The sequence below is a fragment of the Segeticoccus rhizosphaerae genome (assembly GCF_005222685.1).
Classification (GTDB): domain Bacteria; phylum Actinomycetota; class Actinomycetes; order Actinomycetales; family Dermatophilaceae; genus Segeticoccus; species Segeticoccus rhizosphaerae.
Map to the genome: position 1 here is coordinate 1 of NZ_SWMA01000018.1, position 57,671 is coordinate 57,671.

The 57,671-nt window shown below is 70.8% G+C and carries 54 protein-coding genes and 1 pseudogene (1 of these 55 running past the window's edge); 51 read left to right on the forward strand and 4 right to left on the reverse strand.

The window, feature by feature from the left end; all coding sequences use genetic code 11:
- The 6 genes and pseudogenes from FCN22_RS22825 to aspS form a co-directional block, all read left to right on the forward strand.
- Positions 1–71, forward strand: a pseudogene (locus FCN22_RS22825) (hypothetical protein); the annotation flags it as partial.
- 122 nt (positions 72–193) lie between these two features.
- The gene (locus FCN22_RS12825) at positions 194–694 is read left to right on the forward strand and encodes a glycosyltransferase family 4 protein (protein WP_238384724.1); all 501 of its coding nucleotides are present in this window, start codon (positions 194–196) and stop codon (positions 692–694) included.
- Between the two features lie 11 nt (positions 695–705).
- Positions 706–2,427 (forward strand): CTP synthase, encoded by a 1,722-nt coding sequence (gene pyrG, locus FCN22_RS12830; protein WP_137121955.1) that lies wholly within the window; start codon positions 706–708, stop codon positions 2,425–2,427.
- Complete coding sequence (locus FCN22_RS12835; RefSeq protein ID WP_238384717.1) at positions 2,424–3,062, forward strand: NUDIX domain-containing protein; 639 nt, start codon at positions 2,424–2,426, stop codon at positions 3,060–3,062. The genes pyrG and FCN22_RS12835 overlap by 4 nt, the downstream gene beginning before the upstream one ends.
- Positions 3,059–4,228 (forward strand): pyridoxal phosphate-dependent aminotransferase, encoded by a 1,170-nt coding sequence (locus FCN22_RS12840; protein ID WP_137121956.1) that lies wholly within the window; start codon positions 3,059–3,061, stop codon positions 4,226–4,228. The genes FCN22_RS12835 and FCN22_RS12840 overlap by 4 nt, the downstream gene beginning before the upstream one ends.
- Positions 4,229–4,434: 206 nt before the next feature.
- Complete coding sequence (aspS, locus tag FCN22_RS12845) at positions 4,435–6,210, forward strand: aspartate--tRNA ligase (RefSeq protein WP_137121957.1); 1,776 nt, start codon at positions 4,435–4,437, stop codon at positions 6,208–6,210.
- A gap of 55 nt (positions 6,211–6,265) precedes the next feature.
- On the opposite strand, the gene FCN22_RS12850 is transcribed toward aspS, so the two are convergent.
- Positions 6,266–7,015, reverse strand: a complete 750-nt coding sequence (locus tag FCN22_RS12850; RefSeq protein ID WP_137121958.1) for a GNAT family N-acetyltransferase — start codon at positions 7,013–7,015, stop codon at positions 6,266–6,268.
- Between the two features lie 18 nt (positions 7,016–7,033).
- Between FCN22_RS12850 and FCN22_RS12855 the strand changes: the two genes are divergently transcribed.
- From FCN22_RS12855 to aroB, 16 genes are all read left to right on the forward strand, one after another.
- On the forward strand, positions 7,034–8,449 hold the full coding sequence (locus FCN22_RS12855) for a replication-associated recombination protein A (protein ID WP_373681309.1): 1,416 nt from the start codon (positions 7,034–7,036) through the stop codon (positions 8,447–8,449).
- A gap of 180 nt (positions 8,450–8,629) precedes the next feature.
- The gene (locus FCN22_RS12860) at positions 8,630–9,655 is read left to right on the forward strand and encodes an ABC transporter permease (protein WP_137121959.1); all 1,026 of its coding nucleotides are present in this window, start codon (positions 8,630–8,632) and stop codon (positions 9,653–9,655) included.
- Positions 9,656–9,728: 73 nt separating this feature from the next.
- Positions 9,729–11,543 carry an ABC transporter substrate-binding protein gene (locus tag FCN22_RS12865; RefSeq protein ID WP_137121960.1) on the forward strand — a complete coding sequence of 605 codons (1,815 nt, stop codon included), beginning with the start codon at positions 9,729–9,731 and terminating at the stop codon, positions 11,541–11,543.
- A 136-nt stretch (positions 11,544–11,679) separates the two neighbouring features.
- Positions 11,680–12,678, forward strand: coding sequence for an ABC transporter permease (locus FCN22_RS12870; protein WP_137121961.1), 999 nt, complete (start codon positions 11,680–11,682; stop codon positions 12,676–12,678).
- 52 nt (positions 12,679–12,730) lie between these two features.
- The gene (locus FCN22_RS12875) at positions 12,731–13,870 is read left to right on the forward strand and encodes an ABC transporter ATP-binding protein (RefSeq protein ID WP_137121962.1); all 1,140 of its coding nucleotides are present in this window, start codon (positions 12,731–12,733) and stop codon (positions 13,868–13,870) included.
- Positions 13,863–14,972 (forward strand): ABC transporter ATP-binding protein, encoded by a 1,110-nt coding sequence (locus FCN22_RS12880; RefSeq protein ID WP_137121963.1) that lies wholly within the window; start codon positions 13,863–13,865, stop codon positions 14,970–14,972. Before FCN22_RS12875 ends, FCN22_RS12880 begins: the two co-directional genes overlap by 8 nt.
- A gap of 82 nt (positions 14,973–15,054) precedes the next feature.
- Entirely contained in the window at positions 15,055–15,429 is a 375-nt protein-coding gene (locus tag FCN22_RS12885; protein ID WP_137122023.1) for a DUF948 domain-containing protein, read from the forward strand.
- Position 15,430: 1 nt separating this feature from the next.
- On the forward strand, positions 15,431–15,700 hold the full coding sequence (locus tag FCN22_RS12890; protein ID WP_202911562.1) for a hypothetical protein: 270 nt from the start codon (positions 15,431–15,433) through the stop codon (positions 15,698–15,700).
- Between the two features lie 112 nt (positions 15,701–15,812).
- On the forward strand, positions 15,813–18,515 hold the full coding sequence (gene alaS / locus FCN22_RS12895) for an alanine--tRNA ligase (RefSeq protein ID WP_137121964.1): 2,703 nt from the start codon (positions 15,813–15,815) through the stop codon (positions 18,513–18,515).
- A 77-nt stretch (positions 18,516–18,592) separates the two neighbouring features.
- Entirely contained in the window at positions 18,593–19,027 is a 435-nt protein-coding gene (gene ruvX / locus FCN22_RS12900) for a Holliday junction resolvase RuvX (RefSeq protein ID WP_238384718.1), read from the forward strand.
- Complete coding sequence (gene mltG, locus FCN22_RS12905; RefSeq protein ID WP_137121966.1) at positions 19,027–20,253, forward strand: endolytic transglycosylase MltG; 1,227 nt, start codon at positions 19,027–19,029, stop codon at positions 20,251–20,253. The genes ruvX and mltG overlap by 1 nt, the downstream gene beginning before the upstream one ends.
- Positions 20,247–21,167: a shikimate dehydrogenase gene (locus tag FCN22_RS12910; RefSeq protein ID WP_238384719.1), complete on the forward strand. Its 921-nt coding sequence runs from the start codon at positions 20,247–20,249 to the stop codon at positions 21,165–21,167. Before mltG ends, FCN22_RS12910 begins: the two co-directional genes overlap by 7 nt.
- A 2-nt stretch (positions 21,168–21,169) precedes the next feature.
- Positions 21,170–21,901 (forward strand): prepilin peptidase, encoded by a 732-nt coding sequence (locus tag FCN22_RS12915; RefSeq protein ID WP_137121967.1) that lies wholly within the window; start codon positions 21,170–21,172, stop codon positions 21,899–21,901.
- A 23-nt stretch (positions 21,902–21,924) separates the two neighbouring features.
- Positions 21,925–23,148: a chorismate synthase gene (gene aroC, locus FCN22_RS12920; protein ID WP_137121968.1), complete on the forward strand. Its 1,224-nt coding sequence runs from the start codon at positions 21,925–21,927 to the stop codon at positions 23,146–23,148.
- Positions 23,145–23,672: a shikimate kinase gene (locus tag FCN22_RS12925; RefSeq protein ID WP_137122025.1), complete on the forward strand. Its 528-nt coding sequence runs from the start codon at positions 23,145–23,147 to the stop codon at positions 23,670–23,672. The genes aroC and FCN22_RS12925 overlap by 4 nt, the downstream gene beginning before the upstream one ends.
- Positions 23,669–24,772, forward strand: a complete 1,104-nt coding sequence (gene aroB / locus FCN22_RS12930) for a 3-dehydroquinate synthase (RefSeq protein ID WP_137121969.1) — start codon at positions 23,669–23,671, stop codon at positions 24,770–24,772. Before FCN22_RS12925 ends, aroB begins: the two co-directional genes overlap by 4 nt.
- 318 nt (positions 24,773–25,090) lie before the next feature.
- On the opposite strand, the gene FCN22_RS12935 is transcribed toward aroB, so the two are convergent.
- A complete protein-coding gene (locus tag FCN22_RS12935) occupies positions 25,091–26,668 on the reverse strand; it encodes an FMN-binding glutamate synthase family protein (RefSeq protein ID WP_137121970.1) in 1,578 nt (525 codons plus the stop codon).
- Positions 26,669–26,746: 78 nt separating this feature from the next.
- Between FCN22_RS12935 and aroQ the strand changes: the two genes are divergently transcribed.
- The 4 genes from aroQ (at position 26,747) to nusB (ending at position 29,602) form a co-directional block, all read left to right on the forward strand.
- Positions 26,747–27,208: a type II 3-dehydroquinate dehydratase gene (gene aroQ / locus FCN22_RS12940; RefSeq protein WP_137121971.1), complete on the forward strand. Its 462-nt coding sequence runs from the start codon at positions 26,747–26,749 to the stop codon at positions 27,206–27,208.
- A gap of 50 nt (positions 27,209–27,258) precedes the next feature.
- On the forward strand, positions 27,259–28,539 hold the full coding sequence (locus FCN22_RS12945; RefSeq protein ID WP_137121972.1) for a CoA transferase: 1,281 nt from the start codon (positions 27,259–27,261) through the stop codon (positions 28,537–28,539).
- Positions 28,540–28,628: 89 nt separating this feature from the next.
- Positions 28,629–29,192, forward strand: a complete 564-nt coding sequence (gene efp / locus FCN22_RS12950; RefSeq protein WP_137121973.1) for an elongation factor P — start codon at positions 28,629–28,631, stop codon at positions 29,190–29,192.
- Positions 29,189–29,602, forward strand: coding sequence for a transcription antitermination factor NusB (gene nusB / locus FCN22_RS12955; RefSeq protein ID WP_137121974.1), 414 nt, complete (start codon positions 29,189–29,191; stop codon positions 29,600–29,602). Before efp ends, nusB begins: the two co-directional genes overlap by 4 nt.
- Before the next feature lie 13 nt (positions 29,603–29,615).
- On the opposite strand, the gene FCN22_RS12960 is transcribed toward nusB, so the two are convergent.
- The gene (locus FCN22_RS12960; RefSeq protein WP_137121975.1) at positions 29,616–30,536 is read right to left on the reverse strand and encodes an NAD-dependent epimerase/dehydratase family protein; all 921 of its coding nucleotides are present in this window, start codon (positions 30,534–30,536) and stop codon (positions 29,616–29,618) included.
- A gap of 129 nt (positions 30,537–30,665) precedes the next feature.
- On the opposite strand from FCN22_RS12960, the gene FCN22_RS12965 reads away from it, so the two are divergent.
- The 17 genes from FCN22_RS12965 (at position 30,666) to FCN22_RS13045 (ending at position 49,668) form a co-directional block, all read left to right on the forward strand.
- Positions 30,666–31,364, forward strand: coding sequence for a TetR/AcrR family transcriptional regulator (locus tag FCN22_RS12965; RefSeq protein WP_137121976.1), 699 nt, complete (start codon positions 30,666–30,668; stop codon positions 31,362–31,364).
- Between the two features lie 181 nt (positions 31,365–31,545).
- Positions 31,546–32,133 (forward strand): bifunctional pyr operon transcriptional regulator/uracil phosphoribosyltransferase PyrR, encoded by a 588-nt coding sequence (pyrR, locus tag FCN22_RS12970; protein ID WP_274381589.1) that lies wholly within the window; start codon positions 31,546–31,548, stop codon positions 32,131–32,133.
- Positions 32,133–33,095, forward strand: a complete 963-nt coding sequence (locus FCN22_RS12975; RefSeq protein ID WP_137121977.1) for an aspartate carbamoyltransferase catalytic subunit — start codon at positions 32,133–32,135, stop codon at positions 33,093–33,095. Before pyrR ends, FCN22_RS12975 begins: the two co-directional genes overlap by 1 nt.
- Positions 33,092–34,378: a dihydroorotase gene (locus FCN22_RS12980; protein WP_137121978.1), complete on the forward strand. Its 1,287-nt coding sequence runs from the start codon at positions 33,092–33,094 to the stop codon at positions 34,376–34,378. Before FCN22_RS12975 ends, FCN22_RS12980 begins: the two co-directional genes overlap by 4 nt.
- A gap of 52 nt (positions 34,379–34,430) precedes the next feature.
- Positions 34,431–34,991: a PH-like domain-containing protein gene (locus FCN22_RS12985; protein WP_137121979.1), complete on the forward strand. Its 561-nt coding sequence runs from the start codon at positions 34,431–34,433 to the stop codon at positions 34,989–34,991.
- Positions 34,988–36,166 (forward strand): glutamine-hydrolyzing carbamoyl-phosphate synthase small subunit, encoded by a 1,179-nt coding sequence (gene carA, locus FCN22_RS12990; protein ID WP_137121980.1) that lies wholly within the window; start codon positions 34,988–34,990, stop codon positions 36,164–36,166. The genes FCN22_RS12985 and carA overlap by 4 nt, the downstream gene beginning before the upstream one ends.
- Positions 36,166–39,522: a carbamoyl-phosphate synthase large subunit gene (carB, locus tag FCN22_RS12995; RefSeq protein ID WP_137121981.1), complete on the forward strand. Its 3,357-nt coding sequence runs from the start codon at positions 36,166–36,168 to the stop codon at positions 39,520–39,522. Before carA ends, carB begins: the two co-directional genes overlap by 1 nt.
- Before the next feature lie 77 nt (positions 39,523–39,599).
- Positions 39,600–40,406, forward strand: a complete 807-nt coding sequence (locus FCN22_RS13000) for a dihydroorotate dehydrogenase electron transfer subunit (RefSeq protein WP_137122027.1) — start codon at positions 39,600–39,602, stop codon at positions 40,404–40,406.
- Positions 40,406–41,437, forward strand: a complete 1,032-nt coding sequence (locus FCN22_RS13005) for a dihydroorotate dehydrogenase (protein ID WP_137121982.1) — start codon at positions 40,406–40,408, stop codon at positions 41,435–41,437. The genes FCN22_RS13000 and FCN22_RS13005 overlap by 1 nt, the downstream gene beginning before the upstream one ends.
- Entirely contained in the window at positions 41,434–42,411 is a 978-nt protein-coding gene (pyrF, locus tag FCN22_RS13010) for an orotidine-5'-phosphate decarboxylase (protein WP_137121983.1), read from the forward strand. The genes FCN22_RS13005 and pyrF overlap by 4 nt, the downstream gene beginning before the upstream one ends.
- 160 nt (positions 42,412–42,571) lie before the next feature.
- Positions 42,572–43,357, forward strand: a complete 786-nt coding sequence (locus FCN22_RS13015; protein ID WP_137121984.1) for an inositol monophosphatase family protein — start codon at positions 42,572–42,574, stop codon at positions 43,355–43,357.
- A gap of 164 nt (positions 43,358–43,521) precedes the next feature.
- Positions 43,522–43,839: an integration host factor, actinobacterial type gene (mihF, locus tag FCN22_RS13020; protein ID WP_137121985.1), complete on the forward strand. Its 318-nt coding sequence runs from the start codon at positions 43,522–43,524 to the stop codon at positions 43,837–43,839.
- Positions 43,840–43,846: 7 nt separating this feature from the next.
- Positions 43,847–44,473 (forward strand): guanylate kinase, encoded by a 627-nt coding sequence (gmk, locus tag FCN22_RS13025; RefSeq protein ID WP_137121986.1) that lies wholly within the window; start codon positions 43,847–43,849, stop codon positions 44,471–44,473.
- 57 nt (positions 44,474–44,530) lie between these two features.
- Positions 44,531–44,794, forward strand: coding sequence for a DNA-directed RNA polymerase subunit omega (gene rpoZ / locus FCN22_RS13030; protein ID WP_137121987.1), 264 nt, complete (start codon positions 44,531–44,533; stop codon positions 44,792–44,794).
- A 10-nt stretch (positions 44,795–44,804) separates the two neighbouring features.
- A complete protein-coding gene (gene coaBC / locus FCN22_RS13035) occupies positions 44,805–46,091 on the forward strand; it encodes a bifunctional phosphopantothenoylcysteine decarboxylase/phosphopantothenate--cysteine ligase CoaBC (RefSeq protein WP_137121988.1) in 1,287 nt (428 codons plus the stop codon).
- Between the two features lie 50 nt (positions 46,092–46,141).
- A complete protein-coding gene (gene metK, locus FCN22_RS13040; protein ID WP_137121989.1) occupies positions 46,142–47,362 on the forward strand; it encodes a methionine adenosyltransferase in 1,221 nt (406 codons plus the stop codon).
- A 113-nt stretch (positions 47,363–47,475) separates the two neighbouring features.
- Entirely contained in the window at positions 47,476–49,668 is a 2,193-nt protein-coding gene (locus FCN22_RS13045; RefSeq protein WP_162308200.1) for a primosomal protein N', read from the forward strand.
- 88 nt (positions 49,669–49,756) lie between these two features.
- On the opposite strand, the gene FCN22_RS13050 is transcribed toward FCN22_RS13045, so the two are convergent.
- Positions 49,757–50,233, reverse strand: coding sequence for an Lrp/AsnC family transcriptional regulator (locus tag FCN22_RS13050; protein WP_238384720.1), 477 nt, complete (start codon positions 50,231–50,233; stop codon positions 49,757–49,759).
- 159 nt (positions 50,234–50,392) lie between these two features.
- Between FCN22_RS13050 and ddaH the strand changes: the two genes are divergently transcribed.
- The 8 genes from ddaH to rpe form a co-directional block, all read left to right on the forward strand.
- Positions 50,393–51,316, forward strand: a complete 924-nt coding sequence (gene ddaH, locus FCN22_RS13055) for a dimethylargininase (RefSeq protein ID WP_238384721.1) — start codon at positions 50,393–50,395, stop codon at positions 51,314–51,316.
- Between the two features lie 151 nt (positions 51,317–51,467).
- Positions 51,468–52,670 (forward strand): ornithine--oxo-acid transaminase, encoded by a 1,203-nt coding sequence (rocD, locus tag FCN22_RS13060; RefSeq protein WP_274381592.1) that lies wholly within the window; start codon positions 51,468–51,470, stop codon positions 52,668–52,670.
- 67 nt (positions 52,671–52,737) lie between these two features.
- Complete coding sequence (locus FCN22_RS13065) at positions 52,738–53,100, forward strand: ArsC/Spx/MgsR family protein (protein WP_137121990.1); 363 nt, start codon at positions 52,738–52,740, stop codon at positions 53,098–53,100.
- A 14-nt stretch (positions 53,101–53,114) separates the two neighbouring features.
- Positions 53,115–53,810, forward strand: a complete 696-nt coding sequence (locus tag FCN22_RS13070; RefSeq protein ID WP_137121991.1) for an HAD family hydrolase — start codon at positions 53,115–53,117, stop codon at positions 53,808–53,810.
- Positions 53,811–53,849: 39 nt separating this feature from the next.
- Positions 53,850–54,395, forward strand: coding sequence for a peptide deformylase (gene def, locus FCN22_RS13075; RefSeq protein WP_137121992.1), 546 nt, complete (start codon positions 53,850–53,852; stop codon positions 54,393–54,395).
- 3 nt (positions 54,396–54,398) lie between these two features.
- Complete coding sequence (gene fmt / locus FCN22_RS13080; protein WP_137121993.1) at positions 54,399–55,331, forward strand: methionyl-tRNA formyltransferase; 933 nt, start codon at positions 54,399–54,401, stop codon at positions 55,329–55,331.
- Complete coding sequence (locus FCN22_RS13085; protein ID WP_137121994.1) at positions 55,324–56,889, forward strand: RsmB/NOP family class I SAM-dependent RNA methyltransferase; 1,566 nt, start codon at positions 55,324–55,326, stop codon at positions 56,887–56,889. The genes fmt and FCN22_RS13085 overlap by 8 nt, the downstream gene beginning before the upstream one ends.
- A 133-nt stretch (positions 56,890–57,022) precedes the next feature.
- Positions 57,023–57,671: the 5' portion of a ribulose-phosphate 3-epimerase gene (gene rpe / locus FCN22_RS13090; protein ID WP_137121995.1), read on the forward strand. Its footprint extends 11 nt past the window's final position; 649 of the gene's 660 nt are visible here — the first part of the coding sequence; it begins with the start codon at positions 57,023–57,025; its stop codon lies beyond the right edge, outside the window.

Genomic DNA, 57,671 nt, shown 5'->3' on the forward strand with positions numbered 1-57,671 from the left:
ACATCCGGCGCGAGAAGGCGACCTCCAACATCTGCACCGCACAGGTGCTGCTCGCGGTGATGGCGTCGATGTAGGCCTGCTGGCCCGGGCCCCGGCCGACGCGGCCGAGCGGCGGGTCGAGCGCGTGAGGCTGCTGCGTGCCGCGGGCGTGGTGGCAGACGCCGATCTGCCCTTGGTGCTGACCGTCTCGCGGGTGGCTCCGCAGAAGGACCTGCCCGTCCTGGTGGACGCCGCGGCCCGGCTGTCCGGCAGGTGCAGCTGGGTCGTGGTCGGCTCCGGGGACACGTCGCTGACGGTGCAGCTGCGCGACCGGGCTGCCGCGGCCGGCGCGCCGGTGCACCTGGTGGGACGCAGCGACGTCGTCGAGCAGTGGCTCCGGGCCGCCGAGGTCTTCGTGCTCCCCAGCCGCTGGGAGGCCCGGGCTCTTGTCGTGCAGGAGGCGATGGCGGCGGGCACTCCCGTCGTGACCACCGATGTGGGCGGCCTGCGGGACCTGGTGGCCGGGGTGGGCACGACGGTGCCGCCGGGGGATGTGGCGGCCCTCGCCGAGGCGACGCGCGAGCTGTTGGCCGATCCCGGGCTGCGGACCGCGGGGTCCCGAAGGGCTCGCGAGGCTGCAGCCCACCTGCCCGATGTCGAGGACATGACGCGCGAGTGGCGGGGTTGGTACGCCGAGCTGGTCTCGATGACGTAGAGTCAAAGCCCGTGGTGAAGCAGACGAAACACATCTTCGTGACCGGAGGCGTCGCCTCTTCGCTCGGCAAGGGCCTCACGGCCTCCAGCCTCGGTCACCTGCTCCGCGCTCGCGGTCTCCAGGTGACGATGCAGAAGCTGGACCCCTACCTCAACGTCGACCCCGGGACGATGAACCCGTTCCAGCACGGGGAGGTCTTCGTCACCGACGACGGGGCCGAGACCGACCTCGACATCGGGCACTACGAGCGGTTCCTCGACGTGCCGCTGTCCGGCCGGTCCAACGTGACCACCGGTCAGGTCTACAGCGACGTGATCGCCAAGGAGCGCCGCGGCGAGTACCTCGGCGACACCGTGCAGGTGATCCCGCACATCACCAACGAGATCAAGGCCCGGATGCGGGCCGAGGCGGACCGGCTGGACGTGGCCGACGCCGCGGACGTGCCGGACATCATCATTACCGAGATCGGCGGCACGGTGGGTGACATCGAGTCGCTGCCCTTCCTCGAGGCCGCGCGGCAGGTCCGCCAGGACGTCGGGCGCGACCACGTCTTCTTCCTGCACGTCTCCCTGGTGCCCTACCTCGCGCCCAGCGGGGAGCTCAAGACCAAGCCCACGCAGCACTCCGTGGCGGCCCTGCGCCAGGTCGGCATCCAGCCGGACGGCCTCGTGCTGCGCGCCGACCGTGAGATCCCCAGGAGCATCAAGCACAAGATCAGCTCGATGTGCGACGTCGAGGTCGAGGCGGTCGCCAGCTGCGTCGACGCGCCGAGCATCTACGACATCCCGAAGGTGCTGCACACCGAGCGGCTCGACGCCTACGTCATCCGGCGTCTGGGACTGCCCTTCAAGGACGTCGACTGGGACGACTGGGACGACCTGCTGCGCCGGGTGCACAACCCCGAGCACGAGGTCGAGATCGCGCTCGTCGGCAAGTACATCGACCTGCCGGACGCGTACCTGTCGGTGACGGAGGCGTTGCGTGCGGGCGGGTTCCACCATGACGCCAAAACGCGCATCCGCTGGGTCGCCAGCGACGACTGCCAGACCGAGGCCGGTGCCCAGAAGGCACTCGGCGGGGTCGACGCCGTCCTGGTCCCGGGCGGGTTCGGGGTGCGGGGGATCGAGGGGAAGCTCGGCGCCCTGCGCTGGGCTCGGGAGCGCGAGGTGCCGACCCTGGGGATCTGCCTCGGGCTGCAGTGCATGGTGATCGAATACGCCCGCAACGTGGCCGGCATCGCCGACGCGTCCTCGACCGAGTTCGATCCGGACACGTCGGACCCGGTCATCGCGACGATGGAGGAGCAGAAGGCGTTCGTCGAGGGCGCGGGCGATCTGGGGGGCACGATGCGGCTGGGGGCCTACCCGGCACGCCTCCTTCCCGGCTCGGTCATTGCGGAGGCCTACGGCACGACCGAGGTCAGTGAGCGACACCGGCACCGCTACGAGGTCAACAACGCCTTTCGCACGAGGCTGGAGGAAGCCGGCCTGGTGTTCTCCGGCCTGTCGCCGGACCGCGAGCTCGTCGAGTTCGTCGAGCTGCCCGCTGACGTGCACCCCTACTACGTCTCCACCCAGGCCCACCCGGAGTTCCTCTCGCGGCCGCACCGCGCCCACCCGCTCTTCGCCGGCCTGGTCGGCGCGGCGATCGACGCGCAGCGGGCGACCCGCCTGGTCGAGGTCGAGCGGGAGGCGGCCGGCCGGCCGGCCGGCGACCCGGTCTCTGCGCCGTGACCGACGAGGGGGAGCTGCGCGACGTCTTGGACCCGCGTCCGGTCAGCGCGCACGAACTGCTGCACGACGGCATGGTCTGGGACCTGGTGCGCGACACCGTGGACCTCGGGGAGGCCGGCACGGTCCGCCGCGAGTACCTCCAGCACCCCGGCGCCGTGGGCGCGGTCGCCCTCGACGACCGGGGACGCATCGCCCTGCTGCGGCAGTACCGCCACCCGGTCGGCATGGAGCTGTGGGAGCTGCCGGCCGGCCTGCTCGACAAGCCGGGGGAACAACCGTGGGTCGCCGCCGCGCGTGAGCTGGCGGAGGAGGCCGACCTGGTTGCCGCCCGATGGCACGTGGTGGCCGACTGGCAGAACTCGCCGGGCGGTTCGAGCGAGAACTGGCGCTGTTTCCTGGCGCGGGACCTGTCCGAGGTCCCCACGGGCGAACGGTTCGAACGCGAACACGAAGAGCTCGGTATGACGGTGAGCTGGGTCCCGCTCGAAGAGGCTGTGGACGCCGCGCTCACCGGACGAATCCACAACGCGTGCACCGTCGCCGGCGTGCTGGCGGCCCACGCCGCCCGGGAGCGCGACTGGGCCACCCTGCGGCCGTACGACGCCCCCTGGCCCGAGCACCCGGCATACCGATGACCGGTCCGCGGGCGCGGTTGCGTCAGCCGTCCACACGCAGCAACGTGCCGCCCTTCCACGTGATGGAGGTCTTCAAGGCGGCGACCAGGCGACAGGAGACGCACGGCGACCTCATCCTGCTGTGCGTGGGGCAGCCGGCCACGCCTGCGCCCCGGCCGGTGGTCGAGGCGGCGCGAGAGGCCGTGGAGACGCAGACCCTCGGCTACACCGACCCGAACGGTATCGCTCCGCTGCGCGGAGTCATCGCGGCGCATTACGCGAATTCGTATGGGCTGCAGGTTGATCCGGACCAGGTGCTGATCAGCAACGGGTCCTCGGGCGGGTTCAGCACCGTGGTCCTGGCGGCGTTCGAGGCGGGCGACACCATCGCCATGACACGGCCCGGCTACCCCGCCAACCGCAGCACGATCCAGGCGTTGGGCTGCCGTGTGGTGGACCTCGACTGCGACGAGTCGACCCGGTTCCAGCCCACGGCGGCGCAGCTGGAGGCGCTGCCGCAGCGGCCTGCCGGCGTCGTCATCGCCAGCCCGGCGAACCCGACCGGGACCATCATCGACCCCGAAGAGCTCGGCCGGATCGCGAGCTGGTGCGAGGCGGAGGGGGTGCTGCTGCTGTCCGACGAGATCTACCACGGCATCTCGTTCGGGCGGCGGTGTGCGAGCGCGTGGGAGTTCTCGGACCAGGCCGTCGTGATGGGGTCGATGAGCAAGTACTACTCGATGACCGGGTGGCGGCTCGGCTGGACCCTGTTGCCGCGCCACCTCTACGGTCCGGCCGAGCGGTTGCAGGCGAACCTGGCGATCTGTGCTCCGGCGGTGTCGCAGGCGGCGGCGATCGCGGGGTTCACGCCGGCGGCCACGACCGAGCTCGACGGGCACGTCGAGCGGTACGAGCGCAACCGTGACCTGTTGCTGCGCCGTCTGCCCGAGCTCGGCATCGACCGCTTCGCGCCCCCGGACGGCGCGTTCTACGCCTACTGCGACATCAGCCACCTGACCGACGACTCGATGACCTGGTGCCGCGACATGCTCGAACGCACCGGCGTCGCGCTGGCGCCGGGCGTCGACTTCGACCCGGTCGACGGGCACCGCTACATGCGGCTCAGCTTCTGCGGTTCGACCGAGCAGCTCGACGAGGCCCTCGACCGTCTCGTGGCCGCCATCTGACCGGGGGCCTCACAGCATCCGTGCGTTGTCCGCGGGTTCGTGGATCTGGCCCGCTCCTTGGTGGGCGAGGCGTGCGTTGTCCGCGGGTTCGTGGAGGGTGCACGCGGGCGGACAGCACCTCGGCAGCCCACCGTACGATGGGTGGCGGTGTCCGCGCAGGTGAGCGGACGGCATACTCCTGAACGACCCCGAGCAAAGGAACACTGGTGCTTCGCACTCACGAGGCCGGCACGCTGCGCGCCGACGACGCTGGAACGACCGTCACGCTGACCGGCTGGGTGGCCCGCCGCCGCGACCACGGCGGAGTCGCCTTCCTCGACCTGCGGGATGCCTCCGGCGTGGCTCAGGTGGTCGCGCGGGACGAGGTGCTGGCACAGGGTGGCGCGCACGAGCTGCGCAACGAGTACTGCATCAAGGTCACCGGTGAGGTGCGAGTCCGCCCCGAGGGCAACGCCAACCGCGATCTTCCGACCGGTGAGATCGAGGTGGTCGCCGACCAGCTCGAGGTGCTCAGCGCGTCGGCCCCGCTGCCGTTCCAGATCGACGAGCGCGTGACGGTGGGGGAGGAGGCGCGGCTGAAGTACCGCTACCTCGACCTGCGCCGCCCTGCACCAGGCGCCGCAATCCGCTTGCGCAGCAAGGTGAACCAGGCCGCGCGCACGGTGTTGGCCGAGCGGGACTTCGTCGAGATCGAGACGCCGACGTTGACCCGGTCGACGCCCGAGGGCGCCCGCGACTTCCTGGTGCCCGCCCGGCTGCAACCCGGGAGCTGGTATGCCCTGCCGCAGAGCCCGCAGCTGTTCAAGCAGCTGCTCATGGTGGCGGGCATGGAGCGCTACTACCAGATCGCCCGCTGCTACCGCGACGAGGATTTCCGCGCCGACAGACAACCCGAGTTCACCCAGCTCGACATCGAGATGAGCTTCGTTGAGCAGGACGACGTCATCGAGCTCGGGGAGGCAGTCGCGGCGGCGGTCTGGCGATTGATCGGGGTGGAGCTGCCGACACCGTTCCCGCGGCTGACGTATGCCGAGGCCATGGAGCGGTTCGGCACGGACAAGCCCGACCTGCGCTTCGGCCAGGAGCTCGTGGAGTGCACGGAGTTCTTCAAGGACACCACATTTCGGGTCTTCCAGGCGCCGTATGTCGGGGCGGTCGTCATGCCCGGAGGCGCGTCCCAGCCGCGCAAACAGCTGGATGCCTGGCAGGAGTGGGCCAAGCAGCGTGGCGCCAAGGGGTTGGCCTACGTGCTGGTCGGCGACGACGGCACCCTGGGCGGGCCGGTCGCCAAGAACCTCACCGACATCGAGCGCCAGGGTCTGGCTGGGCACGTGGGCGCGCAGCCGGGGGACTGCATCTTCTTCGCCGCGGGCCCGGTCAAGGCGTCCCGCTCGCTGCTCGGCGCGGCGCGGCTGGAGATCGGCCACCGTGGTGAGCTGATCGACGAGTCGGCCTGGTCCTTCCTGTGGGTCCTGGACGCGCCGCTGTTCGAGCCGACCACGGAGGCCGAGGCCAGTGGCGACGTCGCCGTCGGCTCGGGCGCCTGGACGGCGGTGCACCACGCGTTCACCTCGCCCAAGGCCGAGTTCCTGGACACCTTCGACACCGACCCCGGGTCGGCCCTCGCCTATGCCTACGACATGGTCTGCAACGGCAACGAGATCGGCGGTGGGTCGATCCGTATCCATCGCGAGGACATCCAGCAGCGCGTCTTCAGCGTGATGGGGCTGACCGAGGAGGAGCAGCGCGAGAAGTTCGGGTTCCTGCTCGACGCCTTCGCTTTCGGCGCCCCGCCGCATGGCGGCATCGCCTTCGGTTGGGACCGCATCTGCGCGCTGCTGTCGGGCACCGACTCGATCCGTGACGTCATCGCGTTCCCGAAGTCGGGCGGCGGCTTCGACCCGCTCACCGAGGCGCCCGCCCCGATCACGCCGCAGCAGCGCAAGGAAGCCGGCGTGGACGCCATACCCCCGTCCTCCTGAGTTGTTGCTGGCGAAGGGAGTCATCGATGACGCCGGTTGCCAGCAACAAGGGAAGTCAGGGGTCGAGGCGGCGGGAGGCCCACGACTGGGCCGTGCGGTAGCCGAGGCCGTGGTAGAGGCGGCGCGCAACATCGTTGTCGGAGAACATTCCGAGCGTGCACACCCCCTCACGCTCGACCGCCCGCCGGGTGAGCGCCGCGGTCATCGCCAGCCCGAGGCGTCGGCCGCGCAGGTGCGCGGCCACGGTGATTCCCGACAGGTGTGGGTGGCCGGCGTGGTTTCGGTGCAGGGCCGCGCACGCGACCAACGCGCCCGCGTCGTCGCGGACCCCGAGCCACAGCTCGGTGACCCCCTCGCCTGGGTGGGCGTGGGTCGTCGGGTTGCCCTGCTCGAGAAGGGCGGTGATCTCGGCGAGGTCCCCGGTGTCATCGAGCTCGACGAGCGCCTTCTCCTGCGCGAACACGGGTGGCGTCGTCGTGCTCCACATCCACTCCCAGTCACCGCCGGTGGACGTGCCGAAGTAGCGGGCGTGCAGACCCGCCGCGTGCTGGGGCAGGGAGACCGAGGTGACGGGAAACTGCGCCAGCTCCCCGGTGTCCTGCAACCGCGCCAGCAGACGGTCGAGGTCGTCGGTCGGCCCGATCGCGGTCAGCCCGGTGCGCCCGGAGGACCCGGTCCGGACGAACGCGACGGCACTGTCGAGCGAGAAGGCCGGGCCGGGGTAGGAGGACGGCAGCTCGTAGCGCACGAAGGCGTCGCCGCCGCTTGCTTCGAGGACCTCCTCGTATGACGTGAGTCTGCGCACGTGGATAGCCTGCCAAACGTGACCACACCGCCTGACGACGACCTCTTCGCTGCCTCGCGCGGCGAGCCAGCGGACGGATCTGCGGACGGGCTGGACGCGCACCGGCCGCCGCTCGCGGTGCGCATGCGTCCGGCGAGCCTCGAGGAGGTGCGTGGCCAGCGCGACGTGTTGCGACAGGGGAGTCCTTTGCGACGGCTGATCGAGGGGCACGGCGGAGCGGCCGGTCCGCTTTCCGCGATCCTGTGGGGGCCGCCCGGCACCGGCAAGACGACGCTGGCTCACCTGGTGGCGCAGGCCGCGGGGCGCCGCTTCGTCGAGCTGTCGGCGGTGACGGCGGGTGTCAAGGACGTGCGGCGCGTCATGGACGAGGCGGCCCGCGAACGCGATCTCTACGGCCGCCAGACCGTGCTCTTCCTCGACGAGATCCACCGGTTCACCAAGGCGCAACAGGACGCCCTGCTCCCCGGCGTCGAGAACCGGCTGGTCGTGCTGGTGGCTGCCACCACCGAGAACCCGTCCTTCAGCATCATCGCGCCCCTGTTGTCGCGTTCGATGCTCGTGACGCTCACCTCGCTCGACGACGACGACCTCGACGAGGTGCTCACCTCGGCGCTCAACGAAAAGCGTGGCCTGGCGGGGGAGTTCACCCTCGACGACGAGGCGAGGGCACACGTCATACGCATCAGTGGTGGTGACGCGCGACGCGCTCTGACGGCACTGGAGGCGGCGGCGGGAGTGGCCCTCGACGCACAGCCCCCGGGTGGCGAGGACCGCCCGGTGACCATCACGCTCGCCCAGGTCGAACAGGCCGTCGCCCACGCTGCGGTGCGCTACGACCGGGCGGGCGACCAGCACTACGACGTGGCCAGCGCGCTCATCAAGTCGATGCGCGGCAGCGACGTCGACGCGGCGCTGCACTACCTCGCGCTGATGCTGGAGGCCGGCGAGGACCCGCGGTTCATCGCGCGTCGGATCGTCATCGCTGCGAGCGAGGACGTCGGGATGGCCGATCCCACGGCGTTGCAGACGGCCGTCGCGGCGATGCACGCCGTGGCCCAGATCGGGATGCCCGAGGCTCGGATCATCTTGGCGCAGGCTGTTGTTCACAACTCCATCGCGCCCAAGTCCAACGCCAGCTACGCGGCGATCAACGCGGCCATCGCCGACGTGCGGGCCGGCCGGGGAGGTCCGGTGCCAGCCCACCTGCGCGGAAGCGGTTACGCCGGAGCCGATCGGCTCGGCCACGGAAAGGGCTATCGCTACACGCACGACGAGCCGGACGGTGTGGGCCCACAGCAGTTCCTGCCCGACGACCTGCTCCACGACGCCGACTACTACCACCCCACCGGCCGGGGATGGGAGGAGCGGCTCGCCACGCGGTGGGCAGCAGTGCGAACGATCATCAGAGGCGAGGGCCCGCGCGGCAATAGATAACGATTGGATGTCCCTCGGTGGCGGGGGGTGCCATCCCTGCGGCCTCTGTGGCACATTCTCTGTCTGACGGCGGTGCGAGCCATCTCACACGAGGTGGCAAACGGGGGGGGGCTGTCTCCCGCATCGCCATGACCATCACCGGGCACCGTCAGGTCGCCCCACACTGTCTGCGGAGGCCACATGTCGGTTGGTACCACGGCACCAACCCCAGCGGAAGGACAGCTCGAGGCTCCTTCCGACGCCGACCCCGACATCCAGCTCGCGGAAGGTGGCGGCAGCAAGTCGCCGCTCAAGATCGCGATGACGCGCCTGATGCGCGACCCGGTCGCGATGATCTCGCTCGGCATGGCCCTGTTCTTCGTCCTTGTCGCGGTCTTCGCGGACCAGCTGTCCGGCCTCGAGGGCCAGAACACGACGGACCTCAATCTCGACCTGATCGGTGACAACACGTACCCGATCTTCACCGCCAACACCGAGCACTGGTTCGGGATCTCGTCCGGCCTCGGCCAGGACCTGTTCGCCCGATGGGTGCACGGCAGCCGCCCCTCGTTGATCATCGCCGTCGCCTCCGCTGCCGGAGTGACGATCATCGGCGTGCTCCTGGGTCTGCTGTCCGGCTTCCTCGGCGGTTGGGTCGACCGGATCATCTCCTGGATCATCGACTTCCTCCTGTCGCTGCCGTTCCTCCTCTTCGCCATCGCGATCGTGCCCATCGCGGTCAACCGTTACGCCGGCACCCAGGTCGGTGACTACGTGGACGAGGAGAAGGTCGCCACGATCCGGTTCCTCTGTCTGATCTTCGTCTTCGTGCTCTTCGGCTGGTGCACCCTGGCGCGCCTGATCCGCGGCGAGGTGTTGTCGCTGCGCGAGCGGGAGTTCGTGCAGGCAGCGCGTGCCCTGGGCGTGCCCACCCGCGTCGTGTTGTTCAAGGAGATGCTTCCCAACATGCTCGGGCCGATCATCGTCAGCCTCTCGCTGGCGATCCCGGGTTACGTGAGTGCAGAGGCGGGCTTGTCCTTCCTCGGCGTGGGTCTGCGGTCACCCAGCATCTCGTGGGGCCTGACCGTGGCGACGGCGCAGAACTCCTTCCAGGCCCACCCGATCTACCTGTGGCTCCCCGTCCTCGGCATCGCGCTGCTCGTGCTCTCGCTGAGCCTGCTCGGAGACGCCATCGCCGACGCCTTCAATCCCCAGACCAGGCGATAGTCCCCGAACCGGCGACTACGCACCCATACCACTCCCGGATCCTGACCGGGAGGGACGAAAAGGAGAACATCACATGCGCTGGACCAAGGTCGTGGCGTTGGCCGCTGCCGGAACGCTGTCCCTCGCCGCCTGTGGCGGCGGCAGCAGCCCTGCCGACACTGCAAACAACCAAGCGAGCGAATCGGCTGGCACCGGCGGTGAATCGCCGGCCGCCAACCCGACCTCGGACGCTCCCGAGGAGAAGGCCAGCGCCGGCTTCATGCCCGATGCCAAGGGCCCCGCCCCGGAGATCGCGGGTGCGAAGAAGGGCGGCACGCTGATCATCAACGCGGCCGGTGCCCCGACCACGTTCGACCCGTCCGGCCAGTTCATCCAGGACGTCAACCAGATCCTCAAGCAGTACGTCACCCGGACGCTGACGGGCTACTCCATGCGCGACGGCAAGTCCGTGCTGGTACCCGACCTGGCCACCGACCTGGGCACCGTGTCGGACGACGGCCTGACCTGGACCTTCACGCTCAAGAAGGGCCTGAAGTACGAGGACGGCAGCACGATCAAGGCCGATGACGTGGCCTACGCCATCAAGCGGTCGTTCGCCCAGGAGGAGCTGCCCGGCGGCCCCACCTACCAGCTCGACTACCTCAAGGACGGCGACAAGTACAAGGGCCCCTACAAGGACGGTGACAAGTTCGCCGGTGTGGAGGCCAAGGGCGACCAGGTGATCTTCCACCTGCGCAAGAAGTGGCCGACCCTGCCCTACTTCGGTGCCTTCACCCAGACCTCGCCGATCCCGAAGGCCAAGGACACCAAGACGGAGTACACCAAGCACCCGCTGTCCACCGGCCCCTACAAGTTCTCCACCTACAAGCAGGGCGTCGAGCTCACGCTGGTGCGGAACGACCAGTGGGACCCGAAGTCCGACCCGATCCGACACGCCTTCCCCGACAAGGTGCAGTTCAACTTCGCCCAGGACGCCCCGAAGGTCGCGGCGTCGATCATGGCCAGCAACGGCCCCGACGCCTTCACCCTCAGCTATGACGGCGTCGACGCCTCGATCTACAACAAGGCGACGACCACCAACAAGGACCAGGTGAGCACGGCAGCCGGTCCCTGCGTCAGCTACGTCACCATGGACACCCGGAAGATCCCCCGTGACGTGCGCGAGGCCATCGCGATGGCCTGGCCCTACGAGGCGATCCGCAAGGGCGCCCAGATGACGAAGCTGGACTACTCGCCGGCGTCGTCGATCATGGCGCCGCAGGTGCCCGGGTTCGACAAGTACGAACCGATCAAGCTGCCCGGCGGCGCGGTCCTCAACGGTGAGGGCAACGGCGACCCGGCCAAGGCCAAGCAGATGCTCAAGGACGCGGGCAAGGAGAACTTTGTCCTGTCCTACTACTACTCGATCGACAACCCGCTGTCGGTGCAGGTCAACACCGTGCGCAAGCAGCTGCTCGAGAAGGCCGGCTTCAAGGTCAAGGACATCGGCCTTCCCCGCACCGAGGTGCGAGAGAAGACCATTCTCTCCAAGAGCGACGCCAACCTGATGCAAGGCGCGTCCGGCTGGTGCTACGACTGGCCGAGCGGTGACGGTGTCTACCCGGCGCTGTTCAAGAGCTCGCTGGTCAAGTCCCAGCAGACCTACAGCACGGGCTTCCTGTCCGATCCGAAGCTGGACAAGGAGATCGACCGGATCTCCGGCCTCCCGGTCGAGGAGCAGGGCCCGGAGTGGAGCACGCTGGACGAGAAGATCCTCAAGGACTACCTGCCGCTGCTCCCGGACTACAACAGCAAGGCGTCTGCGATCTACGGCACCAAGGTCAAGAACGTCATCGTCGACCCCAACCAGGGCATGCCGGAGTTCGCCAGCATCTGGCTGGACCAGTAGGCACGGGTTCCTCGCGGTGACCCGGAGCCGCACCCAAGGCTCCGGGTCACCACCGCCCGACTCCCGCGGAGGGGGTGCGCCGGTCACTCGACCGGCGCACCCTCCTGCGGGTCCTTGACGACCAGGAGACCCACCGGTGCTGATCTACATCCTGCGACGACTCGCGCTGTCCGTCAGTGTGGTCTTCGCGGCCATCGTCGCAACGTTCGCGATCTTCTTCCTGGGTCCGAGCGACCCGGCGGGGGCCTTCTGCGGGCAGGGCCAGAACTGCACCCCCGAGCGTGTCGCCATCATCAAGAAGAGCCTCGGGCTCGACGAACCCAAGACGACCCAGTTCGTGCACTACATCGAGGGTGTCGTCGTCGGGCGCGACATCGGCGACTCGGACTCCTCGGTCAAGCACTGCCCGGCCCCGTGCCTCGGGTGGTCCTACCGCTCCAACCGCCCCGTCACCGACATGGTGCTCGAGCGCTTCCCGGTCACGCTCTCGCTGGTGGTGGGTGGCGTCGCCGTCTACGTCACGCTGGCCCTGCTGTTCGGCGTCCTGGCTGCACGGTTCCGCGGACGACTCATCGACCGCGTCATCGTCGGCGTGTCGCAGTTCGTGCCGGCGATCCCGTACTACATCGCGGCCCTGATGTTCTACCTCTACTTCATGGTCTTCTACGCGATCATCCCGCGCAGCTCCTACACCTCCATCACCGAGTCGCCGTGGGCCTGGTTCACCGGACTGCTCGGAGTCTGGCTTTTCTGGGGTGCCTTCGCCTCGACCGGCTACATCCGCTACGTCCGCGCCTCCATGATCGACACCCAGGGGCAGGACTACGTGCGCACCGCCCGGTCCAAGGGCATCTCCGAGAAGCGTGTCATGTACCGCCACGCGCTTCGAGCGGCGATCGCGCCCTTCATCACGCTGGTCGGCATCTCCATCGCCTTCGAGCTGACCGGGTCGATCTTCACCGAGCGCATCTTCAACATCCAGGGGATGGGTCTGCTCGCCCTGGACTCGTTCAACACCGGCGACCTGCCGGTGATCGCCGGGGTGGTGGTGATCACGGCGACCTTCGTCACGATCGGTAACCTGATCGTCGACATGCTCTACGGAGTCGTGGATCCCCGCGTGAAGCTCTCATGACCGCACCCCCCGAAGCTCTCCTCTTCGCTCCGATACTTCGCGAGGACCCCGCATGACGACCGGAAGCGAGACGCAGGACATGCTGCAGCCCGCGCAGAGCGGACCGAACATCGCCCAGCGGCGCGGCCGCGAGGGCAAGAAGGTCGGCGAGCAGATCCTCAAGGTCACCGACCTGACTGTGCAGTTCCCGACCGAGGACGGACTCGTCCAGGCGGTCAACGGGCTCAACTACGACCTGCAGATGGGCCAGACGCTGGCCATCGTGGGGGAGTCCGGTTCGGGCAAGAGCGTGTCGAGCATGGCCGTCATGGGTCTGCACGACACCCGCCGGGCCCGCATCGGCGGCTCGATCATGCTGGACGGCCAGGAGATCGTCGGGGCCTCGGCACAGACGATCCGCCGGATGCGCAGCGCGACCGCGGCGATGATCTTCCAGGATCCCCAGTCGTCACTGCATCCCTTCCTGCGGGTCGGCTGGCAGATCGCGGAGGCCTACCGGGCGCACCACAAGGTCTCCAAGTCGGTCGCGATGAAAAGGTCGGTCGAGATGCTGGACCGGGTGGGCATCCCGAACCCGGCCCGCCGGGCCAAGCAGTACCCCCACGAGTTCTCCGGTGGCATGCGCCAGCGTGCGATGATCGCGCTCGGGCTGGTCAACGACCCGAAGCTGCTCATCGCCGACGAGCCCACCACGGCGCTCGACGTCACGGTCCAGGCCCAGATCCTCGACCTGCTCAACGACCTGCAGGACGAGTTCGGTTCGGCGATCGTGCTCATCACGCACGACCTCGCGGTGGTCGCGGAGGTCGCCGACGAGGTCCTGGTGATGTATGCCGGTCGCGCCGTCGAGCACGGAACGGCCACCGAGGTGCTGGCCCAGCCGCGACACCCGTACACCTGGGGCCTGCTCAGCAGCGTGCCCTCGATCTCGGCGACCGGTTCGAGCCTGCGGCCCGTCCGGGGGCTACCGCCCAGCCTGCTCAACCTGCCGACCGGCTGCTCCTTCCACCCGCGGTGCGACTTCATGGAGCGGGTCCCGGGCGGGCGCTGCATCAAGGAGCTGCCCGAGCTCATCCCGCCGGAGAGCCAGTCCGACCGGGTGACCCGGTGCCACCTCGCCGAGCCCGCCGACATCTTCCGCGACGAGATCGCGCCGAGCCTGGACGGGAGCGAGGGCAGAAGCCATGAGTGATCAGCTGGGCACCCAGGACAGCGACCGCTATCGCGAGGCGGCGCCGGTCGTCCACCCGGACAGCGACCCGGACCGCAAGCCGATGCTGGTCGTCAAGGACCTGGTCAAGTACTTCCCCGTCAGGGAGTACACCGGCCTTTTCCCGACGACCCTGCAGATCCGCGCCGTGGACGGGGTCTCCTTCGACGTCGCGCCGGGCGAAACCCTCGGTCTCGTGGGGGAGTCCGGCTGTGGAAAGACGACGACCGGGCGGCTCATCACCCGGCTGCTGGAACCCACGGCCGGCTCGATCCAGTTCCAGGGCAGGGAGATCGGCCACTTGAAGGAGCGGCAGCTGCGCGGTATGCGCCGCGACCTCCAGATCATCTTCCAGGACCCCTACGGCTCCCTGAACCCGCGCTACACCGTGGGCAACATCATCGGCACGCCGCTGCAGGTCCACAACCTGCTGCCCAAGAACAAGCGCAAGGCGCGGGTCCAGGAGCTGCTCGAGCTGGTGGGCCTCAACCCGGAGCACATCAACCGCTATCCCAACGAGTTCTCCGGTGGCCAGCGCCAGCGCATCGGAATCGCTCGCGCGCTCGCGGTCGAGCCCAAGCTGATCATCGCCGACGAGCCGGTCTCGGCGCTCGACGTGTCGATCCAGGCCCAGGTGATGAACCTGCTCGAGAAGCTGCGCAAGGAGCTGGGCCTCGCCTTCATCTTCGTCGCGCACGACCTCGGCGTCGTCCGGCACTTCTGTGACCGCGTCGCCGTGATGTACCTCGGCAAGGTCGTCGAGCTGGGCAGCCGCGAGTCCATCTACGGCGCACCGCAGCACCCGTACACGCAGGCGCTCCTGTCCGCCGCGCCCGACCTCAACGTGGTCCGCGGAGCGGTGCCGGAGGAGCGGATCCGTCTCGTCGGGGACGTGCCCAGCCCGATCAACCCGCCGAGCGGCTGCCGTTTCCGCACCCGCTGCTGGAAGGCCCAGGACATCTGCGCCCAGGAGGAGCCGGCGCTGATCCCCCGCAACGACAGCGGCGAGCTGCACACCATCGCCTGCCACTTCGCGGAGCCGAAGACGTCGATCGTCGCGGATGCCGCCGAGGTCACCGTCTGAGCCTGCACGGTAGGGTTTGGCCGCAGCCGCAACAGCGCCGAGGCTGCGGCAAAGGAAACAGCGAGGTGATTTCAACGTGAGTGTGTCCTTGGGCGACATCGCAGGGATGATCGCGGCGCTGGCCTTTGCCTACCTCGTCCTCCGGACGGGGTCCGTGATCGGCAAGGCCGGCCAGGTCCTGGACGAGGCCCGGTCCGGTGTGCAGGGTGTCTCCGAGCAGACCGTGCCGCTGTTGTCCCAGGTGACCGACACGGTGGCCTCGACCAACGAGCAGATCGTCCGGGTCGACGCGATCACGACCAACGTCGCCACGATGTCGGCCAACGTCAGCGCGTTGACCTCGTTGTTCGCCGCGACCCTGGGCGGGCCGGTCGTCAAGGTGGCGGCCTTCAGCTACGGCGTGCGCTCGGCCTTCGGCCGCAGGCGTGGCGGTGGCAAGCACCGGAAGGACGGCTGAGGTGCGCCGCGCGCTGCTGCTCGCCGCCGGTGCCGCCGCGGGAGCACTCCTGCTGCGCTCGCTGTCGCGGGCCGGCGCACTCGACGGCGTCTACCGCCAGTGGCACGAGATCACAGATGCGGTGCGCGAGGGCATGGCCGAGCGAGAGGCCGAGCTGCGTCAGGCGCTGGGCATGGACACCGGCATCGGCACCGGCACTGCGGCCCCCGGCCTGTCCCCGGACGAGGGTCGCCGTCTCGTCGAGGACCCGACGGGTGCTCGAGCTCGGTAGGGCCACCGGCCCCGCTCCCGCCCACCCGCACGACGACAGACGCGAGCACGGCTCCGGCACACGGCATACGCTGTGCTGTGGTCTGTCGGCTGACCCGACCTGAAGGAAACCCATGGAAACCGCTGAGATCCGGCGACGTTGGCTGCGCTTCTTCGAAGAGAAGGGGCACGTCGTCGTGCCCAGCGCGCCGCTGCTCTACGACGATCCCAATCTGTTGTTCGTCAACGCCGGGATGGTGCCGTTCAAGCCCTACTTCCTCGGCCAGGAGACTGCGCCGTGGAAGCGTGCCACGAGCGTGCAGAAGTGTGTGCGCACCGGCGACATCGAGGAGGTCGGCAAGACCAGCCGGCACGGCACCTTCTTCCAGATGAACGGCAACTTCTCGTTCGGCGACTACTTCAAGGCCGACGCGATCGCCTTCGCCTGGGAGCTGCTCACCACCAGCCAGACGGGCGGAGGCTACGGCCTCGACCCCAGCAAGCTGTGGGCCACCGTCTACGAGGACGATGACGAGGCCGCGGACCTGTGGACCTGCCTGACCGAGATCCCCGCGGAGCGGGTGGTGCGCCGCGGCAAGAAGGACAACTACTGGCACATGGGCGTGGCCGGGCCAGGTGGTCCGTGCAGCGAGATCTTCCTCGACCGGGGCTCGGACTACGGCCGCGAGGGCGGCCCCGCGGTCGACGAGGACCGCTACATGGAGATCTGGAACCTCGTCTTCATGCAGTACGACCTGTCCGCGGTGCGGGCCAAGGACGACTTCGACGTCGCGGGCGAGCTGCCCTCGCGCAACGTCGACACCGGCATGGGGCTCGAGCGGATGGCCACCGTGCTGCAGGGCGTCGACAACCTCTACGAGATCGACGAGGTCTACCCCGTCATCGAGGCCGCCGCCGAGCTGGCCGGCAAGCGCTACGGCGAGCACAGCCACCACGACGCGGCAACCAGCCACCCCGACGACGTGCGGCTGCGCGTCGTGGCCGACCACGTCCGCAGCTCGTTGATGCTCATCGGCGACGGCGTCACGCCCGGCAACGAGGGCCGCGGCTACGTGCTGCGCCGGATGCTGCGCCGGGCGGTGCGCTCGATGCGGCTCCTCGGCGTCGACGAGCCCTCGCTCCCGGTGCTCCTGCCGATCAGCAAGGACCGGATGAAGGCGTCCTACCCCGAGCTGGAGCGCGGCTTCGAGCGGATCAGCCAGATCGCGTATGCCGAGGAGGTCGCCTTCCGGCGCACCCTCGCCTCGGGGACGACGATCCTGGACACCGCGGTGGAGAAGGTGAAGAGCTCGGGCGGGCACCTCCTCGAGGGAGGCCAGGCGTTCGCGCTGCACGACACCTACGGGTTCCCGATCGACCTGACCCTGGAGATGGCGGCAGAGCAGGGCCTCGAGGTCGACCAGGAGGGTTTTCGTCGGCTGATGACCGAGCAGCGGGAGCGAGCCAAGGCCGACGCCCGGGCCAAGAAGAGCGGGCACGGCGACACGCACGCCTACCGGCAGCTGCGTGAGCAGGGTCCGACCGAGTTCCGTGCCTACGTCGAGCTGGACACCGACTCGCGGGTGCGTGGCCTGCTGAGGGGCGGCGAGCTGGTGCCCGTGGCCGGTCAGGGCGAGCAGGTGGAGGTGGTGCTCGAGCGCACGCCGTTCTACGCCGAGTCGGGTGGTCAGATCGCCGATGAGGGCGTCATCACCGCCGACGGCGCACGCCTGCGGGTGCTCGACGTCCAACGGCCCGTCAAGGGACTGATCGTGCACCGCGTCGAGGTGCTCGAGGGCGAGGTGCGCGTCGGCCAGGACGTGCACGCCAGCGTCGACCCCGAGTGGCGGCTCTCGGCGTGCCAGGCCCACTCCGGCACGCACGTGGTGCACGCCGCGCTGCGGCAGGTGCTCGGCCCGACCGCGTTGCAGAGCGGTTCCTACAACAAGCCCGGCTACCTGCGGCTCGACTTCGCCTGGAACTCCGCGCTGAGCGCCGCGACCCGCAGCGAGGTCGAGGAGGTCGCCAACCTCGCGGTCCGGCAGGACCTGCCCGTCTCGGCCATGGTCATGCCCCTGCCGAAGGCCCGCGAGCTCGGCGCCCTCGCCCTCTTCGGCGAGACCTACGACGAGGACGTGCGCGTCGTGGAGATCGGTGGCCCCTGGTCGCGCGAGCTGTGCGGTGGCACCCACGTGCAGCACTCCTCGCAGGTCGGCGCCCTGAGCGTGACCGGTGAGTCCTCCGTCGGCTCGGGCGTCCGCCGGGTGGAGGCGCTGGTCGGGATGGACGCGTTGCGCTACCTCGGTCGCGAGCGCTCCCTGGTGGCCGAGCTGGCCACCACGCTCAAGGCACGCCCCGAGGAGCTGCCCGACCGGGTCTCGTCGCTGCTGGCCCGGCTCAAGGAGGCCGAGCGGGAGATCCAGGCGCTGCACCACCAGCAGGTGCTCGCCTCGGCGGGGCAGATCGCCGCAGGGGCCAAGGACGTCTTCGGGGTGGGATTCGTGCGCCACGACGCCGGCTCCGGGGCGACGACGGACGACCTGCGGACCCTCACCCTCGAGCTGAGGCAGAGGCTCGGCGACGATCGTCCGGGTGTCGTGGCGGTGGCGGGGGTGGCCAAGGGGCGGCCCGTCGTCATCGTGGCGACCAACCAGCCCGCCCGCGACTGGGGGGTCCGGGCCGGCGAGCTGGTCAAGACCGCGGCGACCACCCTCGGCGGAGGAGGCGGCGGCAAGGACGACCTGGCCCAGGGCGGCGGCACGGACCCCTCCCGCATCGATGCCGCCCTCGCGGACGTCGAGCACGCCGTGGGCGAGCGCGTCACCGCGGGCCGCTGACCGTGCGCCGTGGGGTCAGGGCCGGGATCGACGTGGGCAGTGTCCGCGTCGGTCTGGCGACCTGCGACCCCGACGGCATGCTGGCATCGCCGGTGGCCACCCTGCCGCGGGACATGGAGGGACGGACCGACCAGCGCGAGATCGAGCGCTACGTCCGTGCGCACGAGGTGGTCGAGGTCGTGGTGGGACTGCCCCTGTCGCTGTCCGGCGCCGAGGGTCCGGCCGCCGCCGGGGCGCGCGACTACGCGCTCGCGCTGCACCACCTGCTTCGCGACACACCGATCCGGTTGGTGGACGAACGGCTCACGACCGTCGATGCTCATCGTCAGATGAGAGGAAGTGGTGTGGCCGGACGTCGCCAGCGCGCCCGCGTCGACCAGGCCGCGGCGGTCCTGATCCTGCAGGCCGCGCTTGACTCCGAGCGCGCCACGGGTCAACCTGCAGGGGTGCTCGTGGGGGGCCGCAAACCTCGAGCCAGACGTGCTCGGGCAGACAACGAAGGTCAGCGCTGATGACAGACCCGCGACTCGAGGACTCCATCTTCGGTGGCGAGAGCCAGCCCGGTGAGGGGCCAGCCGACGGCACCGACGACCCGGGTCACGCGGTGGCTGACGATCGCGACGACGGCTTCCGTCCCGACGCCGAGGCGGCGCCGGTGGAGGACGACCCCGAATCGGTGACCGGTGGAGCGCCGCGCCGCCGTCGGCGCTGGATCGCGATCCTGGTGGCCCTCGCCCTCGTGGTCGCCGGCGGTGTGGTGGCGGTGCAGGCCATCCGTCCGATCGTCGACTCGATCACCCACCGCGCGCCGGATGACTACGCCGGTGAGGGCACCGGGCAGGTCTCCATCGTGATCAAGCCCGGTGAGAGCGGCAGCCAGATCGCCAACACGCTGCAGCGCGCCGGCGTGATCAAGAGCGTCGACTCCTTCAACGACGAGGCCGCGGCGGAGCCGGAGTTCGCCTCCATCGCGCCGGGCACCTACCAACTCAAGAAGCACATGAGCGCCAAGTCGGCCCTGACCCTGCTGCTCGACCCGTCCAGCAGGGCGGTGACGAAGGTGACGCTGCCCGAAGGGATGTGGAAGAGCGAGATCTTCGCCAAGCTGTCGAAGCAGACGGGGGTGCCGCTCTCGGACTACAAGAAGGTCACTCCCGTGAGCGCCGGGCTACCCAAGCAGGCGAAGGGCAACTTCGAGGGCTACCTCTTCCCCGCGACCTACTCCTTCTCGCCGGGCACCCCGGCCACCCAGCAGGTCCGGACGATGGTCACCAAGGCGGTCAGCGAGCTGAAGGAGCTCGACATCCAGCCGGCCGACTACCAGCGAACGCTGACCATCGCGAGCATCGTGGAGGGGGAGGCGAAGGCCAAGACCGACCGCCCGAAGGTGGCCAGGGTGATCCTCAACCGGGTGCAGGCGGGCATGAAGCTGCAGATGGACTCCACGGTGCACTACATCGCCCAGCGTCGAGGCGCTGCGGGGACCTCCGACAAGGAGCGCAACAGCAAGAGCCGCTACAACACCTATCGCTACAAGGGGCTGCCGCCCGGGCCGATCAACAACCCGGGTGCCGCGTCCATCGAGGCGGCCGCGCACCCGGCCAAGGGCAAGTGGCTCTACTTCGTGGCCGTGAACCCGGTGACGGGGGAGACGCGGTTCGCCGAGACCTACGCCGAGCAGCAACACAACGAGGAGCTGTTCCACCAGTGGTGTCGGGCGCACAAGAGTCAGTGCTGAGCGGAGACGACAGCGCGAGGACACGAGCGCAGCGAGGCAGCCGGCACGAGCGCCGAGGAACGCGACCAGCTGCGTGGAACCGGGCGGCGGTTCTCGGTTCGCCGATCGCGCACTCCCTCTCGCCGGCGCTGCACGCGGCCGCCTACCGCTCGCTCGGGCTGGACGGCTGGTCCTACGGCGCCCACGACGTGGCCGCTGCAGCCCTGCCGAGCTTCGTCGAGGCGTTGGACGGCTCCTGGGTCGGCCTCTCACTCACCATGCCGCTCAAGGAGGTGGCCCTGGACGTCGCCGACGAGGTGTCGGAGCTGGTGCGCGACCTGGGTGTGGCGAACACCCTCGTGCGCCGTCCGGAACGGGGGTGGCGCGCCGACAACACCGACGTGTATGGCGTGACCCGCGCCCTGCAGGACGCCGGCTGGTCGAGCGCGGCGGCGCCGAACGTGCCGGCGGTGGTCATCGGGTCGGGCGCCACCGCGCGATCGGTGCTGGCCGCCCTGGCGGGCCTCGGCGTCGCCGACGTGGTGCTCGTGGTCCGCGAAAGGGCTCGGCCGCCGGCGCTCGCCCTGGCGGAGCAGCTCGGCGTGAGCGTGCAGGTCCGGCGCGAGGACGAGGCGCACGGCATCGTGGCGGCCGCGCCCCTCGTGGTCAACACCGCTCCGCCAGGTGGAGCGGACGCGCTGGCCGCCCGGCTCGGTGACGCGCCTTCCTCCGCCGGCCAGGTGCTGCTGGACGTCGTCTACGACGGCTGGCCGACACCGCTTGCCGCGGCGTTCGACAGCAGGGGCGCGAGCGTGGCCGGTGGCCTCGACCTGCTCGTGCACCAGGCCGCACGCCAGGTCCTGCTCATGACCGGGTTGGAGCCGCCCGTCGAGGCGATGCGCTCGGCCGGTGTCGCCGCGCTGGCAGGACGGTAGCCGTGGCACCCCTGAGCATCCCCCTCGCCGAGGGCTGGGCCGAACCCGTCGGCTGGCTGGTGGCCCTGTGCGGCGTGCTCGGGATCGGGGTCGGCCTGGCGCTGAGCCGCTGGGTGGAGGCCCGCTCCTACCGGCTGGAGGACGAGCAGGAGGCGCCGCGGCGGGCGGTGGGCTGGTGGTTCGTGCCGGCGCTGGGAGTCCTGTGGGCGCTGCTCGCGTGGCGCATCGGTGACGTCGGTCACGGGCTGTTGCTCCCGGCATACCTGTATCTCGCGGCGGTCGGGATCACCCTGGTCGCCATCGACCTGGACGTGCACCGGCTGCCCGACCCGATCGTGCTGCCTTCCTTCCCGATCCTGCTCGTCCTGCTGGTCCTGGGTTCGTGGGGGACCGGCGAGTGGGGCGCCTTGGTGCGGGCCGTCATCGCCGCAGTGGTCCTGCTCGTCGGCTACTTCCTGCTCGCCCTCTTCTCCCCCGGTGGCAGCAGTCTCGGGCTCGGCGACGTCAAGCTCGCGGGACTGATGGGACTCGTGCTCGGCTGGCTGGGCTGGTGGCCGGTGCTGATCGGCATCTACGCGGGCTTCATCCTCGGCGGCGTCCTCGCGGTGGTCCTGCTGGTCACCCGGCGCCGTGGCCTCAAGAGCTTCATCGCCTACGGGCCACCGATCATCGTGGGTGCGTTCGTGGGGGTGCTGCTGCCGGTCCAGCTGGTGACCGGGGCGCTGACCGGCTGACCCGCCGTGGCAGGATCCAGAGCATGCTGCGTTGGTTGACCGCCGGTGAGTCGCACGGGCCCGCCCTGGTCGCGGTGATGGAGGGGCTGCCGGCGGGGGTCGAGGTCACGACCGGGCAGGTCGCCTCCGCGCTCGCGCGTCGGCGGCTCGGGTTCGGCCGGGGCGCGCGGATGAAGTTCGAGCAGGACGAGGTCGAGTTCTTGGGTGGTGTGCGGCACGGGAGCACCATCGGCTCGCCCGTCGCGATCCGGATCGGCAACACCGAGTGGCCCAAGTGGCAGGCGGTGATGAGTCCCGACCCGGTCGCAGCCGAGGCGCTCGCGGGGTCGAACGACGTGGGCGCGCCTCAGGAGCTGGCGCGCAACCGGCCCCTGACGCGGCCGCGTCCCGGCCACGCGGACCTCGTGGGGATGCAGAAGTACGGGTTCGATGAGGCCCGGCCGGTGCTCGAGCGCGCGTCGGCGCGAGAGACCGCGGCGCGGGTGGCGCTCGGCTCGGTGGCTGCGGCGTTCCTGGCCCAGGCCTACGGGATCCGCTTGGTGTCGCACACGGTCGCCATCGGTGCCGCTGGAGTCGGTGCGGACGCCCCGCTGCCGACCCCGGACGACGTCGAGGCGCTGGACGCCGACCCGGTGCGCACGTTGGACGCGGCCGGGTCGGCGGCGATGGTGGGTGAGGTGGAGGCCGCTCGCGGAGACGGCGACACGCTGGGTGGCGTGGTGGAGGTGCTGGCCTACGGACTGCCGCCCGGCCTCGGCTCACACGTGCACTGGGACCGCCGGCTGGACGCCCGACTCGCCGGTGCGCTCATGGGCATCCAGGCGATCAAGGGCGTCGAGGTGGGCGACGGCTTCCGCACGGCGGCAAGGCGGGGCTCGGCTGCCCACGACGAGATCGAACGCGACGCGGACGGCGTCATCCACCGGAGGACCGGTCGGGCCGGCGGCACCGAGGGCGGGATGTCGACCGGTGAGGTGCTCCGGGTGCGGGCCGCGATGAAGCCGATCAGCACGGTGCCACGCGCACTGGACACCGTGGACGTGGCCGATGGGGGCGTCGCCAAGGCGATCCACCAGCGGTCCGACGTGTGCGCCGTGCCGGCGGCGGGAGTGGTCGCCGAGGCGATGGTGGCGCTCGTGCTCGCCGAGTGCGCGGTCGAGAAGTTCGGCGGCGACAGCGTGCCCGAGACGGCCCGCAACCTGCGCGGCTACCTCGACGCGATCCCGGAGACGATGCGCTCGTGGTGACCGACGACAGCGGCCCCCGGCCGGTGGCCGTCCTGATCGGCCCGCCCGGGTCCGGCAAGTCCACTGTCGGCGCCGTCCTCGCGGCCCGCCTCGGCTGCCGGCTGCGCGACACCGACCAGCAGGTGGAGGCGAGGACCGGGCGCACCATCTCGGACATCTTCGTGGTCGACGGCGAACCGGCCTTCCGTCAGCTCGAACGGGTCGAGGTCATTGCCGCGCTTTCCGAGCACGACGGCGTGGTGGCGCTCGGCGGTGGGGCGGTGATGGACGAGCAGATCGCCGTGGCGCTGGCCGGCCACACGGTCGTCTTCCTCGACGTGGGTATCGCCGACGCTGCCGCCCGCGTCGGGTTCAACCGGTCGCGGCCGTTGATGGCGATCAACCCACGCGGGCAGTGGGTCAAGCTGATGGAGCGGCGGCGCGGGACCTATGAACGGCTCGCGACGCTGACGGTCGACACTGCCGGCCGGACGCCGGAGGACGTGGTGGACGAGATCGTGGGACGACTGGGAGATGGCGCGTGAGTGATCCGACCCGCATCCGCGTGGGCGACGACTACGACGTGGTGATCGGGCACGGCCTGCTCGGTGAGCTGCCGTCGATGATCGGTGAGGGCGTCGAGCGCGTCCTCGTCGTGCACCCCCGGGCGCTGCGTGCCACGGGTGAGGCGGTGCGGGACGACCTTGCCGAACGCGGCTACTCCGCCTTCGTGGCGGAGGTGCCGGACGCCGAGGCCGCCAAGTCGGCCGAGGTCGCGGCGTTCCTGTGGGGTGTGCTCGGGCAGGCCGGCTTCACGCGGTCGGATGCCGTCGTCGGGCTCGGCGGGGGAGCCACCACCGACCTGGCCGGCTTCGTCGCCGCCACCTGGCTGCGGGGGGTCCGCGTGGTGCAGGTGCCGACGACCTTGCTCGGCATGGTCGACGCGGCGGTGGGCGGCAAGACCGGTCTCAATACCGCGGAGGGCAAGAACCTCGTCGGGGCGTTCCACCCCCCGGCCGGGGTGCTGTGTGACCTCGCGTCGTTGGAGACCCTGCCTGCCAACGACCTCGTGGCGGGGTTGGCGGAGGTGGTCAAGTGCGGCTTCATCGACGACGAGCGGATCCTGACTTTGGTCGAGGCCGATCCGGAGGCGGCGAAGGTCGACGGTCCGGTGCTGCGCGAGCTGGTCGAGCGGGCGGTGGCCGTCAAGGCCCGCGTCGTGGCCGCCGACCTCAAGGAGTCCTCGCTGCGCGAGATCCTCAACTACGGGCACACGTTCGGCCACGCCGTCGAGCTGGCCGAGCGCTACAACTGGCGGCACGGGGCGGCCGTGAGCGTGGGCATGGTGTATGCCGCTGAGCTCGCCCGTCTGGCCGGCAAGCTCGACGACGAGACGGTCGACCGGCACCGACAGATCCTGTCCGCTCTCGGCCTGCCGGTCGCCTACCGGGGCGACCGGTGGCCGCAGCTGCTCGACGCGATGAAGCGGGACAAGAAGGCCCGCGGCTCGTTGTTGCGATTCGTGGTGCTGGCCGGCGTCGGCCGTCCCGTGCGGCTCGAGGGCCCCGACCCGGCCCTCGTGCAGGCCGCCTACGCCGCGGTCTCCAGTGACACCTCTCCGGGTGGCGCGATCTCCCTCGGTTGAGGGTTTGCCCGGGACGCGTTTTCGCAACTCGCGCTGGCACTACCGGGGTGAGCGGCCGTCATACCGGCGTGCCGCACGGTGTGGCGCCGGGCAGTGCCAGCGTGACGTGCGATTCGTGGTGGCTCCGACGTGAAGCCGCGCTGGCAAACCTGACGTTCGTGGCGGCATACCGGCATGATTCGGCGGGTTTACCAGCGCGGCTTGACCGTCCCGCTGGCCAGCGGGACGTGACTGCGCCTCTGCCGAGCGCGACGTGACTGCGCCTCTGGCGAGCGCGAGTTGGCCGACGCGCGGCCCAGCGTCGGACCGTCGAGTTGGTCAACCGGTGGCGGAGGCCGACTGCCTCGCGCTGCCGCCCTCGGGGGCCACCTCGGAGAGCAGCGCGTAGAGCGCGTCGCGGTCGGCGTCGGACGGCACGCCCCAGCCGGGCTGGTAGCCGTAGACCTCGCGGACCGGCTCGCTGGACCGGGTCCGGTCCAGGATCTCGATGTCGTCGCCGGTGACCAGACCCGGGTGGTAGACGCCGCAGGCCTCGGACACCTTGACGAGGTCGCGGCGGAGGGTGCGGATGTAGTTGGCCAACCGGACCGACTTCAGGCTGGGGTCGAGCCCGCGCGTCAGCCACGGGTCCTGCGTGGCGACTCCGGTCGGGCAGCGGTCGGTGTGGCAGCGCTGGGACTGGATGCAGCCCACCGACAGCATGGCCTCGCGTGCCACGTTGACCATGTCGCAGCCCAGCGCGAACGCGACCATCGCGTTGTCGGGCAGCCCGAGCTTGCCGGACCCGATGAACGTGATGTCGTCGGTGAGGCCGGCCTCGGCGAACAGCGAGTAGACGCGGGCGAACCCGAGCCGGAAGGGCAGCGCGACCGAGTCGCTGAAGGTCAGTGGCGCCGCGCCGGTGCCGCCCTCGCCGCCGTCGACGGTGATGAAGTCGACGCCGCGGTCGGTCGTGGCCATCTGGCGGACGAGGTCCTCCCAGAACGTCGAGGCGCCGACGGCCGACTTGATGCCCACCGGGAGGCCGGTCTCGGTGGCGAGCAGCTCCACCCAGTCGAGCATGCTGTCGACGTCGTGGAACTCGGCGTGGCGGGAGGGGCTGACGCACGTGACGCCGACAGGCACACCGCGGGCCTCCGCGATCGCCTCGGTCACCTTGACGCCGGGCAGCACACCACCGAGACCGGGCTTGGCGCCCTGGCTGATCTTGACCTCGATCGCCTTGACCGGCGCGCTCGCGACGAGATCCTTGAGCCGCGCGAGGTCGAAGCGGCCCTCCTCGTCCCGGCAGCCGAAGTAGGCGGTGCCGATCTGGAAGATCAGGTTGCCTCCCTTGCGGTGGTAGCGAGACAGCCCTCCCTCGCCGGTGTTCTGCATCGCGTCGCAGATCGCCACCCCGCGGTTGATCGCCTCGACCGCCTGGGCGGACAGTGAGCCATAGCTCATGGCAGAGACGTTGACCACCGAGTCCGGCCGGAAGGCCTTGGCCCGCCCGCGGGCTGCCCCCATCACCTTCGCCGAGGGCAGCCAGACCTCCTCGCCGGCGTGGATCCCGGACGGCGGGACCACCGACGAGAACGTCCGCTGCTTGATGATCGGGTAGCCGGACAGGTTCTCCATGTCGTTGTCGGTGCCGAACCCGAAGTAGTTGTTCTCCAGCTTGCTCGAGGCATAGACCCAGCGGCGCTGATCTCGGCTGAACGGTCGCTCCTGGTCGTTGGAGGTGACGATGTACTGGCGCAGCTCCGGCCCGATCGCCTCCAGCAGGTAGCGGAAGTGGCCGACCACCGGGAAGTTGCGCAGCAGCGCATGTCGTTTCTGGGCCAGGTCATAGGCCGCGAGGCTCGCGGTGGCCAGGACGGGCAGGGCGCTGATGCTGGCTCGACTCCACTTCATGCACCGCAGTCTGCCCACCCCAGCGCCCGAGTGCACGCCATCCGGTCCTGGCAGGTTCGGCCGCCCTAGACTCCACGTATGACGCCCCATCGCGTTTTCGTGCTCAGCGGCCCGAACCTCGGGCGCCTCGGCACCAGGGAGCCCGAGGTCTACGGCTCGGCCACCCTCGAGGACGTGGCGGCCTCCACGCAGAGCCAGGCCGAGGAGCTCGGTCTCTCCCTCGAGTTCCGCCAGACCGACGACGAGGCCGAGCTGATCGGCTGGATCCACGAGGCGGTGGACGAGAGGGCCGACGTCATCCTCAACCCGGCCGCCTTCACCCACTACTCGTATGCCCTGCGCGACGCGTGCGCGCTCGTCACCAGCGCGGGGGCGAGGCTGGTCGAGGTGCACCTGTCGAACCCGGCGGCGCGGGAGGAGTTCCGCCACACCTCAGTGGTCGGCGGGGTCGCCACCGGCACCATTGCGGGGTTCGGCGCCGACTCCTACCTCTTGGCCATGCAGGCGCTCGCCCTCAGCGGCCGCCCGGCGACGCCTTGACGGGGCGAGCAGCCGGGGACCTGTGGCCCGGGCCCCTCCCGGTGCACCTCATGGCGGTGCGGGCGGTGGAGGCCGCTGCTGTCGCCGCCTCCCGGTTGGCCGAGTTGCGAGGGGCACCACTGCGTTTCGAGGTGGACCCGGTCCTCACGGCCGCATCGTTCGACTCCATCGGCCACCTGCGTGTCGACGGCCGTGCGCCTGAGCCCTTCGCGCCGCTGTCGGGCTACTTCCAGACGTCGGACGGGTGGGTCCGGTTGCACGGCAACTATCCCCATCACCGCGCTGCCCTGGCCGACGTCCTCGGCACCGACGACCGCGACGCGGTGGCCGACCGGTTGCGGGAGCGGTCGGCGCAGGAGGTCGAGCAGAGCGTCCGTGCCGCCGGCGGTATCGCCGCCGCCCTGCGCACTCTGGAGCAGTGGCGCGCGCACCCGCAGGGTGAGGCCGTCGCCGGTGTGCCTCTGGTCGAGGTCGACGAGGCCGAGGGTGCGGTGCCGCTTTCTCCCGCGGATGGTCTGCCGATGTCCGGCCTCCGGGTGCTCGACCTGACTCGGGTGATCGCCGGGCCGACCGCCACCAGGCTGCTCGGGGCGTTGGGCGCCGACGTGCTCCGACTCGACCCACCGGCGCTCCCGGAGCTGCTCGACCAGCACCTCGACACCGGGTTCGCCAAGCGCACCGGCACCGCCGACCTCGCCGATGCCGCCGTGTCAGCGCGGGTGGACGAGCTGCTGCACGAGGCGGATGTGCTGGTGACGGGTTACCGCCCCGGGGCCCTGGCCAGGTTCGGGCTGGATGCGCGGGCCGTGGGGGAGCGGCACCCGCACCTCGTCCGGGTCGAGTTCTGCGCGTGGGGGTTCGACGGGCCGTGGGCCGACCAGCGGGGGTTCGACAGCGTCGTGCAGTCGGCGGTGGGCATCGGGCACGCCTATGGCGCCGAGGTCGACGGTGTCTGGCGACCCGGGGCGCTGCCCGCCCAGGCGCTCGACCATGCCACCGGCTACCTGGTCGCCGCGGAGGTCATGAACCTGCTGGCCCGCCGGCACGAGACCGGGCCGGGGGCCGCCCGCCTCTCGCTGGCGCGGACCGCGCACTGGCTCACCACCCTTCGCGCCGCAGAACTGCCGAGCCAACCGGACGGCTCGGGCGAGCCGGTGCGCCTGACCAGCCACTCGCCATACGGGCTGCTCACGTATGTGCCCCTGCCGTTGCGCGTCCACGGTGAGCCACTCGACTACCCCTCCCCGCCGGGCCGCTACGGAGAGGCCGAGCTGACCTGGCTGACGGTGCCCGCGCCCACGGATTCCGGATCCGGGGTCCCGCCCCGGTAGAATGCTGGCGATCCCCCGTTGGCCTCCGGGGCACCGTCGTGCGCACACCGCGCGAGGTGCGGCTCCGGCAGACGAAAGTGACGCAGCTCTTGGCTTCGACGAACGACCTCAAGAACGGCATGGTCCTCAACCTCGACAACCAGCTCTGGTCGGTCGTGGAGTTCCAGCACGTCAAGCCCGGCAAGGGCCCCGCCTTCGTGCGCACCAAGCTCAAGGCGGTCATGTCCGGCAAGACCGTCGACAAGACCTTCAACGCCGGCACCAAGGTCGAGACCGCCAACGTCGACAAGCGCGACATGCAGTACCTCTACAAGGACGGCGACGACTACGTCTTCATGGACGGCAAGACCTACGAGCAGATCACGGTCCAGGGCTCGGTCGTCGGTGACGTCGCGAACTTCATGCTCGAGAACCAGACCGCCATCGTCGCCACGCACGACGGCAACCCGCTGTATGTCGAGCTGCCCGCCTCCGTGGTGCTCGAGATCACCTACACCGAGCCGGGACTGCAGGGCGACCGGTCCACCGGCGGCACCAAGCCGGCGACCCTCGAGACCGGTGCCCAGATCTCCGTGCCGCTGTTCCTCGAGCAGGGCACCAAGGTCAAGGTCGACACCCGAGACGGTTCCTACCTCGGTCGCGTCAACGAGTGAGTGCTCGATCCAAGGCGCGCAAACGCGCGCTGGACATCCTTTTCGAGGCCGAGCAGCGCGGGCTCAATGTCGAGACGCTGCTCGCTGACCGGCTCGCGAAGCCAGCGGCGGAGACGCCGCTGCCGGAGTACACCGTGGAGCTGGTCCAGGGGGTCGTGCACCGATGGACCCAGATCAACGAGCTGCTGACGACCTACAGCCAGGGCTGGACGATCGACCGGATGCCCGCGGTCGACCGGGCCATCCTGCGCCTCGGCTCGTTCGAGGTGCTCTGGAGCGACGGCGTCCCGGACGCCGTGGCGATCGCGGAGGCGGTCGAGCTCGCCACGGCTCTGTCCACGGACGACTCGCCGGCATTCGTCAACGGGCTGCTTGCTCGGCTTGCCGAGGTCAAACCGACCCTCGTCTGACCCGCAGGCTTCCTCAGCCTGCGGGGGCTGCGGTGGCGGCGACCTCCCGAGTGATGGCCTCACGTGTCGGGATCGGTTCGATGCCGAACGTCTCCTGGGCCGCGCTCGAGTCGAGGATGAACGGACGGCGGAACTGGTGCTGTGTCTCGCGCAGCTCGCGCACGGACCGGTTGAACAGGCCGGCGGCCCAGACTGCCGCGTAGGGGAGCGGTCGCACCTTCGGCTCGACGTGCATCACCTCCGCAGCCATGGTGGTGAGCTCGCGCATGGTCCGGGGCTCGGCGGTCGGGACGTGCCACGCCCGGCCCCACGCCCGTGGATCCTGCGCGCCGGTCACGAGCAACCTCGCGACGTCCTCCACGTCGGTCCAGCTGTGGGCGGCATCGAGCGCACCGGGGATCCAGGCCGTGCGCCCCTTGGCCCAGGCCGGCAGCACCACCAGGGACAGCAGCGAGGACGCCTTGGCCCCGATGTAGTCACTGCCGCGGACCTCGAACACGCGCACCCTTCCCGCCTGGTGCGCAGCCAGGGCATCCCGCCACATCTGGATGCGGACCCTGCCCTTGGTCCCCGTCGCGGCAAGCGGGTGGCTCTCGGTCATCGGGGCGTCAACCTCGCCGTAGACGTAGAGGTTCGACGTGGTGGCGAGCACGGCGCCTGCGGATTCAGCGGCCGCCAGCAGCGAAGCGGCGATCGGCGGCCAAGCGGTGGTCCACTGGTCGTAGGGAGGGTTGACGCAGTTGTAGATCGCCGCGGCGCCCTCCGTGAGCTCGGCGATGCGGGAGGTGTCTGCTGCATCCGCAGCAACCTTTTCGGTGCCGTCGACCCCGGTCCCGCTCCGCGTGATGACGCGGACGTGGTGGCCCCGGTCGAGCAGCAGCCTGCTGGTGGCGCTCCCGACCGGCCCGGATCCGACGACGATGTGCAGACTCATGGTGACCATCTCTCTCTAATGTGAGCACTGCTCTCTGACGTGACGATCATGACCCCCTGTTTGAGGCAGTGTCAAGAGCGTTGCTCTCGTTCCGTGACAAGCGCTCTCTGACTCTGACAGGATGAAGCCATGGCAGAGACGAAGCGGACAGGGCTGCGGGCCCGAGTGCGGGCGGAGATGATCGAGGAGATCAAGCAGATCGCCCTGCGGCAGTTGGAGGTCACGGGAGCAGATCTGTCCCTGCGTGCCGTCTCTCGCGAGCTCGGGATGGTCTCGTCAGCGATCTACCGCTACTTCCCGAGCCGTGATGACCTGTTGACGGCGCTGATCATCGACGGCTACAACGCCATGGGCGCGGCCGCCGAGACAGCCGAGGCCGCCGTGCCCCGGTCCGACCTGCGTGGGCGCTTCGTCGCCGTAGGGCGGTCGTTGCGGGCGTGGGCGGTGGCACACCCGGCGGAGTACGCGCTGCTGTATGGCAGCCGCGTCCCCGGCTACCAGGCGCCCGCCGACACGGTGGGTCCGGCGGCGCGAGCGGTCGTCGTGCTGGGTGATCTCCTGCGCGAAGCCGCGGCGCGCGGCCGCTTCGAGGACGAGCCGTCGGTCCGCCTGCCGAAGCTGGTGCGTGCCGACCTCGAGGCCGCCACGCGGGGATCAGTGTTCGAGGGGGTGCCGGTACCGGTCGTCGATCGTGCGGTGGCTGCCTGGTTGCAGCTGTACGGCGCCATCAGCTTCGAGCTGTTCGGCCACCTCGTCGGCACGATCGACCATCCCGAGGAATGGTTCGAATACCGGCTGCGCACCCTGGCGGCCGAGGTCGGCCTGTAGGCGGTGCCGCCGCTTCCGCCGACTCGTCGGCCTGGGACACGCATCCGAACTGCCGCGCTGACGCTCCGTCATCCCCAGGCACGAGCCGGTGGTGGAGGGCCGCGAGGGTCACGGTAGGATCACGCTGACCGACATCCTTTAACGACCTGTCCCGTGAGGCAGGGAAGGAGGTCTCGACGCCGTGACGCGTCCCGACTTTGTGGAACCCACACCACCTGCAGACCTCGACCCCACCGCAAGGGTCGTACTCAACCCGGGTGACGTCTCCCGCGCCCTGCGCCGCATCGCCCACGAGATCCTCGAGGGCAACAGGGGCGCCCAGGACCTCGTGGTCCTCGGTATCCCGACCCGTGGCGTCCCGCTCGCCCGCCGCCTCGTGCAGGTGATGGCCGAGGTGGAGGGCCGCGAGATCCCTGTCGGATCCCTCGACGTGACGATGTACCGCGACGACCTGCGGCGCCAACCGGTGCGCGCCATGGAGCACACCGACGTCCCCGCCGGTGGCATCGACGGCAAGACCGTGGTGCTGGTCGACGACGTGCTCTTCTCCGGCCGCACCGTGCGGGCGGCGATGGACGCCCTGGGCGACCTGGGCCGCCCCCGCGCCGTCCGGCTCGCGGTGCTGGTCGACCGGGGCCACCGCGACCTGCCGATCCGGGCCGACCACGTCGGCAAGAACCTGCCCACCTCTAGCAGCGAACGCGTGCAGGTCCTGCTGACCGAGCACGACGACCGCGACGAGGTCCGGATCTGCGGGGGAGACCGCTGATGCGCCATCTGCTGTCGATGCACGACCTCGACCGAGACGAGGTCCTGCAGCTCCTCGACACCGCCGCCTCGATGCACGACGTGCAGCGGCGCGAGGTCAAGAAGCTGCCGACCCTGCGCGGCCGCACCGTGGTCAACCTCTTCTTCGAGGACTCGACCCGCACGCGCTCCTCGTTCGAGATCGCCGGGAAGTGGCTGTCCGCGGACGTCATCAACATCTCCGCCAAGGGGTCTTCGGTCAGCAAGGGTGAGTCGCTGCGCGACACCGTGCTGACGGTGGCGGCGATGGGTGTCGACGGGTTGGTCATCCGGCACCAGGCGAGCGGCGCACCGTTGCAGGTGTCGAAGTGGATCGACGCGGTCGTCATCAACGCCGGCGACGGGATGCACGAGCACCCCACGCAGGCACTCCTGGACGCCTACACGATCCGCCACCGCCTCGGCGACCTCGAGGGGCGCCACATCGCCATCGTCGGAGACCTGACCCACTCGAGGGTGTTGCGCAGCAACCTGATCTGTCTGAAGACCCTCGGCGCCAGGGTCACGCTGGTGGCTCCTCCGACACTGATGCCGAGCGGCATCGACGGGTGGGCCGCGAAGGACGGGTTCGACACGTCATACGACCTCGACGCGGTGCTCCCGACGGTGGACGGCGCGATGATGCTGCGGGTGCAGCGGGAGCGGATGAGTGGCGGATTCTTCCCCACGGCAAGGGAATACACCGTCGGCTATGGACTGACCCGCGAACGGCTCGAGCTGCTGCCGGACCACGCGGTGATCGCCCACCCGGGCCCGATGAACCGCGGTCTCGAGATCGCCGCAGACGCAGCAGATTCCGCGCGATCGCTCATCCTCGACCAGGTGTCGGCAGGGGTGGCGGTGCGGATGGCGGTGCTCTACCACGCGTTGGCGGGGGAGCAGGGTGTCGGGGAGCGGGAGCTCGTGGAAGGAAAGTCGGTATGACGTTGCTCATCAAGGGCGCCGACCTCGCAGGTGCAGGCCGGCAGGACCTGCTCGTCGAGGACGGCCTGATCACCGAGGTGGGGTCGATCGGCTCAGCAGGCGGTGCCGAGGTCATCGACGCCGACGGCCTGGTGGCACTGCCGGGACTGGTCGACCTGCACACGCACCTGCGCGAGCCCGGCCGCGAGGACGCCGAGACGATCCGCAGCGGCTCGGAGGCGGCCGCGATGGGCGGCTACACCGCCGTGCTCGCGATGGCCAACACGACCCCGGTGACCGACACGGGTGAGGCCGCCGAACGGATCCTGGACCTGGGGGAGCGCGTCGGCCTGGTCGACGTGCAGCCGGTCGGCGCGGTGACCAAGGGGCTCGCGGGAGAGGAACTGGCGGAGCTAGGCCTGATGGCCCGGTCGAGGGCAAGGGTGCGCGTCTTCTCCGACGACGGCCGGTGCGTCCACGACGCGAGGGTCATGCGCCGGGCACTGGAATACGTCAGGGCCTTCGGCGGCGTGATCTCCCAGCACTCGCAGGACCCGCAGCTTGCGACCAGCGCCGCCTGCTGCCACGAGGGCGAGCTCTCCGGCCGGCTCGGTCTGCCCGGCTGGCCCGGGGTCGCGGAGGAGACGATCGTCGCCCGCGACATGATGCTGGCGCGCCACACCGGCTCGCGCGTCCACGTGGCCCACGTCTCGACGGCAGGCTCGGTCGAGGTGATCCGCTGGGCCAAGGACCGGGGCATCGCGGTGACCGCGGAGGTCACGCCACACCACCTGGCGTTGACGACCGACCTGCTCGCCGACTACGACCCCGTCTACAAGGTCAACCCGCCGCTGCGCCCGGTCGAGGACGTGCAGGTGCTGCGGGACGCACTCGCCGACGGAACCATCGACGCCGTCGCGACCGACCATGCCCCGCACGCGCGCCACGACAAGGAACATGCCTTCGCCGACGCAGCGTTCGGCATGCTGGGCCTCGAGACGGCGCTGTCGGTCGTGAGCGAGGTCATGGTCCGCAGCGGCCTGATGGACTGGGCCGCGGTCGCCGAGGCGATGGCGGTCCGTCCGGCCCGCATCGCCGGGCTCGAGGGCCACGGCCGGCCGCTCGCCGAGGGTGAGCCGGCCAACCTGACCCTCGTTGACCCGGAACAGAAGGTCACCGTCGACGCGGCCGCGTCCCGGTCGCTCTCGCGCAACAACCCCTGGCACGCAAGGACGTTCACCGGCGCGGTACACGCCACGATCCTGCGCGGCCGTCCCACCGTCCTGAAGGGAACCCTCGCGTGATCGCACCCCACGAAGTTCTCCGCTGCGCTCCGATACTTCGCGGGGGCCCCGCGTGACCCGCCTCGAGGCCGTCTTGCTGCTCCTGTTGATCCTGGCCGCCGTCTATGCGCTGATGTACTTCGGGTGGTGGCGGCGGACCCGTCGCCACCCCTCCGCCGCGGTCGCCACCGCGGGTGCCGAGCACGCCGGCGCCGGTGGGATCGCCTCCCGCGGCACCTACATCAGCACCACCACCGACCAGTCACGCTTCGACCGGGTGGCGACCGGCGGCCTGACCGGGCTCGGGGTGCGCTCCGCGGCGACCATGCTCGTCGACGACGAGGGCGTGTCCTACGAGCGGCAGGGAGCAGCCGACCTGCGGCTCGACCGCTCGCGGATCGAGACGGTCCGACGCGATCGTGGGATGGCTGGCAAGTTCATCGGACAGGACCGCATGGTGGTCGTGACGTGGCACGGCGACCCGAACGACCCGGTCGGGGATGACGGCGAGGAAGCGGTCGAGCGATTCGAGACCGGCTTCCTCCCGCGGCACGCCGCCGACGCCGAGGCCCTGATCGGGGCGGTCACCCGACTGTTGCCCCAGCACACCGCGACCACGGATGGAGACCAGTGACCACCACGCAGGAACAGGCCGCGGCCCTCCCGTCCTCGCTCGAGCGCGCCGTCCTGGTGCTCGAGGACGGCCGGACCTTCACAGGACAGGCCTATGGAGCCCGCGGAGAGACCGTCGGCGAGGCGGTCTTCAACACCGGCATGACCGGCTACCAGGAGACGCTGACCGACCCTAGCTACCACCGGCAGGTGGTCGTCATGACAGCGCCACACGTGGGCAACACCGGCGTCAACGACGAGGACGGCGAGTCGAGCCGCATCTGGGTCGCGGGCTACGTCGTGCGCGATCCCGCTGTGCGACCGTCCAACTGGCGGTCGCAGCGCACCCTCGAGGACGACCTCGCCACGTCGGGCGTGGTCGGCATCAGCGGCATCGACACCCGCGCGCTGACCCGCCACCTGCGCGAGCGCGGCGCCATGCGGGTGGGCATCTTCTCCGGCGACCATGCCGACACGCCCGTGGACGACCTGCTCGCCAGAGTGCGCGGCTCCGCGCCGATGACCGGGGCGGCGCTCGCCGATGAGGTCGCCACCACCGAGCCGTATGTCGTGCCGGCCGTCGGGCAGCGCCGGTTCACCGTCGCGGCCCTCGACCTGGGCATCAAGGCGATGACGCCGGCGCTGTTGGCCCGGCGCGGCATCGAGGTCCACGTGCTGCCGTCGACCGCCACCTTCGAGCAGGTGCGAGCCGTCGAGCCGGACGGCGTGTTCTTCTCCAACGGACCCGGCGACCCGGGCACCGCCGACCACCAGGTCGCGCTGCTGCGAGAGGTCCTCGACGCCCGGATCCCGTTCTTCGGCATCTGCTTCGGCAACCAGCTGCTCGGCCGGGCGCTGGGCTTCGGCACCTACAAGCTGAAGTACGGCCACCGCGGCATCAACCAGCCGGTGATGGATCGCGCTACCGGCAAGGTCGAGGTCACCGCGCACAACCACGGCTTCGCCGTCGACGCGCCCACCGACGGGGAGGTGGCCGCGCCCAGCGACGGCTCCGGTACGGCATACGGACGTGTCCGGGTGTCGCACGTCTGCCTCAATGACGACGTGGTGGAGGGGCTGGAGTGCCTTGACCTACCTGCCTACTCGGTGCAGTACCACCCTGAGGCCGCGGCCGGACCACACGACGCGAGCTACCTGTTCGACCGTTTCACACAGATGATGGAGGACAACCGCTGATGCCACGGCGCGACGACATCAAGAGCGTGCTGGTGATCGGCTCCGGACCGATCGTCATCGGGCAGGCCTGCGAGTTCGACTACTCGGGCACCCAGGCGTGCCGGGTCCTGCGTGACGAGGGCCTGCGGGTGATCCTGGTCAACTCCAACCCGGCCACGATCATGACCGACCCGGAGTTCGCCGACGCGACCTACATCGAGCCGATCACCCCTGAGGTGGTCGAGTCGATCATCGCCAAGGAGCGGCCCGACGCCGTGCTCGCCACCCTGGGCGGGCAGACCGCACTCAACACCGCGATCGCGTTGCACGAGAACGGCGTCCTGGAGAAGTACGGCTGTCCCCTGATCGGTGCCAACGTCGAGGCGATCCAGCTCGGCGAGGACCGCCAGGCCTTCAAGGGCGTCGTCGAGCGCTGCGGCGCCGAGTCGTGCCGCAGCATCATCGCCCACACCATGGACGAGGTGCTGGCGGCCGCCGAGGACCTCGGTTACCCGATGGTCGTGCGCCCCTCGTTCACCATGGGCGGGCTGGGCTCGGGGTTCGCCTATGACGAGGAGGGGCTGCGCCGAATCGCCGGCGCGGGCCTGCACGACAGTCCCACCACCGAGGTGCTCCTCGAGGAGTCCATCCTCGGCTGGAAGGAGTATGAGCTCGAGGTCATGCGCGACCACGCCGACAACGTCGTGGTCGTCTGCTCCATCGAGAACCTCGACCCGATGGGTGTGCACACCGGCGACTCGATCACCGTGGCGCCCGCCCTGACGCTGACCGACCGCGAGTACCAACGGATGCGCGACGTCGGCATCGCGATCATCCGGGAGGTCGGCGTCGACACCGGCGGGTGCAACATCCAGTTCGCCATCAACCCGCAGGACGGCCGGATGATCGTGATCGAGATGAACCCCCGGGTCTCTCGCTCGTCGGCCCTTGCCTCCAAGGCGACCGGCTTCCCGATCGCGAAGATCGCGGCCAAGATGGCGATCGGCTACACCCTCGACGAGGTCCCCAACGACATCACCCGGGAGACGCCCGCGAGCTTCGAGCCGGCGCTGGACTACGTGGTGGTCAAGGTGCCGCGGTTTGCGTTCGAGAAGTTCCCGGCGGCGGACCCGACCCTCACGACGACGATGAAGAGCGTCGGCGAGGCGATGGCCATCGGACGCAACTTCACCGAGGCCCTGCAGAAGGGACTGCGGTCCGCGGAGCGCACGGGATCCAGCTTCCACTGGCGTCAGGACGAGGCGCCGAGCTCCGAGCAGGCCCGCGCCCTGCTGGAGCAGGCGCGCACCCCCACGGATGGTCGAATCGTCTTGGTGCAGCAGGCTCTTCGCGGCGGATTGTCGGTCGCGGAGGTGCACGAGGCCACCGGCATCGACCCGTGGTTCCTCGACCAGATCGTCCTGATCAACCAGGTCGCGGAGACCATCGCGCAGGGTGACACCCCCGTGGGTGCCACCGGCGCCCCCCAGGAGGGCGGTCAGCTGACCCCGGCGCTGCTGCGCCTGGCCAAGCGGCACGGCTTCTCTGACGCCCAGCTGTCCGAGCTGACCCGGCTGCCCGAAGCGGTGGTGCGCGGAGTCCGCCACGCCCTCGGCGTCCGGCCGGTCTACAAGACCGTCGACACCTGCGCGGCCGAGTTCGCCGCCCAGACGCCCTACTACTACTCGTCCTACGACGAGGAGACCGAGGTGGAGCCGCGCGAGCGCCCTGCGGTGATCATCCTCGGCTCCGGGCCCAACCGGATCGGGCAGGGCGTCGAGTTCGACTACTCCTGCGTGCACGCCAGCTTCGCCCTGCGCGACGCCGGGTTCGACACCGTGATGGTCAACTGCAACCCCGAGACCGTCTCGACCGACTACGACACGTCGAGCCGTCTCTACTTCGAGCCGCTCACCCTGGAGGACGTCCTCGAGGTCGTGCACGCCGAGCGGGCTGCCGGACCGCTGGCCGGTGTCATCGTCCAGCTCGGCGGCCAGACCCCGCTCGGGCTCGCGGCCGCGCTCAAGGCCGAGGGGGTGCCGATCGTCGGCACCACTCCCGAAGCGATCGACCTCGCCGAGGACCGCGGTGCTTTCGGGCGGGTGCTGGCCGAGGCGGAGCTGCCGGCCCCGCGGCACGGCACGGCATACAGCGCCCAGGAGGCGATCGAGGTCGCGAAGGAGATCGGCTACCCGGTGCTCGTGCGGCCGTCCTACGTGCTCGGCGGCCGGGGGATGGAGATCGTGTATGACGATGAGACCCTCTCGGGCTACGTCACCCGGGCGACCCACGCGTCCCCCGAGCATCCCGTGCTCGTCGACCGCTTCCTCGACGACGCCATCGAGATCGACGTCGACGCGCTCTACGACGGGTCGCAGATGTATCTCGGCGGGATCATGGAGCACATCGAGGAGGCCGGTATCCACTCGGGCGACTCGGCCTGCGTCCTGCCGCCGGTGACCCTCGGACCCGAGGAACTGGGGCGCGTCCGCGAGGCCACGCTCAAGCTGGCGCAGGGGATCGGCGTGAGGGGCCTGATGAACGTGCAGTTCGCCCTCGCCCAGGACGTTCTCTACGTGCTCGAGGCCAATCCGCGGGCATCGCGGACCGTGCCGTTCGTCGCCAAGGCGACCGGTGTGCAGCTGGCCAAGGCCGCCGCGCGGGTCATGCTGGGCGCCAGCATCGCCCAGCTGCGCAAGGAGGGGCTGCTGCCGCCGACGGGCGACGGCGGCCTGATGCCGGCCGGGTCCGCAGTGGCGGTGAAGGAGGCGATCCTGCCGTTCAAGCGCTTCCGCACCGCCGACGGCCGGGTCGTCGACAGCATCCTCGGGCCGGAGATGCGCTCGACCGGTGAGGTCATGGGCATCGACGACAACTTCGGTGCGGCCTTCGCCAAGAGCCAGCTGTTCTCGGTGACCGGGCTGCCGCGGCGCGGCACGGTGTTCGTGTCGGTGGCCAACCGGGACAAGCGGGCCATGATCTTCCCGGTCAAACGGCTGGCCGACCTCGGCTTCGACCTCATCGCCACGGCAGGCACCGCGGAAGTCTTGCGGCGCAACGGCATCACTGCCGGGATCGTGCGCAAGCACAGCCAGGGCAGGGGCGCGGGTGGCGAGCCGACCATCGTCGACCGGATCACCGCCGGTGAGATCGCCATGGTGATCAACACCCCGTCGGGGCGGGACGCCAGGGCCGACGGCTACGCCATCCGGGCGGCCACGACGAGCATCGACAAGCCGATCATCACCACGGTGCAGCAGCTCGGCGCCGCGGTCCAGGGCATCGAGGCACTGAACGCCGGGCCACTGGCCGTGAAGTCGCTGCAGGAGCACGCGGTCGACCTGGACCTGTTCGGACGTCGGAAGGGACAGCAGTGACGGAGCCGGTCGCCGGTCGGATCCCGCAGGTGGCGGGCGAGCTCATCGCCACCCGCCGGGTCGGCGCCTACCAGCACATGACCTTCGTGGCGCCGGGGATCGCCGAGCTGGCCCGCCCCGGCCAGTTCGTCGCGTTCGCGGTCGGCGGCCAGACGTCGGCCAACCTGTTGCGCCGCTGCTTCTCGATCCACCGGGTCAGTCCGAGCGGCACCTACGGCGGCACCGTCGAGGTGGTGGTGGCCGCGAAGGGACCCGGCACGCAGTGGCTCGCTGCGCTGCGGCCGCACGACGGCGTCGACATCGTCGGGCCCCTCGGCCGCGCGTTTCCGCTGCCCAAGGAGCCCGTCCCGTGCGTGCTCGTCGGCGGAGGCTACGGCAGCGCGCCGCTGTTCTGGCTGGCGACGCAGCTGCGCGAGCGAGGCTGTCCCGTCGAGATGGTGCTCGGCGCGGCCAGCGAGGACCGGCTCTTCGGCGTGGTGGAGGCGCGGCGCTCCGCGGGGGCCGTCACCGTCACCACGGACGACGGATCGGTGGGCACCCGAGGCTGGGTCTCCGACGTGCTTCCCGAGGTGATCCGCCGCAGTGGCTCAGCCGTCGTCTACGGGTGCGGCCCGATGGGCATGCTCGAGTCGATCACCCGGGTCGCCGGGGCCGAGGGCGCCGTCGCCCAGGTCGCGGTCGAGGAGTCGATGGCCTGCGGCATCGGGGTGTGCATGACCTGCGTCATGCCGGTCACGGGCAACGACGGGGTGACCCGCATGGTCCGGTCCTGCGTCGAGGGGCCGATCTTCCGGGGTGACCGGATCCGTTGGGAATCCTTCGAGTCCGGCTGGGGCCGGGTGCCCGCCGACGCCGTGGGTGCACCGGCGAGAGGGGGCCACTGATGGCGACCGCCCCCACCACCTCGAGCACACGGCATACCTCGGCCCGAGGTGACCAGCACCGGCTGCCGGCGATCGACCTGTCCGTGCAGATCGGCGGGCGGACGCTGCCCAACCCGCTGATGACCGCCTCGGGCTGCGCCGCCAACGGCAAGGAGCTGCACCGGTTCTTCGACGTGTCGCAGCTGGGTGCCTTCGTCACCAAGTCCGTGATGGGCGGCCCACGGTCCGGCCGGGGGACCCCGCGGATGGCCGAGACCCCGAGCGGCATGCTCAACTCGATCGGATTGCAGGGGCCGGGAATCCACGCCTTCGTCAAGGACGACCTGCGCTGGCTGAAGTCGGTGGGTGCACGGGCGATGGTGTCCATCGCCGGGAGCTCGAGCGGTGAGTACGCCGAGGTCGCCGCGGTGCTCCGGGCCAGCGACGCGTTCGACGCCGTCGTGGGGGTCGAGGTCAACATCTCCTGCCCCAACGTGGCCAACCGCGGACTCGTCTTCGCTTGCGACCCGCTCGCCGCAGCCAAGGTCATCGCGTTGGTACGGGAGAAGCTGCCGCGTGACATCCCCGTCCTGGCCAAGCTGAGCCCCGACGTGACCGACATCGTCGAGGTCGCCCGATCCTGTGTGAAGGCGGGCGCCGATGGTCTCGTCATGATCAACACCCTGCTCGGCATGGTGATCGACACCGATCGCCTCCGGCCCCAGCTCGCGGGGGTCACCGGGGGCTTGTCCGGCCCCGGCATCCGTCCGGTCGCCGTCCGCGCGATCTGGCAGGTCCACGCCGCGATGCTGGAAGGTCGGCTGCCGACGGTGCCGATCGTCGGTGTCGGGGGAGTGCGCACCGGTGACGACGCGCTGCAGATGGTCGCCGCCGGCGCCAGCGCGGTGCAGGTCGGCACCGCCACCTTCAACGACCCGCGCGCACCACACCGGGTGCTCCACGAGCTGGCGCACGCCCTCGCGACGCGAGGCTTCCCCGGCATCCACGACGCGATCGGTATCGCCCACACCAGATTGGACCCGCAGCGATGACATCCGCGCAGCAGACCACCGAGACCGCCGGAACCACTGGGACCACCGAGGACACCAAGAGCCTGGCCCCGCAGGACTTCGGCAGCCGACTGCGCGCCGCCCTGGACGAGCAGGGGCCGCTCTGCGTCGGCATCGACCCGCACCCCCGGCTGCTGTCGCAGTGGGGACTGCCCGTGACGGTCAGCGGGCTCGATCAGTTCGCCCAGACCTGTGTGGAGGCCCTCGCCGGACGGGTCGCGGTGGTCAAGCCGCAGTCGGCGTTCTTCGAGCGGTTCGGGTCCGAGGGAGTCGCCGTGCTCGAGCGGACGCTCGCAGCGTTCCGTGGCTCCGGCACGCTCTCGCTGCTCGACGTCAAGCGCGGCGACATCGGTTCGACGATGGAGGCGTATGCCATCGCCTACCTGTCGGACGAGAGCCGCCTGCGGGCCGACGCCATCACGGTCAGCCCCTTCCTCGGCTACGGCTCCCTGCGGCCGGCCCTCGATCTCGCGCGGTCCACCGGTCGCGGGATCTTCGTCCTGGCCCTCACCTCCAACCCCGACGGCCCGTCGGTCCAGCACGCCGATCGCGCGGGCCGCAGCGTCTCCGGTGCGATCGTCGACGCGGTCACCCTGGAGAACGCGAACCACGAGGCCAACGCGAACCACGAGGCCAACCCGAAAGGTGCGAACAGCGCGGGCAGTCCTGGCACGTCGCGGCTCGGCAGCGTCGGCCTCGTGGTGGGCGCCACCATCGGGGACGCGGTGCAACGGCTCGGCATCGACCTCGCCGCGAGCCGAGCACCGTTGCTGGCGCCCGGATTCGGCGCACAGGGCGCGAGCGCCGAAGACCTGCGGACCGTCTTCGGCGCGGCCCTGCCCAACGTCATCGCGAGCAGCAGCCGGGCCGTCCTGGCCGCGGGCCCCGACGTGCGTGCGCTCAGCGAGGCGGCCCGTCGCGCCGCCGACGAGGTCAGCGTCCTGCTGACCGCCTGACGCCTGACCGCCCGACCCACCCACCCGCCATGCGTGAGGAATCTTCGCGAGGTCTGGTGCGCTCTGAGGGGCCGGAACCTCGCGAAGATTCCTCACGGGGCCGGGGCGTCAGGAGCTGTCGCTTTTGCCTCGGGGGCACGGATTGTGCCACGTTGGCACCGTGGACACCGACGAGGTGCTGGACCTCATGAGATCCGTCGCGGCCGAAGTCATCACACCGCGTTTCCGGGCCCTCGCCGAGGGCGAGGTGATGGAGAAGAACCCCGGTGACCTCGTCACCGTCGCCGACCACGAGTCGGAGGTGCTCATCACCCAGGCCCTCGACGCGGCGTACCCGCAGGCCGTGGTCCTGGGTGAGGAGGCGTCGGCCGTCGATCCCGGACTGGTGCAGCGATTCATGGCGGCCGACCACGGTTTCACCGTCGACCCCGTCGACGGGACCAAGAACTTCGTCCACGGCTCGCCCGACCACGCCGTCATGGTCAGTGAGGTGAAGGGTGGCGAGACGGTCCGCGGCTGGATCTGGCAGCCCGAGCACGGCACCGCGTGGGTCGCGGAGAAGGGAGCCGGGGTCTTCCGCGACGGGGAGCGGATCACCCGTCCCGCGGTCGAGGAGGGGACGCCGCCACGAGGGGCCACCTCGATGTGGACCCGCCGGGGGCAGGCGCTCGGAGACCTGCCGCCGCTGGTCGGCTCGTGGGTCTGCTGTGGCATCGACTACCCGCGGCTGATCGAAGGTGCCGTCGACTACCTCGTCTACAGCCACAGCAACTTCTGGGACCACCTGCCGGGGACGCTGATGGCCGCGGAGGCGGGCGGCGCCTACGGTCACCCCGACGGCAGCCGGTATGACGCCCACAGTCGCCCTGGCGGGCTGCTGGTGGCAAGTGACCCGGCGACCCTCCGCACCGTGCAGGCCGCATGGCCCGACGAGGGCGGCGTGTGACCTCGGAGGCGCCCGACGCTGGAGGGCGAGGTGCCCTCGTTGCCAGCCGACCGGCATACTCGCTAGGTTCCTGATGACGCCAGAACACACCGGGCGCGGCCGCTGCAGCAGGCTGTGCTGTGCCCACGGACCCGAGACTTCCCGTCCGGACGAGGAGACCGACTGTGGCACTACCCCCGCTGACTCCCGAGCAGCGTGCCGACGCCCTGGCGAAGGCCGCCATCGCACGCAGGGAGCGGGCTGCGGTCAAGAACCGCCTGAAGTATGCGCAGGGGTCCCTGAAGGACGTGATCGCCGAGGGCAAGGACAACGACGTGGTGGGCAAGATGAAGGTCTCCGCCCTGCTCGAGTCGATGCCCGGTGTCGGCCGGGTGCGCGCCCGCCAGATCATGGAGGAGGTCGGCATCTCCGAGAGCCGTCGGGTCCGCGGTCTGGGGGCCAACCAGATCGCCGCCCTGCTGACCCGGTTCGAGCAGGCCTGACCGCTCCATGACGGTCCCCAAACCCGCGCCACCACCCTCTCGCGGGCTGCGTCGCCTGGTGGTGCTGGCCGGGCCGACCGCCGTGGGCAAGGGCACCGTCGCCGGCTACGTGCGCCGGCACCACCCCGAGGTCTGGGTGTCGGTGTCGGTGACGACCCGGCCCCCCCGCCCGCGCGAGGTCGACGGGGTGCACTACCACTTCGTCAGCGACGAGACGTTCGAGCGGATGCGGGCCGACGGGGAGTTCCTCGAGTGGGCGGTGGTCCACGGCCGGGCCAAGTACGGCACGCCCCGGGGCCCCGTGCTCGAGGCACTCGGAGCCGGGCGGATGGCGCTGCTCGAGATCGACCTGCAAGGGGCCCGTCAGGTGCGGGAGCGGATGCCCGAGGCGCTCTTCGTCTTCCTGGCGCCGCCGAGCTGGGACGAGCTGGTGCGCCGACTGGTCGGACGGGGCACCGAGAGCGTCGAGGAGCGCAGGGTCCGGCTGGAGACGGCGCAGCGCGAGCTGGCCGCCCAACGGGAGTTCGACGTGACCATCGTCAACGACGATGTGCGCCGCGCGGCCGGAGAACTCGTACACTTGATGCAGCACGGGGTCACGACGGCGGATCACCCGACCGCTCGATGCCCGTGAACGCGCGCCCGCCGCGCACGCAAGACCGAACGCAACCGACGAAACGAGACGACTGACGTGTCTGGGACCCAGGCTGCCCCCGAAGGCATCACCAACCCGCCCATCGACGACCTGCTGAAGGTGTCGGACTCCAAGTACGCGCTGGTGATCTACTCCGCCAAGCGCGCCCGCCAGATCAACGCCTACTACTCGCAGCTGTCCGAGGGCCTGCTGGAGTACGTCGGCCCGCTGGTCGACAGCCAGGTCAACGACAAGCCGATGTCGGTGGCGCTGCGCGAGATCAACGAGGGACTGCTCACCTCCACCCCCATCGAGGCCTGAGCCGGACCCGATGAAGGTCGTCCTCGGCGTCAGCGGCGGCATCGCCGCCTACAAGGCAGCGCTGCTGCTGCGGCTGTTCACCGAGGACGGCCACGACGTCACGGTCGTCCCGACCGCCGCCGCGCTGGAGTTCGTCGGCGCGCCCACCTGGGCCGCGCTCTCGGGCAAGCCGGTCGCCACCGACGTCTGGTCCGCCGTGCACGAGGTCCCGCACGTGCGCCTCGGCAAGGGGGCGGACCTGGTCGTGGTGGCGCCTGCCACCGCGGACCTGCTCGCCCGAGCGGCCCACGGGCTGGCCGACGACCTGCTCACCAACACCCTGCTCACCGCTCGCTGCCCGGTCGTGCTCGCTCCGGCGATGCACACGGAGATGTGGCAGCACCCGGCCACCGTCGCCAACGTCGAGACGTTGCGCTCGCGGGGGGTGCACGTGGTCGATCCCGCCTCGGGCCGCCTCACCGGCGCCGACACCGGCCCCGGCCGGTTGCTCGAGCCCGAGGAGATCTACGCCGTATGCCGTGGGCTCACCTCGGGCGCGCCAGCTCGCTCCCCGGGTGGGTCAGCGGGCGAGGGCGACGCCGTCGAGGGAGCCCTGGCCGGTCGGCGGGTGGTGGTCAGCGCCGGCGGCACTCGCGAACCGCTCGACCCGGTCCGCTTCCTGGGCAACCGGTCCTCCGGCAAGCAGGGGCTGGCGCTCGCCGCGGTGGCCGCCGCCCGGGGGGCCGAGGTGACGCTGGTCGCCGCGAATGTGGCCCTGCCTGCCGCCCCGGGCGTGAAGGTGGTGTCGGTCGAGACGGCGCTCGAGCTGCAGGACGCCATGACGTCGATCGCCTCCGACGCGGACGTCGTGGTGATGTCGGCGGCCGTAGCCGACTTCCGCCCGAAGCACTACGCCGACGCCAAGATCAAGAAGTCCCATGCGGACTCGGCAGCCCCCGGTGCGGAGGCCGACGAGTCCGCACCCACCATCGAGCTGGTGCGCAACCCCGACATCCTGGCCGGGCTGGTGCGCTCCCGCGGCGAGGGCACGACCCCGGTCATCGTGGGGTTCGCCGCGGAGACCGGCGACGCACACGGGAGCGTGATGGACCACGGCCGCGACAAGCTCGCGCGCAAGGGGTGCGACGTGCTCGTGGTCAACGAGGTCGGCACCGACCTCGCCTTCGGCCGCGACGACAACCTCGTCCACATCCTGCGCCAGGGTGACGACCGCGTCGTCGAAGCCGGCCCCGCACCCAAGGAGGCCATCTCCGCCACGGTGTGGGACGTCATACAGGACCTGCTCACCGACAGCTAGACTCCCGCACAGTCATCAGCCAGCAGCCGCTGCACGAAGGAGCCCCACCCGTGTCCCCACGCCTGTTCACGTCCGAGTCCGTCACCGAGGGCCACCCGGACAAGATCTGCGACCAGATCAGCGACTCCATCCTGGACAACATGCTCGAGCAGGACGCGCACAGCCGGGTGGCGGTGGAGACGATGGTCACCACCGGCCTGGTGCACGTGGCCGGTGAGGTCAGCACCAGCGGTTACGTCGACATCCCCAAGGTCGTCCGCGACACGATCATCGAGGTCGGCTACGACTCGTCCATCAAGGGGTTCGACGGTCGCTCCTGCGGCGTCTCGATCTCGATCGGCCAGCAGTCGGTCGACATCGCGCAGGGCGTCGACACCGCCTACGAGAACCGCACCGGCGGCGTCGACCCGCTGGACAAGCAAGGGGCCGGCGACCAGGGCCTCATGTTCGGCTACGCCTGCGACGACACCCCCGAGCTGATGCCGCTGCCGATCCACCTGGCGCACCGGCTGGCCGAGCGGCTCACGACCGTCCGGAAGAACGGCGACGTGGCCTACCTGCGCCCGGACGGCAAGACCCAGGTCACCATCGCCTACGACGGCGACAAGGCGGTCAAGCTGGACACCGTGGTGCTCTCGACGCAACACGCGGCGGACGTGTCGCTGGAGGGGCTGCTCGAGCCCGACATCGAGACCTGGGTCATCAAGCCCGTGCTCGAGGAGCTCGCGGCGGCGGGCACCGACATCGACTTCTCCGACTACCGGATGCTGATCAACCCGACCGGCCGGTTCGAGATCGGTGGCCCGATGGGTGACGCCGGTCTCACCGGCCGCAAGATCATCGTCGACACCTACGGCGGCATGGCCCGGCACGGTGGCGGCGCCTTCTCCGGCAAGGACCCGAGCAAGGTGGACCGCTCCGCGGCCTACGCGATGCGCTGGGTGGCCAAGAACATCGTGGCGGCCGGACTCGCCCGCCGGTGCGAGGTGCAGGTCGCCTACGCCATCGGCAAGGCCCAGCCGGTCGGTCTCTACGTCGAGACGTTCGGCACCGAGACCGTGCCGCTCGACTCGATCCAGAACGCCATCACCAAGGTGTTCGACCTGCGGCCTGCCGCGATCATCGAGGACCTCGACCTGCTGCGGCCGATCTACAAGCCCACCGCGGCCTACGGCCACTTCGGGCGCAGCGAGGCGGAGGGCGTCGCGAACGCCTTCACCTGGGAGCGGATCGACCGCGTCGACCAGCTCAAGGCCGCCGTCTCCGCCTGATCCCTCCCGTTGTTGCTGGCGTTCGGCGTCGCCGATGACGCCTTTTCGCAGCAACACCCAGGGAGCCGCGGCGAAGGGCTCGCGCCGTCGGTGGGGTGCGATAGACCTTGGGCATGAGCGCAGGCACGGGATCCGACGAGTCCCCGGTGGGGGAACAGCTGTCGCTGGTCCGCGCGGCCGTGCGCCCCGTCGACGGGCGTCGTCGCCTGCCCTCGACCACTGAGCCGGCGACCGTCGACCCGGTCGCCGAGGTCCTGGTCGACGTCGGGCTCGCCCACCTCGACCGCCCCTTCGAATACCTCGTGCCGCAGTCCCTGGCCGACAAGGCGCTACCCGGCACACGGGTCAAGGTCCGGTTCGCCGGGCAGGACGTCGACGGTTTCGTCATCGCCCGCCGGGCCGAGGCCGAGCACACCGGCCGGCTGGCGCCGCTGCGACGGGTGGTCAGCGCCGAGCCGGTGCTCACGCCCACCCTGCTCTCGGTATGCCGTGAGGTCGCCGCGCGCTATGCCGGCACCGTCGGCGACGTGCTGCGCCTCGCGGTGCCGCCGCGGCACGCGACGGCCGAGAAGAACCTGTCGCTGGAGCCGCCGGAGCCCGAAGCACGTGACACGGCCGAGGGCGCTGCGGGCGATCCGGGCGACGACGGACCGTGGAGCCGCTATCCGGCCGGACCGTCGTTCCTGCGGCGAGTTGCCGCCGGGGAGGCACCGGCCGCATCCTGGCTCGCGCTGCCGGGCACCGGTGGCGCGGTCGGTGCTGAGCGCGGTGGTGGTGCCGAGCCCGGAACCGCTGCCGGTGCCGACTGGCCCTCGGCCTTCGCCGCGGCCGCGGCCGCGGCAGTGGAAGGCGGGCGGGGCGCGCTTCTGGTGGTGCCGGACCACCGGGACGTCGACCGGGTGGACGCAGCCCTGCGTGCCCGGCTCGGCAAGGATCGGCACGTGCGCCTGACCGCCGACCAGGGACCGCAGGCCCGCTACACCGCCTGGCTCAAGGTGTTGCGCGGCCACGTGCCGGTCGTGGTCGGCACGCGCGCCGCGATGTTCGCTCCGGTGCAGCGGCTCGGGCTCGTCGCCTGGTGGGACGACGGCGACGACCTGTTGGTGGAGCCACGCTCGCCCTATCCGCACGTGCGTGAGGTGCTGCGCGTTCGGGCCCGGTTGGAGGGTGCCGCCCTGCTCGCCGGTGGCTATACCCGCACGACGCCGTTGCAACAGTTGGTGGAGGAGGACGCGCTCCGTCCGGTGGCCGCCGACCCGGCCAGGGTGCGTCGGGACGTGCCTCGCGTCCTGGTGGCCGGTGAGGGCGCCGAGCTCGAGCGTGACCCGGCCGCCGCGAGCGCTCACCTGCCATCGGTCGCGCACCGCACTGCCAAGCGCGCGCTCGAGGAGGGCCCGGTCCTGATCCAGGTGCCCCGGCGCGGCTACGTACCGTCGCTGTCCTGCCAGAACTGCCGCCGCCCGGCGCGCTGTGGGCGCTGCCACGGCCCGCTCGCCCTGACGGGAGCCGGTGCGACGCCGACCTGTCGTTGGTGCGGCACCGCGGCCCCGGGCTTCGAGTGCCCGGAGTGCGGCGACCACCGCCTGCGCTCGAGCGTGGTCGGGGCCAGGCGGACCGCCGAGGAGCTCGGCCGTGCGTTTGCCGGCGTCCTCGTGCACACCTCAGGTGCCGGCGAGGTGCTGGCCACCGTCGGCCCGGAGCCGAGCCTCGTCATCGCCACGCCGGGTGCCGAGCCGGTCGCCGAGGACGGCTACGCCGCGACCCTGTTGCTGGACGCGTGGGCGTTGCTCGACCGGCCGTCACTCGATGCGGGGGAGGAGGCGTTGCGTCGCTGGATGGCGGCTGCCGCGCTCACCCGGGGCGCCGGGCGCGGCGGCATCGCCGTCTTGTGCGGCGTGCCGGCTCACACGACTTTGCCGGTGGTCGAGGCCCTGGTCCGGTGGGACCCCGCGTGGTTCGCCGGGCGCGAGCTGGCCGAGCGGCGCGAGCTCGGTCTGCCGCCGACGGTGCGGATGGCGCAGCTGGTGGCCACCCGCCATACGTTGGAGGCTGCCCTCGGGCAGGTCGAGCTGCCCGACGACATCGAACGACTGGGGCCGATGCCGGCGCCGTCAGGAGGACCGGGCAGGGGCGGCGCGCCGGCCGGACCGGACGACCCGCCGAAGCAGCAGCTGCTGCTGCGTGCGCCACTGGCCGCGCAGGACCGGCTGCTCACCGCGCTGCGCGACCTGCGAGCGATACGCAGCGCGCGCAAGGAGCCCGAGACGGTGACCGTGCGGGTCGACCCGTTGACCGGGCCGGGCTGACCGGAGTCGCCTCCAGCCCCGACTGTTGCGGTGAGGTCGGCCCGTCCACGAGAAGAGCTTCACCGTGACAGTCCCTGGCGGGGGCTGCTCAGCCCTCGGACCTCCCCCGCGGCCCGACCGGTCGGTCGAACAGCCTGGACAGGACGATCGCGCTGCGGGTCTGCTCGATGTTGTCCTCGTTGCGGACCAGGCCGATCGCCCGCTCGAGGTCCTGCACCTCCTCGGCGACCAGGTGCAGCATGGCGTCGGCCGAGCCCGAGATGGTGCAGGCGCTGATCACCTCCGGGACGGCCTGGAACTGCCGCCGCAGCTGGGTCGGCGAGACCTTGCCGGAGCAGTAGACCTCGACGTAGGCCTCGGTGACCCAGCCGACCACGGAGGGGTCGATGACGGCGGTGAAGCCCTGGATGACACCCTCGGCACGCAACCGGTCCACTCGTCGCTTGGCGGCCGGTGCGGACAGGTCGACCTCCTGCCCGATCTCGGCGTAGGTGGCGCGGCCGTCGCGCATCAGGCAGGTCAGGACCTTGCGGTCGATGTCATCGAGCCCTGTCGACACTGTCACAACAAATCACCGTTCCGGAGAGTTAGGACGCAACAAAGAGTAGGATAGACGGCATACGAAGAGTTTGCTTGCTTGACGTTGTCCTGTTTCACTGGTCTGGTGAGGCGACCACCCCCTGCCTCCCCGTCGCGTCCACGCTCTCGACCCGAAGGAGCCCGATTGACCGTCATCGACCCTGCGCCCGCGCAGGTCCCCGGTACCCCTGCGCACACCCCCAGCTCACGCGAGCACGCGACTGCACGGCCGGCACGTCGAGCGAGGGCGCGGCGCTACCTGATGTGCCCGCCCCGCTACTTCGAGGTCGGCTACGCGATCAACCCGTGGATGGACCCGGTCGGCGGCCGGGCCGACGCCGAGCTGGCGTTGCGCCAGTGGGAGAGCCTGCGGACGACCTACCTCGGGCTCGGGCACGAGGTCGAGCTGATCGACCCTGTCCCCGGTCTGCCCGACATGGTGTTCGCCGCCAACGGGGCCCTCGTGGTGGGCACGCGCGCGCTCGGCGCGTCGTTCGCCCACCCGGAGCGCCAGGACGAGGCGGGCGCCTACCGACGTCGCCTGGAGGAGACCTCGGGCGTGGCGCAGGTCGTGGCCCCGCAGCACGTCAACGAGGGCGAGGGTGACTTCCTCGTCGTCGGCGACGTGGTGCTCGCGGGCACCGGCTTCCGGACCGACCCGGCGGCCCACGCCGAGGTGGAGCAGGCGCTGGCGTTGCCGGTCGTGTCGCTGACCCTGGTCGACCCCCGCTACTACCACCTCGACACCGCGATCGGCGTGCTCGACGACCAGACGATCGCCTACTACCCGCCCGCCTTCGACGAGCAGGGCCAGCAGACGCTGGCGACCCTCTTCCCGGAGGCCGTGGTCGCGACCGAGGAGGATGCCGCCACCCTGGGGCTGAACCTCGTCTCCGACGGCCACAACGTGGTGCTGCCCGCGGCGGCGACCGCGCTGGCCGAGCGGCTGGCTGGACTGGGCTTCGCACCGCACCCCGTCGACCTGTCCGAGCTGCTCAAGGCCGGAGGCAGCGTCAAGTGCTGCACGATGGAGCTGCATCGGCACCGCTCCGCCCCCACCACCCACTGACCGGCGTGCCCTCGCGGCGCCCGCGAAACTGCCGATTGACCCGAAAGGACCTGCCGTGACCACAACGGTACCCACCCACGACACCCCCACCGGCGCCGAAGACCGCACCGGTGGCGCCGCCCGCACCGCGCACGCCGCGAGCGCCGAGCACATCGCCCTGGCCGACGCGGTCATGGCGCACAACTACCACCCGCTGCCGGTGGTCATCGCCGAGGCGAAGGACGTCTGGGTCACCGACGTCGAGGGCCGCCGGCTGCTCGACTGCCTGGCCGGCTACTCCGCACTCAACTTCGGCCACGGCCACCCTGCCCTGCTGGCCGCCGCACACGAACAGCTGGACCGGGCGACCCTGACCAGTCGCGCCTTCCACAACGACCGACTCGCGCCGTTCTGCGAGGCGCTCGCACGCCTGGTCGGCAAGGACCAGGTACTGCCCATGAACACCGGCGCGGAGGCGGTCGAGACGGCCATCAAGGTCGCCCGCAAGTGGGCGTATGACGTCAAGGGAGTCCCGGCCGGCCGCGCCAAGATCATCGTTGCTGCGGAGAACTTCCACGGACGGACCACCACCATCGTGAGCTTCTCGACAGACCCGGTGGCCCGCGATGGCTTCGGGCCCTACACGCCGGGCTTCGAGACCGTGCCCTACGGCGACCTGGCGGCGCTGGAGGCGGCCGTCGACGACGACACCGCGGCCGTCCTGATCGAGCCGATCCAGGGCGAGGCCGGCGTCATCATCCCGCCGGAGGGCTACCTGCCGGGGGTACGCGAGCTCTGCACCCGGCGGCGGGTGCTCTTCGTCGCGGACGAGATCCAGTCAGGTCTCGGCCGCACCGGCGAGACCTTCGCGTGCGCGCACGAGGGCGTCGTGCCGGACATGTACATCCTGGGCAAGGCGCTCGGCGGCGGCATCGTGCCGGTCTCGGCCGTCGTCGCCGACCGCGACGTGCTCGGCGTCATCCAGCCGGGCAACCACGGCTCCACCTTCGGCGGCAACCCGCTGGCGGCAGCCGTCGGCCATGCGGTCGTGCGGCTGCTCGAGACCGGCGAATACCAGCAGCGCGCAACGCAGCTCGGCTCGCGTCTGCGGGAGCGGCTCGACCAGCTCGTCGGGCACGGTGTCGTGGCGGTCCGCTCACGCGGCCTGTGGGCCGGAGTGGACATCGACCCCGAGCTGATGAGCGGCCGCGAGGCGTCCGAGCAGCTGCTCGACCGCGGCGTCCTGGTCAAGGACACGCACGGCTCGACGATCCGCATCGCCCCGCCGCTCTCGATCGAGGCCGAGCAGGTCGACTGGCTGGTCGACCAGCTCGCCGACGTGCTCGAGGCCGCGGGCGCCACGCGCACGCAGTGACACCGTCCTGAGGGAGGGTATGGGGCTCGGCGCCGCGGCGCCGAGCCCCACCTCGTAGGGTCGCCCCATGGAGATCTGGGTCAACCCGGCGTGCAGCAAGTGCCGGACCGCCACGGCCGCCCTCGACGAGGCCGGCGTCGACTACACCGTGCGGCGCTACCTGGAGGACCCGCCCACGGTGGACGAGCTCGAGGCGGTCCTCGACCGGCTCCGACTCGAGCCTTGGGACGTCGCCCGCACCAGTGAGAAGGCGGCCCACGAGGTCGGGCTGGCCGACCTGCCCCGAGACGCCGAGCACCGCGCCGAATGGGTCGCGCGGATGGTGGCCCAGCCGATCCTGATCCAGCGACCGATCATCACGAACGACCACGGTGAGAGCGTCATCGGCCGCACTCCCGAAGCCCTGCAGCAGGTCCTCGGCCAGCGCTGACTACCCTCGGAGGCATGACCTCACCGACGCCAGCCGACGACCAGCAGCCCTGGGACGAGCCGGTGGACGAGCGCTTCTCGCCGAGCCCGGTAGACGCGGTGGTCTTCGACCTCGGCAACGTCCTGATCCGCTGGGATCCTTTCGCGGCGGTCGTCGCCGGGGTCGGAGCCGCCGAGGCCACGGCGTTCTTCGCCGCGGAAGACTTCGACTTCGGGGCCTGGAACTACCAACAGGACGCTGGGCGCGGTTGGGAGGAGGCGGAGACCGAAGCCAGCAGGACGCACCCGCACTGGGGGCCGGCGCTGCGCGCCTACCGAGAGCACTTTCCCCGGTCGCTGATCGGGGTGTTCGAAGACACGGTCACGGTGCTGCGCGAGCTGCACGAGGCGGGGGTGCCGCTGTTCGCGCTCACCAACTGGTCCGAAGAGCTCTTCCCCGAGGCCCTGCGCCGGTTCGACTTCCTCGAGCTCTTCGAGGATATCGTCGTCTCCGGTGAGGAGGGCGTGGCCAAACCCGATCCCGAGATCTTCCGGGTCCTCGAGGAACGGATGCGGCACCGCGGCAGCCTGGAGGACACCGTCTTCATCGACGACAACCCCCGCAACGTCGAGGCGGCAACGGCCGCGGGGATGGACGCCATCTTGTTCACCGACACCGGTCACCTGCGCGAGGACCTGCGGGCACGTGGGCTGCCGCTGCGGCGCGCATAGACTGCAGACCCCGCGCACGCCCACCAGCAAGGACTGCCCGTGTCGATCCAGGACATCCGACTCTTCGGCGACCCCGTGCTCCGCACGCCGGCCGCCCCTGTCGTCGACTTCGACCGGGAGCTGCGCCAGCTGGTCCGCGACCTGACCGACACCATGATGGACGCGCCGGGCGCCGGGCTCGCCGCCCCACAGCTCGGTGTGGGCCTGCGGGTCTTCACCTACCACGTGGACGGGCAGCTGGGGCACCTGGTCAACCCGACGCTCGAGCTGTCCGAGGAGAAGCAGCTCGGTGAGGAGGGCTGCCTGTCGTTCCCCGGCATCTACGCCGAGACCCCCCGCGCCCTGCGGGTCGTGGCGCACGGGCAGGACGAGCACGGCGAACCGCTCATCCTGGAGGGATCGGAGCTGCTCGCCCGGTGCATCCAGCACGAGACCGACCACCTCGACGGGATCTTGTTCATCGACCGGATGGACCGCGAGCAGCGCAAGCACGCCATGAAGGCCATCCGTGACGCCGCGTGGGCCGGCCTCACCGCCCCGACCGTCAAGGTCAGCCCTCACCCGACGTTCGGCAAGGGGCTCTGAGCGGTGCGCATCCTGTTCGCCGGGACCCCGCACACGGCCGTCCCGAGCCTCGACGCGCTGCTCGGCTCCGCACACCACGTCGTCGCCGTGCTCACCAGGCCCGATGCCCGAGCTGGTCGCGGACGCGCACTGGTGCCGTCACCGGTGCGGGTGCGCGCCGAGGAGGCGGGCGTGGAGGTGCTCACCCCGCAGCGGCCCGGCGACGAGGAGTTCCTCTCCCGGCTGCGCGAGCTCGCACCCGACGCCTGTCCGGTCGTGGCCTACGGCGCGCTGCTCCCCGCGGCTGCCCTTGCCGTGCCCACCCACGGTTGGGTCAACCTGCACTTCTCACTGTTGCCCGCCTGGCGCGGCGCCGCCCCGGTGCAGCACGCGATCATGGCCGGTGACGAGGTCACGGGGGCGACCACGTTCCTGATCGAGGCGGGCCTCGACACCGGTCCGGTGCTCGGGAGGATGACCGAGACGATCCGTCCGACCGACACCGCCGGCGACCTGCTCGAGCGTCTCGCCGATGCCGGGTCCGGCCTGCTGGTGGCCACCCTGGACGGGCTCGAGGCCGGCGAGCTGGTGGCCGAACCGCAGCCCGGTGAAGGAATCTCGCTCGCGCCCAAGATCAGCACCGACGACGCCAGGGTGCGATGGGCCACGCCCGCACTGTCGGTCGACCGGCGGGTGCGCGGCTGCACACCCGCTCCCGGCGCCTGGACGACCTTCCGCGGCGAGCGGCTCAAGCTGCTGCCGGTGGCCGTCGAGCAAGGAGGCGGTGATCTGATGCCGGGCGAGGTGCGTGTCGCCAAGCACGAGGTCCTGGTCGGCACAGCCACGACAGCGGTGCGGCTCGGCACGGTCCAGCCGCGCGGCAGGAAGCCGATGCCGGCGCAGGACTGGGCCCGCGGCGTGCGTATCGACGAAGGGGAGCGGTTCGAGGATGAGTGACCAGCAGTGGCACGGAGAGGGTCCGCGCCGGCCGCGCCGCTCGGGGGACCGCCGCGGAGGGCGGAGGGATGCTGCCGGCCGGCAGCGCCCGGAGCGGCGGCAGGGCGACCGTGAGCGCTCCGAGCAGCGGCCCTCGGAGAGGTCCCGGACCACGGATCCGGCGAGGCTGGCGGCATACACCGTCATGCGGGCGATCGCGGGCGGTGCCTACGCCAACCTCGAGTTGCCGAAGGAGCTGCGCGAGAAGGGGATCCGCGGACGCGACGCCAACTTCGCGACCGAGCTCACCTACGGCGCAACACGGATGCGCGGCCTGTATGACGTCATCGTCGCCTCGGCCGCCGGCCGCCCGCTGGCGCAGATCGACGACAACGTGCTCGACACGCTGCGGCTCGGGGTGCACCAGCTGCTCGGCATGCGCGTGGACGCGCACGCAGCGGTCAACGAGACGGTGGGCCTCGCGCGGATGGTCAACGGTGCCGGGTCGAGCGGGTTCGTCAACGCGGTGCTGCGCCGGGTGAGCGAGCGGGCTCTGGACGAGTGGATCGGCCGAGTCGCGCCGGACGTCGGCCCAGGAGACACCGACGCCGAGCTGGCACGCCTCTCGGTGGTCACCAGCCACCCCGAGTGGATCGTGCGGGCCCTGCGGGCGGCGCTCCTCGGCCACGGCGCCGCGACCGCAGACAGCGTCGGGGGTGCGCTCAGGGCCCTGCTCGAGGCCGACAACGAGCCGGCCAAGGTCTCGTTGGTCGCCCGGCCCGGGCTGGCCTCGGTCGAGGAGCTGGTCCGCGCTGGCGCGAACGCCTCCCGGCTGTCGCCGGTCGGGGCGGTGCTCGAGTCGGGGATGCCCGGTGCGATCGACGCCGTCCGAGACACCCGGGCGGCCGTCCAGGACGAGGGTTCGCAGCTGGTCGCGCTGGCCCTGGCCGCGGCAGAGGTCTCGACCGGGCGCGGTCCCCGCCGGTGGCTCGACCTGTGCGCCGGTCCGGGTGGCAAGGCGGCTCTGCTGGCCGGGCTCGCCGCCCGCTCGGGCGCGACCCTGTATGCCAACGAGGTCAGCGAGCACCGGGCGGAGCTGGTGAACCAGACCCTCCGCGCCGCCACCGAGGCGGACATCGAGGTGATGGTCGGGGTCGGCGACGGACGAGAGCTCGGCGCCGACGAGCCGGACACCTACGACCGGGTTCTGGTCGACGCCCCCTGCACCGGGCTGGGCGCGCTGCGCCGTCGGCCGGAGGCGCGCTGGCGTCGGCAGCCGTCCGACCTGGCCGCCCTGGCCAGCCTGCAGCGCGAGCTGCTCGCCTCCGCCCTCGACGCCACCCGCCCCGGAGGGGTCGTCGGCTACGCCACCTGCAGCCCGCACCTGGCCGAGACCCGGTTCGTGGTCAGCGACGTGACCAAGAAACGTTCCGATGTGACGGTCGAGGACGCCCGGCCCCTCTTCCTCGACGCGTCACGGCGGCAGGTCCCCGACCTGGGCGACGGGCCGTTCGTCCAGCTGTGGCCGCACCTGCACGGCACCGACGCGATGTTCTTCGCCCTCCTGCGCAAGCACTGACCCGGCTTGGTGCAGCGCTGCGCCGTCCGGGCCGAGACCACCGCACTGGGGGATGGTCCGGTCGAGGGCCGGGCGTCGGTGCGGGGTGGGCCGGCAGGTCAGGAACCGTTGGGCCTGCCCCTACGCTGGTCGCGTGCAGATCTCACCGAGCATCCTGGCCGCCGACTTCGCCAACCTCGAGCGGGAGCTGGCGCGGATCGGCAACGCCGACTGGGCCCATGTCGACGTCATGGACGGCCACTTCGTCCCGAACCTGACGATCGGGCTGCCGGTGGTCGAGGCGCTCGCGAAGGTCAGCCTGATCCCGCTGGACTGCCACCTGATGATCGACAACCCGGACCGCTGGGCGCCGCAGTACGCCGAGGCCGGGGGCCGCTCGGTGACCTTCCACGTCGAGGCGGCGGCCGACCCGAAGGCGTTGGCACGCAACCTCCGTGCTGCGGGAGCCAGGGCCGGCGTGGCCCTCAAACCCGGCACGCCCTTCACGCCGTATGCCGACCTGTTGGCCGAGGTCGACATGGTCCTGGTCATGACCGTCGAGCCCGGCTTCGGTGGCCAGTCGTTCATGGCGGACCAGATGCCCAAGGTGCGGGAGGTCCGTGAGGCCGTCTCCCGCCAGGGCGGCGAGATCTGGATCCAGGTCGACGGAGGGGTCTCGGCGACCACGATCGAGCAGTGCGCCGAGGCCGGTGCCGACGTCTTCGTCGCCGGTTCCGCGGTCTACGGCGCGCAGGACGCGGCGGCCGCAGTGGACGAGCTGCGCGACCTGGCACGGCAACATC

Excerpts from the sequence above, each read along its gene's own strand:
- FCN22_RS12840 (WP_137121956.1), top strand. The coding sequence starts at position 3,059 with ATGACCGGTCCGCGGGCGCGGTTGCGTCAGCCGTCCACACGCAGCAAC.
- FCN22_RS12860 (WP_137121959.1), top strand. The coding sequence starts at position 8,630 with ATGTCGGTTGGTACCACGGCACCAACCCCAGCGGAAGGACAGCTCGAG.
- FCN22_RS12865 (WP_137121960.1), top strand. The coding sequence starts at position 9,729 with ATGCGCTGGACCAAGGTCGTGGCGTTGGCCGCTGCCGGAACGCTGTCC.
- FCN22_RS12875 (WP_137121962.1), top strand. The coding sequence starts at position 12,731 with ATGACGACCGGAAGCGAGACGCAGGACATGCTGCAGCCCGCGCAGAGC.
- FCN22_RS12880 (WP_137121963.1), top strand. The coding sequence starts at position 13,863 with ATGAGTGATCAGCTGGGCACCCAGGACAGCGACCGCTATCGCGAGGCG.
- alaS (WP_137121964.1), top strand. The coding sequence starts at position 15,813 with ATGGAAACCGCTGAGATCCGGCGACGTTGGCTGCGCTTCTTCGAAGAG.
- ruvX (WP_238384718.1), top strand. The coding sequence starts at position 18,593 with ATGCTGGCATCGCCGGTGGCCACCCTGCCGCGGGACATGGAGGGACGG.
- mltG (WP_137121966.1), top strand. The coding sequence starts at position 19,027 with ATGACAGACCCGCGACTCGAGGACTCCATCTTCGGTGGCGAGAGCCAG.
- aroC (WP_137121968.1), top strand. The coding sequence starts at position 21,925 with ATGCTGCGTTGGTTGACCGCCGGTGAGTCGCACGGGCCCGCCCTGGTC.
- FCN22_RS12935 (WP_137121970.1), bottom strand. The coding sequence starts at position 26,668 with ATGAAGTGGAGTCGAGCCAGCATCAGCGCCCTGCCCGTCCTGGCCACC.
- aroQ (WP_137121971.1), top strand. The coding sequence starts at position 26,747 with ATGACGCCCCATCGCGTTTTCGTGCTCAGCGGCCCGAACCTCGGGCGC.
- FCN22_RS12945 (WP_137121972.1), top strand. The coding sequence starts at position 27,259 with ATGGCGGTGCGGGCGGTGGAGGCCGCTGCTGTCGCCGCCTCCCGGTTG.
- FCN22_RS12960 (WP_137121975.1), bottom strand. The coding sequence starts at position 30,536 with ATGAGTCTGCACATCGTCGTCGGATCCGGGCCGGTCGGGAGCGCCACC.
- FCN22_RS12965 (WP_137121976.1), top strand. The coding sequence starts at position 30,666 with ATGGCAGAGACGAAGCGGACAGGGCTGCGGGCCCGAGTGCGGGCGGAG.
- FCN22_RS12975 (WP_137121977.1), top strand. The coding sequence starts at position 32,133 with ATGCGCCATCTGCTGTCGATGCACGACCTCGACCGAGACGAGGTCCTG.
- FCN22_RS12980 (WP_137121978.1), top strand. The coding sequence starts at position 33,092 with ATGACGTTGCTCATCAAGGGCGCCGACCTCGCAGGTGCAGGCCGGCAG.
- carB (WP_137121981.1), top strand. The coding sequence starts at position 36,166 with ATGCCACGGCGCGACGACATCAAGAGCGTGCTGGTGATCGGCTCCGGA.
- FCN22_RS13000 (WP_137122027.1), top strand. The coding sequence starts at position 39,600 with ATGACCTTCGTGGCGCCGGGGATCGCCGAGCTGGCCCGCCCCGGCCAG.
- FCN22_RS13005 (WP_137121982.1), top strand. The coding sequence starts at position 40,406 with ATGGCGACCGCCCCCACCACCTCGAGCACACGGCATACCTCGGCCCGA.
- pyrF (WP_137121983.1), top strand. The coding sequence starts at position 41,434 with ATGACATCCGCGCAGCAGACCACCGAGACCGCCGGAACCACTGGGACC.
- gmk (WP_137121986.1), top strand. The coding sequence starts at position 43,847 with ATGACGGTCCCCAAACCCGCGCCACCACCCTCTCGCGGGCTGCGTCGC.
- coaBC (WP_137121988.1), top strand. The coding sequence starts at position 44,805 with ATGAAGGTCGTCCTCGGCGTCAGCGGCGGCATCGCCGCCTACAAGGCA.
- FCN22_RS13045 (WP_162308200.1), top strand. The coding sequence starts at position 47,476 with ATGAGCGCAGGCACGGGATCCGACGAGTCCCCGGTGGGGGAACAGCTG.
- FCN22_RS13065 (WP_137121990.1), top strand. The coding sequence starts at position 52,738 with ATGGAGATCTGGGTCAACCCGGCGTGCAGCAAGTGCCGGACCGCCACG.
- FCN22_RS13070 (WP_137121991.1), top strand. The coding sequence starts at position 53,115 with ATGACCTCACCGACGCCAGCCGACGACCAGCAGCCCTGGGACGAGCCG.
- FCN22_RS13085 (WP_137121994.1), top strand. The coding sequence starts at position 55,324 with ATGAGTGACCAGCAGTGGCACGGAGAGGGTCCGCGCCGGCCGCGCCGC.